A 57,671-nucleotide genomic window follows, 5' to 3' on the forward strand; every position below is an offset into this window, starting at 1 on the left:
ATAAAGTACTTCTTGGCCAATGGCATATTCATCTTCCATTCTCAATGTATAGAGACTTGGGTCTGCTTCCGCTCTTTCTTTGGACTCTTTTGAGAATTGGGAGTTGATCACTTGACTGGCAGCCCCTTTGTCATCAAATGTGGTAACATAAATTAGGTTGGTAGACATTTTAAGGATTCGGGTCATCGCTCTTGGGTCCACCCGATTTACTTTAAATCTTGATTCAGACCTGATCATTCCTGGAAGATCTGCCTCAAAAATATCTCGTAATTCATCTCCAACAGGGCCAGCCCATTTGGCAGAATCGATGACCAAAATTATTTCTCCTATAGTTCCTCTAGCTTTGGGTTTGGTACTGTCGGCACGGTTGGGGTCTCCTTCACAGGCAGTAAGCAAAAAGCCTATGCAAAGGATTCCGAAAATATATTTTAGAGCGCTCATATGCTGATGAATTTGTGTTAATAAGATACTTATCAAACCTAAATGTAAGGATTCTGGTTTACTTAAAAATTTAAAAGGAGTTAAAAAAAGCTTGGCTAAGTAGTTGAACTATTGCTTTTTCAACCAATAATCAGCTTTTGACCAGGTTTGATATTATTGCTGTTAAGGTTGTTCAACCTTTTTAATTGGTCCACGGTTAGGCCTGCATGTTTTCTTGAAATGATCCATAGAGAATCACCTGGTTGAACCGTGTAAAGCAACTGACCAGAAGAATTGGTTCTTACTTCAGCCACTGCTGGTGTGCTACTGGAATAAATTGTTAAGTTCTGGCCAACTCTAATTAGGTTTGAATAGAGGCCATTCCATGATTTAATTTGGGTGACGGTAACCCCATGTCTCGAAGCGATTTTACCCAAGACATCACCCGATCTCACTTTGTAAGTGATGGCATTCAACTCTGGTTCTTCTACCAAATCCTCTATTGGTTTTAACATGAACTTACCATTATCTGTCAGATAGGTGGTAGGTGTGTTGTTGAGGGAATCACTCAACCAAGCTAAGTTTTGTTTGACAAAAGAAGCTTTGGCTTTAGGTAGATTGAGGGCAATGCTTTTGTTGACATCGGACACTTTTCCTCTTTTTAGAGATGGGTTTAGAGATTCTAAATCTTTGGTGCAGAGGTCCGTTAATTCAGCCAGTTTTGTTAAGTTAAGAGCTCTGTCAAAGCGTATTTTCTCGGTGGCTTGGTAATAAGTAGGATCTTCCAAATGAAGATTGTGTTCCTCCAAATGGTTTAAAATGTAAAGCATTGCTTGTACTTGGGGAACATAGCTTCTGGTTTCTCTAGGTAAGTAATTGTAAATACCCCAGAAAGTCTTCTTTCCTCCGGATCTTCGAATAGCTCTTCTGACATTTCCTGGCCCGCAATTGTAAGCAGCCATGGCTACTTCCCAATCACCAAACATTCTATACAAGGATTTTAAATATTTGGCTGCGGCTTCCGTGGATTTTTCAGGGTCCATTCTGTCGTCTATTTCACTGTTGACATACATGCCATACATTCTACCTGTTGCAGGCATAAATTGCCAAAGTCCAATAGCACCCACTCGGGATCTAATTTGAGGGTCCAGTCCTGATTCAATTATTGAGAGGTATTTGATTTCGGATGGCATTTCATGTTTTTTAAGTGTCTCATCAAACATGTCAAAAAACAAATCCTTTCTGGCCAGGACCATACGGGTGTAATCTCTATTTCTAACAGTGAAATATTGGATGAATGAAAAAATTTGTCATTCAATTCAAATGGCATTTCGGTATCCATGTTGGATATCCGATCCGCCACCTCATCATAGGTGAAATCAGGAATGTATTCGTAATGGTAATTGGGAATTACCTCATCTTCAGAAAATGAGGACGCAGCAACAAGTTGATCGTCCTGAGAAAAAGCCTGAGACAAAGGAGTCAAACAAGTAATAATCGCAAGTAAGAATAGATTGTTCCAGTTTTTTTCATCATTAAAAATTTTCTTATGAGGTTAAAGCACTTAGATAATTGCTGAATGCAAAGAGTTCAGCTTCTTTAAATGAGTTGCAAATTACCTGTAATCCTATAGGCATGCCTTTGGAATCTTTTCCATTGGGAATAGAGATAGCGGGCACACCTGATACAGATGCCTGAACAGTATAAAGATCTTCCAGGTACATGGCCACTGGATCATCTCTATGTTCGCCAAACTTAAACGCTGTAGATGGTGTCGTCGGCATTATAATATAATCAAAATCATTCAAAAGATTTTCAGTAAAGTCTTTTATTAACCTTCTGACCTTTTGTGCTTTGGTAAAATAGGCGTCATAATAGCTCGCACTTAAAACAAATGTTCCAAGCATTATTCTACGTTTGACCTCTTCACCAAATCCTTCGCTTCTGCTCAGTTTGTACATGCTTTCCAGATTGTGAGCATTAGGAGTGCGGTACCCATATTTAACGCCATCAAATCTCGAAAGGTTGGAAGAAGCCTCTGCCGTGGTAAGGATATAATAAGTGGGAAGAATATAGTCTAATAATGGAAAGTTCACTTCCTTCACTTCATGTCCTTCAGATTTTAATTTCTCTAAAACTGAAAGTGTATTCTCCTTGATTTCTTTTTGCAGGGAAGGAGACTCGATGGTTTCCTTCAAATAAGCAACTTTAGCTTTTCTGTCAAAATGAAGAAGTTGACTATAGGGAAGAACCGGTTTTCTGGAAGATGTGCTGTCAAACTCATCATGTCCAGCCATGATTTCTAAAAGTAAGGCATTGTCTTTCACAGTTTTGGTGAAAGTACCTATGGTATCAAAGGAAGATGCATAGGCTATCAAGCCCCATCTTGATATTCTTGAGTAAGTAGGTTTCATCCCTATTACTCCAGTAAATGCTGCTGGTTGCCTTACAGATCCCCCTGTGTCAGTACCTAAAGAGGCTGTACAGAGATTTGCTTGGACCGCGACGGCAGAACCTCCGGAGGACCCTCCTGGAACTCGGCTTTCGTCCAGTGCATTTAAGACTTTGCCATGGGCAGTATTCTCATTAGAGCTGCCCATCCCGAATTCATCACAATTAAGTCTGCCGATAATAATGGCATCTTCATCGATCAGTCTCTGGATGGCGGTTGTAGTAAACTGAGATTCAAATCCCTGAAGGATTTTGGAAGAGGCATTGGCCTCATGTCCGGTCAAGCAAAGTACATCTTTGATGCCGATGACCATCCCGGCAAGTTTACCGGCTTTTCCTTCAGAAAGCTTTTGATCGACTAAATCAGCTTGTGCTAAAGCAGATTGCTCGTAAACTTCGACGAAGGCGTTTAAGTGCGCCTTCGTCTTAATGTTTTGAAGATAATGATTGACGATTGCTCTACAATCAGTTTCTTTTTTCGAGCGATTTTTTGATTTCGTCGAATGAAATGAATTTTTCCAATGCTATTGGCTTACGGGATTATTTCTTTTTGTCTTTCAGCCCTTCTTCAAGATCGTTCTGAATGTCTTTTGTAGCGTCTTTGAATTCTCTGATTCCACGGCCTAAACCGCGTGCTAATTCAGGGATTCTTTTAGCACCAAATAATAATAGAACGACAAGTACGATTAATACAATCGAACCTCCGCCCATATTTTGAATGAAACCCAATGTAGTCATGATGATTTATGTTTAAGGGTAAATGTCCTGCAAAGATATAACTGTCATCTGCTTACGCAAAGTAATCAGTGCAGAGTTGTCTTTTTTTATAAATATACGATAATTTAAACTATTTGGACGTGATCCAGGTGGCAGGATCCATTACATTTAATCCTTTCCATGTTTGGAAATGGACCTCCGCTTGCCCATCAGGTCCTGTAGCTACCTGACCAATAACGTCTTTTGCTTTGACAGATTGCCCTGATTTTACAGAGATGGTTTTAAGCTTACTATACATGGTATAATATTCCCCATGTTTGATGATGACTGTTCCACCAAAACCAGGCATGGTCGTAATTTTTGTGACCGTACCATCAAATACCGATCGGACATTGGAATTTGGTTGAGTCCGGATGTCCAATCCGTCACTATCCATGGTGATTCCTTTTAAGGTAGGATGTGGATAGGTACCAAAACCCTGGGCAATAAACCCGGTTTCTACCGGCCAAGGTAAGCGTCCTTTATTTCCAGCGAAGGAACTTGATAATGCTGCAACTTCCGGAGTCATTGGCATACTACTTCCAGCACTTTTAGTAGTGTTGCTATTGGATTTTTTGGCTGCAGCCTCTGCAAGTCTAATTTCCTCCTCGATCACCTGCTTGATCATACGGTTCAATTGATCTTGTTGTTTTTTGGTGGCTGCAATTTGCTTCTGAATCTCTTTTTCCTTTTTAGACAGGTTGTTGACGATACCTTGTTGCTCTTTTCTGGCTTTATCCAAGGCCAACTTTTCAAGCCTTTCTTCTTCCAACACTTTTTCTTTTTCTGCCCTTTTCTGATCTAGAGAAACTTGTTCCTCTGCCAATTGTACACTGACTGCTTGAATCTGCTCAGCTTGCTGTTTCCGGTTATCAGTATATTGTTTTAAGTATTTCAACCTCATGTACAGTTGGTTGAAACTGCCTGAACTAAATACGAATGATACAATGGATAAACCTCGATTGAGTTTAGAGGTATTGTAGATCATTCTGGCATATTCGGCTTTCAGGTCGATTAATTCCTGTTTTAGTTTTTTGATTTTTGATTCAGTCTGTTGAATCTCCTGATCCAATAATTTAATTTCTCGGTCTAGGGTATTGACTAATCTGGATTGCGTTTGAACTTTTCGGGTCACTGCATTTAATTCTCCAATGGAGTTCTTCTTAATAGCAGTGGTTTGCTTTAATATCTTATCAAACTCCCTTAGTCGCTCCTGAACTTCCGCTTTTTCTCTTTCTAATTGCTCCCTTGTCTTTTTTGTCTGCGCTGCTACATCCACTGAAAGACAGCAAATGAAAACCAAGAGGAGGGTAGAAATGATTAGATTTTTCCTATTCATCGAAATCAAAATCTGAATGGGAAGGTTAAAGGATCTGCGTGAGGCTCGATAGAATTCCACTCCAAATTGATGATGGTATTTTGACTTCCCTCTGGCAGCTGATAAGCTAATTTATAAAGCACTTCTAAGGGAAATGGCTGTGAATCCACTTCCTGAAAATTAGGAAGCTCGCCAACAATGACCCTCGGTCGTCTAAAGAATTGCTGACCAATTCCGATACTTTTCTGGTGTTGACATCCACCTTGCTGAAATACCTCACTTTGTCCCGGATTTGGGTTAGCTCAAATGCTTTCCCTACCCGAACCAATCGATCTTTGTAATCAAAAGGAATAGGAGGGTTTGCCCAAAGTATATTTTGGAATAGATCCAGGGATAATTTCAATCCATAAATCGTTTCAAATTCAGTGAAGGTGAGGTTGATATCTTCTTTACCTATTCGGTCCTTGATTTGGATTTTATCCTGGGTTATTAGGCCCCTGACCGCTTCCATCCCCAATCCGGGAGAAACGGTAAACCATAGGACGCTATCTTTTTTTGCTCTTAAATTCATGGAGCCCCGAGTGATTTTACCTGAGGCTTCTTCAATGATTATTTTGGCTTTTGCAGATAAAAAATCGTAGTCATTGTAAATAGGGGAAAAGTCTTCCATCTTCCCGTTGCTTTGGTAAGCCACATTTTTCTTTGCGCAGCTTGATAAAAATCCAATAGCCAACAGAATTGTAAATCCTGCAAAAAGCTTATTCATGGTATTTTCCTTCTTTAATTTTTTGAGGAAGTTTGTCTGAAGCCTCTGGGCTGTTTTCAGCTTTTTTCCAATAGCTGATGGCCTCAGATTTCTTTCCCAAATGGTATAAAATATCTCCATAATGTTCCAACATCACACCACTTGGCTCAGTTTCATTTTCTAGTGCAAGATCCATGTACTTTTTGGCGCCTTCGTAGTCTCCGCTTTGGAACAGTACCCATGCATGTGTATCAAGGAAAGTGCCATTGTTTGGAAATCTTTTAACAACTTTTTCAGACATGCTTTTGGCTTTATCCAAATCACGCTTTTCTAACGATAAAAAGTAGGCGTAATTATTCAGTACTTGCTCATCATTTGGGTTGAGCTTGATGGCCATGTCAAAGTTTTCGAAGGCTTTATCTTTTTCTCCTAAATTATAGTAGGCATTTCCCAAGGCTCCATAAGAAGCTTGATCCAACCCGATATTTTTCCCTGCATTGATTTCCATAGATTTCTCCAAAGAACTAATAGCCGAGGAATCTTTTTTCATGGCATTCTTAATCACACCATCATAAAACCAAAACTCTGGTCTTTCTGGAAATTCATCCACACCCATGATTGTGAATTTTTCCACTTCAGCAAAATCAGCATTTTCACCAAAGGAATTGGTGATCACTTGTTCTAATAATTCTGCATTCTTGGGGTCTATTTGTAAAGAAGCTTTGAAGTGCTCTATACCTTCCTCTTTTTTACCTTCTTTCATCCTTCTTTTTCCAATAGCTGCAAAAACCGATGCATCATTGGGATGGTTTTGAAGCATTAAAACTTCTAGGGTGTTCAATAAGGAATCCCTTTCAGAGGTCTGCATTTCATTGATCAAGGACTCATAGGCCTTAGACTCCACTTGAGGGTCTAAATCAGGGTTGGAAAAAGCAGTGATAATTGATTTTTCCGAAGCTTCTATTTGTCCTTTTTCTTTTTGAAGGGTATAAGCAGCCATATGTAATTCTGGCTGATTAGGGAATTTCGCCAACTCTCCTTTTACCAAGTCCAAAGCCTGGTCACTTCGGTTGTTGTTATATAAAATCTCTACTAAGTTTAACACATAGTCCGGATTACCAGACTTTGCTTCAATCAGGCGCTCACCTTCTTCAATAGCTTTATCCAGGTTGTTCTTTCTTAAATAAATCCGTTGCTTTTGCGTGGTAACCGGTTCCATTACTCCATAGTATTCTTCTGCTCTATCTAATACTACCAAAGCTTTGTCAAACTCTCCGGCACTTAGATAAATGGAAGCCAGGTCTAAATTGTACTGTTGGTTATGCTCTCCGTCAGCAGTTAATCGATCCAATATTTCTGCGGCCTTCAGCGGCTGTTTGAGGTTGGTATATATCTCAGCCACCATCAGTGCATAATATTTATTTTCTATGTCCAGGTCTGCAGCCGTTTCAGCATAAGGAAGTGCTTTTTCCGGTTTATTACCTCTTAGCAGAACTTCTGCAATTTTGTAATGAATGGCTGGTTCCTCCGGAGAAAACTCCAGGGATTTCTGTAGATAGAAATAGGCTTTATCCAACTCGCCAAGCACCAAGTATTTCTCACCCTCAATGTAGTATCGAGTAGTTTTAGCCTCAGTTTCCTGGGCTTTCCGCTCTTTTTTTGAAAGTTTTTCCTGCGAATAGCCTAGGGAAGAGGCCATTGTCAGAGCGAGAGATATGATAAGGAATCTATTGAAAATCACGTATTGTAGGGGTTCGGCTTGAGATTACAAACATAATGCCTTTTATGCAAATTGACAGGTTTTTAGGTATAGGATGCTAATCCAATGACATTCTGTCTACTTGTTTTTTGATAACCACGTATTTAACAAAATTGATCCCCAAAACGGATGAAATAGTAACAATTTATTTTGTGCCCCGCTTCAAATAGGGCATGATTTGCTTTTTTCTAAAAGAAAAATGGAGGCTCCAAAAATCAATATCAAGCTATTTTTAAGGATAAAATTTATTGTGGAATGTTCAATCTCCAAGTAAAAACCCCCATAACTGATCGCAAATCCTAACATCAAATAGAGAATATCTTTCCCAGTTTGATAAGGGATCGGGTAGTATTTTTGGCCATAAAAAAAGCATAGCACACACATGATCAAATAGCATCCCAGGGTACTTAGAGCCGCTCCAAAATACCCCCAAATTGGCAAGAGAGACCAAATGATCACGATGGATGCCATCGCTCCGGCCAGGGTGATCCAAAAACTATAGTTGGTCTGATCGGTAATTTTAAACCAGATGGATAGGTTAAAATAAATCCCCAATAGTAAATACCCCATTAATAAGGATGGAACTATAAACAAGCCCTCTTCATAACCAGGGCTTCTCAAAAACAAAGGCCCAATCCAATATAAATTGACAGAAATGGCAATCATTAATAGGGTACAAAATACGATGAAGGCGTGCATTACTTTGGCATAGAGCAGTGGGGAGTTCTGATCATTGGATTTTTTGAAGAAGAAAAATGGTTCTGCCGCATACTTAAACGCCTGTATGACCAAATTCATCAAGATGGCCAACTTGAAATTAGCTCCAAAGATTCCTGCTGCTTCACGGGTAGAGAGTCCAGGGTAGAAGTTTTCTGGTAATAAATATTCGAATAGAAGCCTTGAGATCAGTTCGTTGGTGACTCCTGCAAGTCCCATGAAAAGTAGGGGGATGGAGTACTTCCACATAGGGAATAGGATGGATGAATCCAATTGGAAACGAAACATGCCAGCCTTCCACCAAACAAAAGGCACAATAAGTCCATTGGCAAAGAGGTTTGCCAAAAGAATGTATTCCACTCCCCATTCCGACCTGTAGCCAAGAAACCCTTCTGGGACAATTCCTTCGGTAATTAAAAAAGGGAAAGCGACAATCAGAATCAGGTTGAACCCGACATTCATCAGGATATTTAAGATTTTGGCACTGGCAAAAATCAAGGCTTTATTCTCCAATCGAAGCTTGGCAAAGGGAATGGCCAAAATGGCATCAAATGTCAACAACAAAGCGGTCCATCTAAAAAGATATGCCTGCCCGGGGTATTCCATCCATTCAGACAAAACTGGCGCAGCCAAGTAAAGGGAGGATCCTAAGACAAATGAACTGGTTACTAAGAGAGATTGAGTGGTATAATAGACTTTAGATGGATCCAGGTTCTTTCCCGTAGAAAATCTAAAAATGAAGTCTCCATTCCATAGGTGAATACTATGTTCAGGAAACCTATTAATGCATAAATCCCTGTAAATGCCCCCATATCCTCTTTACTGAGGTATGCGGTATAAACAATGATTAATAAAAAGTTGATGGACCTGCCTAAAATGCTGCTGAGACCATAGATCGCAGTCTGGCTGGCAAGTTGTTTTAAGTTACTCATAAGGGAGAATAGGGATTACTCTCCTCGGAAATTTGGTTTTCTTTTCTCAAGAAATGCAGTCGTTCCTTCTTTGTAATCTCCAGATTTAACGCAGCGGGCAAAGCAGTTTGCTTCAGTTTGAAATCCATTTTCGTCCGATAAGAATGCTGCATTGACACAATCTATAATCATGCCGATTGCTAACGGGGCCTTACTAATTATCTTTTCAATAATCTCTTCGGCTTTTGCCATGGCATCTGCTTTAGTAGGCAAAACATGATTCACCAATCCCAAACTCAAGGCTTCATTGGCATCAATCATATCTCCTGTCATCATCAATTCATTAGCTTTGCCTCTTCCGATCAAGATGGTAAGTCGCTGCGTACCTCCATATCCTGGAATGATTCCTAAATTGACTTCAGGTTGACCAAATTTTGCATTGGCAGAAGCGACTCTCATGTGGCAGGCCATTGCTAGCTCACATCCTCCGCCTAAGGTAAACCCGTTGGTAACAGCAATTACAGGTTTGTGAAGGTTTTCTATTGTACTAAAAATCTCCTGACCATTTTCGGCAAATTTTCGCGCATTTACCTCGTTCAGCTCAGCAATTTCACTGATGTCGGCACCCGCAACAAAAGCTCGTTCCCCTGCTCCTGTGATGATGACCCCTTTGATAGATTTGCTATCGGCAACTTCATCAAAAATCGCTTTCAATTCTTCAAGCGTATCAAAGTTTAGGGCATTCATCTTATCTTCTCTATTTACTGTTAAATAAAGAATGCCTTCTTTTACCTCAGTCAGAATATTATTGAATTCAGCCATAAACCGTTTGTCTGTTTAAAACAAATATACAAGCAGGGTAGCCAATCCCAAATTTTGAGACTTAGAAAAATTTAAGATTTGTATTCAATTTTCCTTTGGTTTTTGCTTTAGGTCAATAGATTCATCTAAATTAAAATTCACCAAAATTCCCTCGCCCATTTTTATTACTTTTGTGGAAAATCAGTATAATCTATCCACTATTATATATACTATGTCTGCAAAAAGAAAAATCACAGTGGCTTATGGTGACGGGATCGGACCTGAAATCATGGAAGCAACTTTGTCTATCCTAGAGGCTGCCGGGGCACCATTGGAGTATGATGTCATCGAAATAGGTGAGCAAGTATACCTTAAAGGTATATCTTCTGGAATGGACCCTAGTGCATTCGAGTCATTGAGAGAAACAAAGGTGTTCTTGAAATCACCTATTACCACTCCTCAAGGTGGAGGCTTCAAATCTTTAAATGTGACCACAAGAAAGTCCTTTGGACTTTTTGCCAATGTGCGTCCATGCAGGGCTTTTTCTCCATTTGTTCGCACCCATTTCCCAAAAACTGACATGGTTATCGTCAGGGAGAATGAGGAAGATTTATATGCAGGGATTGAACATAGACAAACACAGGAAGTTTATCAGACTTTAAAGTTGATTTCAGAGCCAGGATCTGAGAAAATCATCCGATATGCTTTTGAGTACGCTAAGAAAAACGGCAGAAAGAAAGTGACCTGTATGACCAAGGATAATATCATGAAATTGGCCGATGGTCTGTTCCATAAGAAATTTGATGAGATAGCTAAGGAATATCCTGAAATCGAAAATGATCATAAAATCATTGATATCGGAACAGCCTTGATCGCAGAAAGACCGGAGATTTTTGATGTGATTGTGACGCTGAACCTCTATGGAGATATTATTTCAGATGTTGCAGCCCAAGTGACGGGTTCAGTAGGTTTGGGAGGCTCAGCAAATGTAGGAGAGGAAGTAGCGATGTTTGAAGCAATTCATGGTTCTGCTCCTGATATTGCAGGAATGGGTATTGCAAATCCATCTGGATTATTGAATGGGGCGGTGATGATGCTCGTGCATATTGGCATGCCGGAAATGGCCGAAAAAATCTCAAATGCCTGGATGAAAACCTTGGAAGATGGGATTCATACTGGAGATATTTATCAGGAAGGATTATCCTCAAAAAAGGTAGGGACTAAGGAATTTGCGCAGGCAGTAATCGATCGATTAGGACAGAAGCCTACTAAAATGACTCCAGTAGTCTATGATAAAGAGGATACTGAACCAATGAAAATCACGCTTTCTCCAAAGAAAAAAGCGAAGAAAGAGCTGATTGGTGTAGATGTTTTCATTGATTGGGATGAGGATAACAGGGATTTTAATGTGATCGGTGAAAGATTAAGAAAAGCCAATGTAGATGGTCTACAACTACAGCTCATCACCAATAGAGGGGTGAAGGTTTTCCCAGAAGGAATGAGAGAAACATTCTGTACTGACCACTGGAGATGCAGGTTTAAGACAGCAGATCAAAATGTGATTACACATGACATGGTCTTGGCTTTATTGAAGCAAATTCAGGATCTAGGGTTTGATTTTATTAAGACCGAGCACCTCTATACATTTGATGGGGTAAGAGGATATTCCTTGGCACAAGGAGAATAACTTGGAAACTTAGCTTAAAAGGGATTTGGGAAACCATTTCCCTTTTCTTTTTTGAAAGATTGCTACGTTGTATCTTTTCAACTTTTATGTCAAAAAAGTTTTAATAATCACTTATTATTGGCCTCCAAGTGGAGGTAGTGGCGTTCAGCGTTGGTTGAAATTTGCCAAGTACCTTCCTGAGGCTGGGTGGGAACCTGTAATTTTTACACCTGAAAACCCTGATTTTGATCTAAAAGATGAGACTTTACTGGATGAGGTTTCTCCTCACCTGGAGGTTTTAAAATTCCCTATATGGGAGCCTTACCAGCTTTTAGATAAGATCCGTGGTAAAAAAGAGAATCATCCAGGGAGGCTTTTGGAACAGAAAGAGAAAGGGTGGATTGAGAAAGCCGCTATCTGGTTAAGAGCGAATTTGATGGTGCCTGATCCAAGAGTGTTTTGGGTCAAACCCTCTGTTAAATTTTTAATTGACCTAGTCAATTCAGGACAATTCCAAGCGATTATTACCACTGGCCCCCCGCATAGTATGCATTTAATTGGTCGGGACCTGAAGCGGAAAACCGGAGTGTTTTGGTTGGCTGATTTTCGTGACCCTTGGTCTCAATGGGAATTTTTAGATAAACTTCCCATGAAGTCAACGGTTCGAAGAAAACATGCTGAAATGGAAAGATCTGTGTTGAAAGAAGCAGATGTCATCACTACAATTTCTCCTACTTTTCAGCGAGACTTGAATCAGCTTGCTCAGAGAGAAATTAAATTGCTAACCAATGGATTTGATCCTGCTGATATCCCTGAACGATTTCAGGTGGAGGAAAAAGAGTCCAATCGATTAAATTTGGTCTACTCCGGAATTATAGATTCCATTCGAAATCCAATGCCGCTATTGAATGCGATGAAAGAAGAATTCAAATCTGTCAGTGACCAGGTTTCATTCACTTTTGTGGGAAAAGTAAGTAGCCATGTTCAAGAGCAAATTGAAGCGGACTCCTGGTTGAAAAAGCATGTACATTATGCTGGATATGTTTCTCATGAGGAAGTGTTTGGTTTTTATGAAAAGGCTGACGCACTGGTGTTGATTTTGACCAATACAAAAAATGCTCAGGGAAATATTCCAGGTAAATTATTTGAATACTTGTCAACTAACCTCCCCGTGATTGCACTGGGAGACCCAAAAGGAGATGCCTCTAACATATTGGCTTCAGTAGGAGCGGGGAAGTGATTTCACACGCGGACCATGTGGGGATTCAAGTAAGACTTCGGAAATTATTTGAGTCTTCAGGAGCAAGTGGTTCAAATGCTTCGATAGATCAATATTCCCGAAAAAATTTAAGTTTTCAACTAGCCGAATTGTTGGATGAAAGTTCCCTTTCCTGATTTTGATCGGATGGATATAGAGCTGGAAAACGGCATTGAAAATAGTGGTCTTGGATTAGGTGGAAATGGGTTGCCTAAGTTTAATTCCCTCTAAATAACGTTCGTTATGAAGTGAATAAGTCTGTGTTTGACCAAGATGTTTTTAAAAGTTTACCATCTTGGTCCACCTCCATACATTCCCACATTGATAGAAGGAGTCATTCTTACCCCATATGGGCCTCCAGAAAAGCTCATTCCTACTCCACCAGTCATATGCATATTCGAACAGCTATGAAGAATAAAAGCCACTCCGATCAATAAGCCCATGATTACTATTTTTTTTACCATGATTTCTTTGGGTTAAGGGTTATAAACTTGAACAGCAAGAGGAGCTCCTGTTGGATCTAATAACAAAGCAACGGATCCATTTCTGATATCAGCATTTGGGCTTATCAATACTTTGGCGCCTGCATTTTTAGCCTTTTCAACGGTGGTGTTCACATCCGCTACTCGTATGTAAGGTACCCAGTGCGATCGTACTCCCGCAGATGGATTTTGGAGCATTCCTGCACAATTACGGTCATCGTATTTCAATACAGTGTAATCAATGTTCCCATCCTTAGTGGTGGATTTCGTGTACCCTACAACAGTGGTATAAAATTCTCCAGATTTCTGAGGATCGTTTGACCAAAGTTCTTGTCCTAAAAAAGTCCCTATGCCAGCCGGTTTAATTTCAGGATCTCCATTGGATAATTTAATAAATGATACGTGAGCACCTTGTGGATCTTGGATGAAAGAAATCATTCCTCTGTTTTCCACCGGCATTGGTTTTTTCAAAATTTTAGCACCTTGGTTTTTGGCTTCACTGGTGGCATATTCTACATCTTGGACAGAAATTGCACCGATCCATTCACCTGTATTATTTTCCGTTTTATAGTAAGCCATCAGCCCAACAGGGATGTTGCCTTTTTTAAAAATCCATACTTTTTTGTCTCCATCTCCATAAGGAATGGCATCCCAATCAAATACAGCCTTATAAAAATTAGCTGATACCTGAGGGTCTGGGGAAGCTAAATCATGCCAGACAATCCTGCCTGGGGTATAGGTAGAAGTGGAAATTTCTGAAGCAATTGGAGGAGTTACACCGGGAGTACAAGCTACCGCAACAACTAATAAAATTGCCAGTTGAAAAATGAATTTCATGATAAATAATAATTAGACAATAGATCCAATATAGGCCTTGATAGTAATATTTCAATAATTAATAGGAAATAAAATAAAAGTTTGATTAATGTGAAATTTTCTTTCCTATGTATTTTTTGAAGACAACTCATTTTGGAAAATATATTTTATCTATTTTCCAAAATGAGTTGGACACAAGACCCCATTTATGTAAGTGGAATGCTATGCATAGCTGTTTTACTTTCTGTTTGGTTGGCTAAAAATAAAGTCGGGAGGACTATAGGCACTCCAATTTTGGTGATTTTAATATGTGCAGTTTTTGCCAATTCAGGCATAATTCCTACTGCCACATCGGGGCACCTAATTTATAATAGCGTATTTATGTATCTGGCACCCATGGGCATTTTTATTGCCTTATTGGATGTGGATTTGAAAAGCGTTAAAAATGCCGGTTTTCCCATTTTATTAATGTTTGGGATTGGAGCTTTAGGAACTATCATAGGGGTGTTAGTCGCTTGGTTTTTAGTGCAGCCAGCGGTAGAAATAGGTCCTTTGGCCAATGCCATTGCAGGAATGTATACGGGGACTTATATAGGTGGGAGTATTAATTTTAATGCAGTGGCTCTTGCCTATCAAGTAAATGAACATGCTGAATTATTTGCAGCTACGACGGTCGTGGATAATTTAATAGGCACACCTTGGATTGTAATTACTTTGCTTTTGCCTCGCTACCTTCAAAAACTTTTTCCTAGGAAAAAAATCATGCCGCCTAGTGGGGAGCTGGGGGAAATAAAAACTCATGAATCCATCTCGATAGGAGCTTTGGCAGCAATATTTGGGTTATCCTTCTTAGCCATGGCCTTTTCTAAGCTTTTAAGTTTTTACTTTCCAGTAATTCCCGAGATTATTATCCTCACGACCCTGGCTTTAATTTTAGCCCAATTCTCTTTCATTCAAAGAATTCAAGGCACGCATACCATTGGCTTCTTTTTAATCTTACTATTCTTAGGAGTGATTGGGACCCTATGTGATTTTAAAACACTTGCTGGGATAGGGGATCTTGCAGGAACGTTCATTTTATTCGTGAGTATTTTGATGCTGGTTCATGGGATAGTGATTTATGGTTTGGGAGGTATGTTAAAGATTGATTGGGATGTGGTGACCGTTGCATCCCAAGCAAATGTGGGAGGGAATACCACCGCTTTAGCGGCAGCAGAAAGTTTGAATAGACCTGATCTCTTAATCCCAGGAATTTTGGTGGGGAGTTTGGGAAATGCAGTTGGGACTTACGCAGGATTTTTTATAGCGGGGATATTGGGCTAATTTTTATGTTTGCTTTTTGATGCTGAAATATGCTTAAACATTCTTAGTTTGATATATTTATAAAATTTACTACCTTAAAATCGCGATATTGTAATATATAATTTCGATTATGGGGTTAGGTCTTAATCAAGATTTTTCAAAAAGTTCCACAAATAGCCGGAAATCTAATTCGGACGATCTTGCGCTTTGGAGAAGCATAAGAAATGGAAATGACCTCGCTTTTTCAAGTTTGTACAACCGTTATGCAAATACACTTTTTAATTATGGCATGCACCTGTGTCATCACCGCGAACTTGTCAAAGACTGTATTCAAGAATTATTTACCTATCTATGGAATAAAAGGGAAACGCTCTCGGAAATTGAATCCGTTAAATATTATCTATTAAAATCCTTTCGAAATCAGATGATAAAGAATTTAGAAAGGGAGCGGAAAATTTTCACCGATTTGGAAGGGAAGCATGAACAGTTTCAGCCGGAATCGTATGTGGAAGAGCGCATTATTGAACAGGAGATAGCCACCCTGAAAAAGGAAAAAATGAATTTGGCGCTTTCAAGAATCCCTAAAAGCAGCGCGAGATTATCGTTTTAAAATATTTTAATGATCTGAATTATGTTCAGATTTCCAGTTTGATGGGAATATCCGTTCCCTCGGCACATAACCTGATTTCCAAAGCATTGCAGTCCTTAATTTCTAAAATTGGTACAGTAGAAAAATAGAGGCCGATTTCCATGCTTTCAGGCTCTTCGCCTCCTTTATTTTTATTTTTTAAAAAAAAACTCAAAAAAATGATGAGAAAAGGATAAGTCAATCCTCTTATAGATGTATTTAAAATAAGTTGAATTGAATTATCCGAAACCAAACTATCAGGAATTCTCTGTTGAGGATTTTATCCTTGATCCATTTTTTAAAGAATGGGTTAACCATTCTACCCCAGAATCGGATGAATTTTGGATGAAATGGAAAGAAGCTCATCCTAACAAATTAGAGGTGATAGAAGAAGCAAGGATTACCGTCCTTGCGCTGGAAGAGTCAAAGTTCAGCTTGGAAAATGAAGAGTTAAAGGCCATTTGGAATTCCGTAAAATCCAATAGTGATCCAAACCCAAAGCCTTTTGAAACCTCCAAGAATAAGCGAATATTCTGGCCATATGCTGCCGCTGCAGCACTCATTTTTATGGTGATAGGCATCTATTGGGTAAGAATGCCCAATGAAATAGTCTATGTTACTGAGTTTGGAGAGACTCGTGAAATCATTTTGCCTGACAGTTCTACCGTGATCCTCAATGCCAGTTCCAAGCTTACTTTTAATGACAACTGGGAAGAAAAAGCAGCAAGGGAGATATGGATTGAAGGAGAGGCTTTTTTGATGTGAAGCATATGGAAGATCATCAGCCTTTCAAAGTATGGAGTTCCAAAGGAATAGGAATTGAAGTCCTTGGCACTGAGTTTAATGTCTATAACCGCTCCGATGAAACGGAAGTAGTACTTAACTCTGGAGTGGTTTCCCTGAGTTTCCCTGTGAAGGAAAAGGAAGGGAAAATCCTGATGAAACCAGGTGAAATGGTTCAATTCAAGGACAGTAAATTCCAGAAAAAGGAAGTCAATACCTCTTTATATACCTCCTGGAAAGATGATGTGCTCCACTTAGATGAGACAAGTTTGAAGGAAATCATCAAAATGGCCAACACCAATTATGGAATTCAAATTGAAATCCAAAATCAAGAAATATTGGAGATAACGGCCTCTGGTTCCATGCCCCTTTCTGATGCAGCAAATTTTATGAAACAGGTTTCGATGATTTTTAATATCGAAATAGTCAAAGAAGAAAATAAGTACCTGATTAAATAACCCAAAATGAATTTTTCTCAAAATAACCTGACCCCTTGTAACTATGAAAAAGTTTTTACTTCTCATGTGTTTCAGTTGCTCCCTTTCTTTACTTGCCTTTTCGCAAGCCACAGATTTTGTAGCTTCTGGACGAATTAGTTCAGCACTCGGATCTTCCGGTATGGATTACCTAGACCTTAAAGAAGGTTTAAGTAGATTAGAACAAAAGTTTAATGTTTCGATTGCCTACAAAGACGAGTTAGTGCAATCCAAAAAGTACAAAAAGCAGAATTCCTCATTTACTTCAGTAGAGCAAGGACTGAAGTCATTGCTGGAGGGCTCCGGCTTAGCTTATGAAAAAGCAGGAAAAAACTTCTATGTTATTTCCGAAAAGAAACCTACTGTATCAAAACTCAGAAAAGAAGTTTTACAGAAACCTGACCCCATCAAGGAAGAGCCGATTTTTACCAACAATTCAATTACCAATCCCTCCCGTATTGTAAAAACAAGAATGGTGGAAGTTGGAGGCCAAGTAACCGATGAAAACGGAATGGCTTTTCCCGGAGTAAATATTCTTCTAAAGGGAACTTCCGTAGGTACAGTCTCCGATGCTCAAGGAAATTATTCGATCAATGTTGATAATGAAAACTCTGTTCTGGTTTTTTCATTTGTCGGATATAACAACCAAGAGATTGTAGTCGGCAACCGAACAGTGATAGATGTCCAATTGGAAGTAGATGAAAGCAATCTTGAAGAGGTGGTTGTCACTGCATTGGGGATTGAAAAATCTGCAAAAAGTTTGGGATATGCCACATCTACCGTTCATTCGGATGAGTTATCCATTAATAGAACTCCCAATGTCATGAATGCGCTGCAAGGTAAAGTGGCGGGGGTGAGTATTTCGGCACTAGGTTCCGGACCTGGAGGTACTTCCAAAATCAGAATTAGAGGTCAGTCTTCCATTTCCGGTCAAAACAATCCATTAATTGTAGTCAATGGGGTTCCTATTGATAACACCAATTTTGGTTCAAACCCTGGAAATAATGCTTCTGATAGTAGTATAGGAGTTCGAGGAGGCGGAAATACCTCTGATGGTGGGGACGGCCTTTCCAGTATTAACCCTGATGATGTAGAATCCATGACCATCTTAAAAGGTGCAGCTGCTGCGGCCTTGTATGGTTCCCGTGCAAAAGATGGGGTAATCATGATCACGACCAAAAGTAAAAATGATTCTAGAGGAATTGGAGTCACCTACAACTTGAATTATACCAATGAAGCTCCTTTGGATTTTACAGATTATCAGTATGAATACGGTCAGGGAGAGCAAGGGGTAAGACCTACTACTCCAAACCCTACCTCTGGACAATGGTCATTTGGGGAGAAATTCCAACCAGGTATGACCCAGGTATTATTTGATGGGGTGACCGTTCCTTATGAGCCAGTAAGAGATAGAATAAAAACATTTTTCAGGAATGGACAGAACATCACGAATTCTATCACATTGGCTACTTCTGGTGAAAAAGGAGGAATGAGCCTTTCATTTTCTGATCTAAACAGTAAAGGTATTGTGCCGAATAATACGTTTAACCGGAAAACCATCAACTTGGGATTTGCTTACAATTTGAGTCCAAAGTTTAGCTTCAGAGGTAACTTTAATTACTCTTACGAGGAAAATAAGAACCCACCAAACATCGGTCAACAGGATAACACTATTCCTGTCGCACTTTATAATATGGCTAACTCAATGCCATTGGATGTGCTTCGGGATAACCGATACGATGCAAATGGTAACGAGGCGGTCTATTCAAGATTCGGAATAGGACGAATCCATACTTTACCCTTTCCGATCAATTTCAAAACATCAGGAGGGATAGGATTTTTGGAAACGTGGCTCTGAAGTATTATTTGACAGATTGGCTGTTTGTTCAAGGAAGAGTGGGGCAGGACTATTGGAGCAGAGACCAGGATTACAATAACTTTCCAACGGGTCAGGCTTCCAGAGCACCGGCTCCTGCGGGGTTTGTCAATGGTGTTTATACCCAGGAGCAAAGGAGATTTAGAGAAATCAACACCGATTTCCTGATCAATGCAACTAAGAAATTTGGGGACTTGGGCGTAAATGTGAACTTCGGTGGAAACCATATGCAAAGAAGATCAGACCTAAACAGCGTCCAGGTAACTGACTTTGTTGTTCGGGACCTATATACTGTCCAAAATGGTAGAGCTAAAGACCCTCTATATGATTTAAATGAACGTGCTGTAAATTCATTATACGGTTCGGCTGAATTCTCTTTCCAGGACAAATTCTTCTTAACAGGAACTGTCAGAAATGACTGGTTCTCTACCCTTTCCAAAGAGAATAGAAGTATTCTGTATCCTTCGGTCTCTGCGAGCTGGGTCTTTACAGAAAATTTGAGCACCACGGGTTGGTTGAATTTCGGAAAGCTGAGAGCTGCCTATGCCGAAGTAGGTAGTGATGCCGATGTTGGTGCCTATTCCAATGTTTTATTCTATGGGATCAATAATAACCTTTTTGGAGGGCAGCCTGTAGGTGGACCCACCGGAACCAATCTCCCCAACCCTAATTTAAGACCAATGAGAATTGGTGAAGCGGAGGTGGGATTTGAGTTAAGCATGTTCCAAAGCAGACTGAGTTTGGATATGGCTTTATATAGAAAGCTTACCACTGATCAGATCGTAAGGGCCCAAATCTCCGATGCTTCAGGATTTGTAAACACCTCCATTAATAGTGGAAAGAGTGAGAATAAAGGAATAGAAATGCTTTTGACGTTGGTGCCAGTAGATACCAAGGACTTTATCTGGGAAGCTTCTGTCAATGCGGCCTATAATAAAACCAAAGTATTGAGCCTGTTGACCGATGAACCTGGGGAAAGAATCACAGTAGGTACCCACGTATTTAATGGTGAACTACGACAGATTGTAGGGATGGAAATGGGCCAAGTGGCAGGTTTTGGATACAGAAGAGATGATCAGGGAAGAAAAATATTTGGTGCCAATGGAATCCCTCTAAGAACATCCGATTTAGTCAATTATGGTAGTGCTTTACCAAATTGGGTAGGTGGGTTTACAAACTCCTTCAATTATAAAGGAGTAATGCTTTCCTTCTTGATTGATTTCAAGTTGGGTAACATCATGCTTTCAGGTACCAATTTTAACGCTGTCCGACATGGATTGCATAAAATGACATTGGAAGGAAGAGAAAGCGGAGTAGTTGGAGAAGGTGTTAATGAAGCAGGAGAAACCAATACAGCTGTGGCGCCTGTACAATCCTATTGGGAAGTTGTTCGATCTCAAGCTTTAGTGGAGCCGGTTATTTATGATGGTGGCTACTGGAAACTGAGGCAAATCACTTTAGGGTATGATTTCACGAAGCATTTGCCGGCAAATCAGCCTTTCAAATCTGTGAAACTCAATTTTGTTGCGAACAATGTACTCATGTTAAAGAAATGGGTGGATAACATAGATCCTGAATCGTTCGGGTATTCGTCTGATAATTTAGTCGGCATGGAATCTACAGGTTTGCCCTCAACCAGAGGGTTAGGATTTAATCTTAATGTCAAATTTTAAGCTCCCTAGACATGAAAAAGTTACTAGTTAATATATCGTTCTTTGTTGCTTTTGCTTTCGCTTCTTCTTGTGACAGTAATTTCGATGAACTGAATACCAATAAAGTTTCAGCAACTTCCATTGATCCTGCATTCCAATTGAATGCGGCCATCGTGGGTTGCGCTTACCCCAATGGAAGTTTGATTTACGACATTGGAGTGGTCCAACAGATTATCTCCCCAAACTCAGGAGTACTGACTGGGGCCAATTACAATCAAGATAACCGAAATGCCACCCAAGAACTTTGGCAAGGCTATTATCGAAACGTCATCAAAAATACCCGTGATGTGATCAATAGGATTCAGGATCAGCCTGAAAGAGCAAACCTGCTTCAGATGACCAGGATCATTCAGGCATTTGCCTTTATGATATTGACAGATGATTATGGCAGCATCCCTTATTTCGAGGGAGGACAAGGATATTCTCAACAAATCTATTTACCGGTTTATGATTCCCAGGAAGTGATTTATGAGGATATTATCAAGGAGCTTTCAGAGGCTACTGCAGCCTTGGACCTCTCAGGAAGGGTGGAAAGTGCCGATATTTTATATGGAGGGGATTTGAATAAATGGAAAAGCTTTGGGAATTCCTTGTTGCTCCGTGCTGGGATGAGGTTGAGCGAAGTAGATCCCTCAAGAGCTCAACAAATTGTCCAATCGGCATTCCAGGCAGGAGTCATCCTGTCGAATAGTGAAAATGCCGTAATCAAGCATGATCCAAATTATACCAATACAATAGGTAACCTGTTGAATTCTACGGAAGCTTCGAATTTTTACTTAACGGAGCCCTTTGTAGAATATTTGAGAAGTACTAATGATCCTAGACTCTCTGCAATTGCCATTACGTATGTAGGAGCTAAATCAGGACCAGAACAGACGCCGGAAAACGGGACGTATGAAGCCAGTGTGCATATAGGCATGCCCATGGGAAATGATAATGCGGGCGCAGTCCAAGCAGCTTCAGATTTAGGATTGGCAAGCTTTTATGAATTTGCCCAGGCAGATAGGAGAAGGTTGGCAAAAAATACTGCCCCCAATTTCTTGGTAACTGCTTCCCAAAATAATTTGTTGCTTGCCGAAGCAAGACACAGAGGGTGGATTACTACTGGAGAGGTAGCCTCCTATTATCATGCAGGAATTAGAGCTCATATGGAGCAGTTGGGAACGGTAGACGAAAATTCAGCAATTGCATCTGATGCCATCGAAGCCTACATCAGTGCCAACCCATTTGATGCTTCTAAAGCCTTGGAGCAGATCAATACCCAATATTGGGTTTCCTCTTTTCTAATTGGTCCTGAGGCATTTGCAAATTTCCGAAGATCAGGCTTTCCTAATTTGGATTCCAATCCTTTTCCAGGAAAAGAAGTGGATTTTATTAATCGATTGACTTACCCTAATTCTGAAATTTCAGTAAATTCAGAGAATGTAAATGCTGCAATAGCATCTCAAGGGCCGGATAATCTTGCTACCAAAGTATGGTGGGACAACTAAGAATAATCGGGGCTTGGGATTTACTGAGCCCCGTTTTATTTTAATTATTCCGAATTATGATCAAAAAAATTACACTCACCCTTTCTCTATTTTTACTGATGGTTTTGGGAGTATTTGCCCAACAAATATCAAAAGAAGAGATGCTCTTTCTGACTCAAAAGTGGACAGGAGAACGATTTGAGGATGGTCGTCCAAAAGTATCCGATGACATTTTAAGAAGAATGAAAGAAGTTACCCATGATGAAGCTTGGGCTGTGATGAAGAACGAGGGGTATCGATATCAATATGCAGATGGCTGGGGATTAATGATTAACCCAGATAGTGTTTTGGTTGGAAGGGCCTTGACCGCCACTTTCATGCCCGGTCGACCGGATATACATGATGCGATTGACGAGCGTGGAAAAAAGGAGGGGAAACGTGGTCAGAATTCATGGCCTGTGGATCTTTTGGTGCCAGGGGATGTCTATGTGGTGGATCAGTTTGGGATTCATAATGGCGGTCCTACCATTGGGGATAATGTTGGAAATGCCATCTATGCCAAGTCCGGAAACGGGATTATTTATGATGGAGCAATCCGAGACATCGTGGGATTAAAGGAAATTGGTTCTTTTACTTCCTATGTATCCAGTTATCACCCATCCCATCACAATCAACCCGGTGACTTAAATACCATGCTGATTGGTATCAATAAGCCAACTAGAATTCACCAAGTTACTGTGATGGCCGGAGATGTGGTGTTAGGTAGAGATGGAGGAGTTTCCTTTATTCCAGCTCATTTGGCCGAAAAAGTGGTGGTTACCTCAGAGGTAGTTCGATTACGAGATATGTTTGGCCATCAGCGGCTGAGAGAAGGGAAGTACACAGCAGGTCAAATAGATACCAGATGGTCTGAGGAGATTGAAAAAGACTTTTCCCAATGGTTAAATGACCATATTGATGATTTACCGATCGCAAGAGAACAGATACAAGAGATCCTAAAGAAAAGAACCTGGTAACCTATAAGTACTAATTACATTTCAATGATGAATAACAAAAAATCACGTAGATCTTTCCTTCAAAAAGGTGCTGCTTTGGGATTAACCGGTGCAGGCTTATTGACCAATTTTGGCCAGGGTTTGCAGGCAGCAGTCCATAAACAAAATCAATATTCCAATCCTTCCGATTTGAAAATCACTGACATCAAATGTGGATATGTCCGCGGTGCTGTTTATGTGAAAATATATACCAACCAAGATGTTTGGGGTTGTGGTGAGGCGGTGGATGCCATTCAGGGGACTTATTACCTAGTCAAAAGACTGGGAAACCAACTGAAAGGACAAAATCCTTTAAACCCCAACCGGCTGGCTGAACAACTTCGAAAAGGTTCTTTTTTGGAGGAGCCCAATCAGGGATTTTTGTGGCTGTCCTCACTGCCATTGAAACGGCTCTTTGGGACATAACAGGCAAGGTATTCAATGTTCCGGTATACCAATTATTAGGAGGAAAATTCCGGGATAAAATACGTGTGTATTGCGATACTGCTCTTTATGCCTCAACCAACCCCACGCCGGATGATTATGCAGCAGCGGCTAGGGATGCTGTTTCCCGTGGCTATAATGCCGTAAAATTTGATGTGGATAACGGTAGGGATCCAAACAAATATGATCGATTCAATTGGACCGCAAACCCTGCTGAGATAGATAGAATGTACAATGCCATCGCAGCAGTTAGGGAGGAGGTAGGCCCCTATATTGATATTTGCGTGGACATGCATGGAAGGTACGATGCAGTCACAGGGTTGAAAATGGCTAAAATGTATGAGCCTTTGAACCTGATGTGGTTAGAGGAACCGGTTCCTGCAGATAACCCTGAAGTTTATAAGCACATTACGCAAGAGACCAGCACTCCAATTTGTGCCGGAGAGAATATCTACCTGGCTTATGGCTTTACCAAACTGTTGTCAGATGGTGCGCTAGACATCATTATGCCTGATTTACAAAAGGCGGGTGGATTGGGAGAAGCCCAACGTATCGCAAATTTGGCCAACCTGTACTATGTGCCATTTTCACCCCATATGGTGGCCTCTTTCCTAGGTGCGATGGCCAGCTGCCATGTTTGTGCTTCAGTTCCAAACTTTCAAATTATGGAATGGCAGATCTACATGGACAAGGATCAACTTTGGAAAGATATCGTGACCTACGATGGCCCAAGAACCGAAAATAGCTTTATCACACTCTCTGAAAAGCCTGGTATTGGAGTAGAGATCAACGAAGAAGGCATGAAAAAGCATGCGGTTCCGGGGATCCCCTTTTTTAATAGTCACGAACTCTTTTTTAGAAGTATTGAATGTTAACAAGTAACCCAGAATGACTAATGAATTTTAAATTTCTACAAAAAAGCTATCCTTTGGCATTGGTGCTTTGTAGCATCCTGATGCTTCCAATAGGAAAAGCAAAAGCACAAAATGTCGGGGCTTCCCCTGAGTATATTAAAGCTTTAACTTCCCAATGGACGGGAGAGCGATTTCCTGATGGTAGACCTAAAGTATCTGACTCTATTCTTGAACGATTAAAAAACATTTCGATCGAGGAAGCTTGGGGTGTTTTGAGAAACAAGGGATTTCAAAACCAATACGAAGGTGATTGGCAAATTATGCTTCCCAATGAGGCAATGACTGGACGGGTAGTCACTGCTCAATACATGCCTCTCAGACCTGACCTGGAAAAACAAGTAAAAGATCAAGGAGTGGAAAAGGAAGGCAGGTCCCCTAAAGGAGGGACAAATTCCTGGCCGATAGATGTCCTGGTGAACGGAGATGTTTATGTAGCAGATGGGTATGGGAAAATTGCAGATGGGACTTTGATTGGGGACAATTTAGGAAATGCGATTTTTGCTAAATCTCAGAGAGGGGTGATTCAATGGTTCAGTCCGCGATCAGGAGGGGCTTTCGGAAATTGAAGGATTCAATGCCTGGATCAAAGGACAGGATCCCTCTTATATCCAACAAATGATGTTGACTTCCATTAATACCCCCATTAGGATTGGTCGTGCTACCGTGCTTCCAGGGGATGTGGTGTTGGCCAAAAAATATGGAGTGATTTTTATTCCAGCTTACCTGGTAGAGGAATTGGTCCTAACATCTGAAGTGACTGGGCTGAGAGATGAGTTTGGACATCAAAGGCTTCGGGAGGGAAAATACCTTCCTGGACAGATTGATAGCCAATGGACCGAGGAAATCAAAAAGGATTTTTTGGATTGGTTAAATAACTATCCAGGAAAACTCCCCATGACGAAAGAGGAATTAGACAATTACCTAAAAGAGAGGAATTACTAATTGTTGACCTCCAAGCCTTGAAAGGGCTTATCACCTTTAAACAGGCATTTTTGCTGGTTACCATTAACTGGCCTTCTATCATATTGAATTAACAATAACCCTGCATACCATGAAAAATACCCTTAAAGAACTCATTGAAAAGAACAAAATCAGAGAGCAGCAATATATTGCCCAACGTCAAGCGGAAATTGACAACCCCCTGACAAAGGATAATAGGAGAGATTTTTTGAAGAAGACGGCTTTGGGAGGGCTGAGCCTTTCAGCTCTTATGGGTCTGAGTATCGAAGATACCATGGCTGAAACCACCAAAAATGTCCGTAGGGCATCGGCACCCTCTGATTTGAAAATTACTGATTTACGATATGCACATACGGCGGTCATGGGCGGTACAGCTATTCTTAGAATAGATACTAACCAAGGAATTTATGGGCTTGGAGAAGTGAGAGATGGAGCAGATCCAAAATATGCCTTGATGCTGAAGAGTAGGATTTTGGGAGAAAACCCATGTAATGTGGAAAAGATATTCAAGATCATCAAGCAATTTGGTGGTCAATCGCGTCAGGCAGGAGGGGTATGTGGCGTTGAGATGGCCTTGTGGGATCTTTGCGGAAAAGCGTATAATGTTCCAGCTTGGCAGTTGTTAGGTGGAAGATATCGAGATTCCATTAGGCTGTATGCAGACACTCCTGAGGCAAGTTCTCCAGAGGAGCAGATGAAGCTTATTAAATATAGAACAGAGGAGCAAGGCTATACCTGGCTAAAAATGGATGTTTCCATTGGTGAAATCATGGATATCCCCGGATGTATTGTCAACCAAGAGATTTTCAAACAAGGGAAAAGCCAGTGGCAAGGAGGGTACATGTCCTACGCGAACACGGCCCATCCTTTTACGGGGGTCCAAATCACAGAGAAAGGCTTGGACGAACTTGCCAAGATAGTGGATCATGTCAGGGGAATGGTTGGTTATGAAATACCACTTTCTACTGATCATTATGGACATTTCGATTTGAACAATTGTATCAGATTGGGTCAAGCATTGGATCAATACAGACTTGCTTGGCTTGAGGATATGGTGCCATGGCAAATGTGGGAGCAACACAAGACCATTACCACTGCTCTGAATACTCCTACTACAACAGGAGAAGATATTTATCTCCTTCAGCACTTCAAAGATTTGATTGACAATCATGCAGTAGATATTGTGCACCCTGATCTGGCTTCTTCCGGAGGTCTTTTGGAAACCAAACGAATTGCGGACTATGCCGAAGGAAAAGGAATTTCCATGGCCATGCACCAGGCAGGAACTCCCGTATCTTTTATGGCCAATGTGCATTGTGCAGCTGCCACACAGAATTTCCTTGCCTTAGAGCACCATTCGGTAGATGTACCTTGGTGGGAAGATATGGTCACTATGACCGGAGGAGGAAAAATGATTGACAAAGGGTACGCCCCAGTTCCTTTGGACGCTCCTGGTTTGGGGATTGATTTAAATGAGGAAGTGGTGAAAGCTCATTTACATCCTTCAGATCAATCTTATTTTGCTCCTACTGACATGTGGAACGAAAAGCGTTCTCATGATAGAACTTACAGCTAAGATTCCTATTTTACCTATTGATAAACCCGGAAACTTGCCACAAATCTTGTTTCCGGGTTAATTTCATGAGCATCCACCCAAAATACCTTCATTTTGAACCCTAAAATCACTAAATCTCTTTCAATTCTTTCAATCGCACTATTTGTTGGGGCTGTTGGAACCAGCTTGTTCCTTGGAATAGAATATGCAAGCTTTTTATGGATCGGCTTTTTCTTTATTTGTGCACTTTCATTTTTGGGAAGTGAAAAATTAAAGGGATATGCCTATTCCATGATGATCTTTGGCTCAGTAGCACTAGCGCTCTATTTCCCCCAATATTTCCTGGAATATCAAGGGTTCAAATTTAGCGCCTTGATCGTGCCTTTGATTCAGGTCATTATGTTTGGGATGGGGACTTCCATGAGCATTAAAGATTTTTTGGGAGTTGTGAAAATGCCCAAAGGGGTACTGATTGGGGTATTGTGCCAATTTTCCATTATGCCTTTCATAGGCTTTACGCTCGCTAAATTAAGTGGATTCCCCCGGAAATCGCAGCAGGAATGATTCTTATTGGCTGTTCTCCGAGTGGCATGGCCTCCAACGTAATGAGTTTTTTAGCCAAGGCAAATTTAGCCCTTTCCATCACCGTCACATCAATTACTACCCTTTTGGCTCCATTTGTAACTCCCTTCCTGATGGGGTGGTTGGCAGGAGAGTTTGTGGCAATTGATGTAGTCGATATGATGTTCAGCATTGTAAAAATGGTGATAATCCCCATTGGTGCGGGACTGCTATTCAATTATTTTCTTCGTGGTAAATCCAAATGGTTGGATGATTTGATGCCAATTATTTCTATGGCTGCCATTGCGTTGATTTTAGTGGTTATTGTGGCGGCTGGAAGAGATAGTTTATTGGATATTGGGCCAATGCTTATAGTGATGGTCATATTCCATAACCTTGCAGGATATCTATTGGGATATTGGTCAAGCCGTTTGTTCAAACTAAGTGAACGGGATTGCAGAACGATTGCCATTGAAGTGGGAATGCAAAATGGTGGACTTGCCTCTGGAATTGCCAAAGAAATGGGGAAAATTGCCACCGTAGGTCTTGCTCCGGCGGTATTTGGGCCATTTATGAATGTGAGTGGTTCCATTCTCGCGTCCTATTGGCACAAAAACCGATAGAAAAAGAGCAATAATTCAAATGAATATCCACCTATTCAGCCACTTATTTTGATTGAAATTTAAGACAGAAAAGTTAACCCAGTTGAAACCCATGAAATCTATTTTAACCCTAGCCATTTTACTTTGTGGTTTTTGTTCCTACGCCCAATCTGAAAAAGACCTTGAATCCCAGGTTGAAAAACTGAGGCTTGCTTTGATTGATCCTACTGAAGTAGCTTTAAGAGCCTTAAGTTCAGCTTCGCTGACCTATGGCCATTCAAGTGGCTTATTGGAAAATCAAGATCAATTCATCGATGCGCTTGTTTCCGGGAAATCGGATTTTGGTTCAATTTCATTTGAAGACCAGGAGATACTTGTAGAAAAAAACGTTGGAATTGTCCGCCACTATTTGGTGGCAGATGTCATTGAAGGAGGCCAGGTGAATCCCATCAAAATTGGGGTGATGTTAGTTTGGCACAAAGAGAAAGGAAGCTGGAAATTACTCGCCAGACAAGCTTACAAGCTTCCGTGATAAATTTAATGATGGAATGTATCCGCTTTAGTGGCTTATTTAATGCCTCCAAAAGCGCCGAAGCACATATTTTTATGTAGAATTTCGGTACTGCTAAAACCTACCTTTTTCATTAATTCCAATTGATAACTCATGGACCTGGGCGAATCTTCCTTGTCTACATAGGCAAGGACTTTTTGACGATATTCCTTATCCACCAATGCCTCTAAATAATCTCCGTATCGTTCCCAAGTGTACTCATTCAAAATGGAGTTTTCTTGGGTGATCAAGTCTGATATCATCAAGCATCCCCCTGGCTTGAGTAAATGATACAGTTTTGTAAAGGTGCTTTCCCAATCTTCATCATCTCGTAAATGGTGTAGAACTGCACCTGCCAATATGATGTCGTAACCGTGATCATCCAGTTTAGCAAGACGAATGTCTTCCTGAATGCATGTTACTTTTCCTTGAGTCACTAGTTTGACTCTTTCTTCCGCTTTTTGGAGCATAGGTAAACTCAAGTCCACCAACGTACAATGGAGGTGGGGAAGCTTGGAAAGCATTTTTAAGGTATAGTTTCCTGCACCACATCCAATGTCGAGCACATGCTTGGCATGGGGAACGATTCTTTTGGCGGCCTCGGTAATCAGTTCAAGTGAAACCTGTGCATCAATGGTAGAGAGTTGTCCAGTGTCCAGATTTGAAAATCGTTCTACATCTTGATCAAAACGGGCCCTTATTTCCTCAATGGTGGATTTTTTCATCATATTCATTTAAAAACTGCTTTCCTAATAGGGTTCTATATGTATCAGTAGATGTCCTATTTCAGGGATTTCTTTTTGAAGTTTATCTTTCAATAAATGAGAGATTCTATGTCCTTCTTTAACCGTTAAATCTCCATCCACCAAGGCATGTAGGTCCACATGGTAATCCATTCCTGCTTTTCGGATGAAGCATTTTTCAGTTCCTTTGACCCCATTTACTTCAATCGCTATTGCCCTGATTTTCTTTATCAATTCCTCGTGATTATTTTCATCCATCACCTCAGATAATGCCGGTCTAAAGATTTTATAGCAATTGTAAACGATGAAAATTACAGCTACCAGGGCTGCGTAATCGTCTGCTACTTCGAATCCTTCTCCAAAATATAAAGCGATTGAAATTCCAATAAATGCAGCGATGGAGGTGATTGCATCACTCCTATGGTGCCAAGCCTCTGCTTTCAGGGAATCGGAATTTATTTTTTTGCTTCTCCTAATGACAATTTGATAGGAGGATTCTTTCCAGATAATGATGGCAGCCAATACCCATAAAGTAAAACTTTCAGGCAATGCATGAGGAATTCGTATATGTTGGATAGCTTGGTAGGCAATGGTAGCCGCCGAAATAATCAAAAAAGCAACGACTAAAAAGGTGATCAGCGGTTCTGCTTTACCATGCCCATAGGGATGGTTTTCATCCGCTGGTCGATTGGCATATCGAAGCCCCACCAAGACCAAAATTGATGCAAATACATCTACCACGGATTCAATTCCATCTGCAATTAAAGCATATGAATTGCCAAAAATTCCTGCTAAAAATTTAATCGTAGCCAAGGCAACATTTCCCAGCATACTGAAAATCACGGTTCGTATGGCAAGGTTTTTATTTGTCATCGCTGGGTCGAAATTGAATGGGGCTGCCCACTATTACTTAAATGCTTGGTCATGCGCTACGTTTGAATGGAGCAAAAGTAACTTTAAGCGGAGTTATTATCCCACTTTATGTTGCCTTTTTCCTAACCAATATAGAATGGAGCCAATGATAATCAAGACTGCTGTTAGCCAGACGGAGGTCCAGCTCACTTGAATCATCAACCAAAGACAGGCTAAAATTCCAAGAATAGGAATTAGAATTCCACCCTTAAGAATAAAGGGGCTTTGATCTTTAAATCTAGGACGTAAAACAGGGATTGCTGCACAACTCATCATGAATAAAAAGAGTCTTGACAAGACCGTCATGGCAGCTAGAAATGTAAATGTTCCAAAAGCAGCCAGAGCAAAGGCAACAATTCCAAAAAACAAGACAGAATTGGCAGGAGTCAGGTATTTTTCATGTACAGTTCCGAACCATTCGGGAAGAGATTTCTCAAGAGATAACGCATAGGTGATCCGCGTTGCTGAAAACATGGACCCAATTAAATTTGCGATCACTGAGGTAGCAACACCAATCATTAAGATTACGGCACCTGCACTCCCGAATAAAGAAGAAGAGGCATCCAAAAGTGGGGTGCTACTAGTTGCCAAATCAGGAACAGCCGCCTGCGTTACCAACTGGATCAACATATACAATACGGCGACGATAACTAATCCCAAAATCAGCCCCAAAGGCATGTCTCTTTCTGGTCTTTTTGCTTCTCCTGCAGGGACTACTGCCCCTTCAAATCCAACAAAGGCATATATCAGTAATAAAGCTGCTGCCCCTAAATTGGAACCATCTGGAAGGGGACTGCCAAAATTTGGCAATACCTCGGGACCTAGTAAAATAAACCCTCCAAATACTAAACCAATCAAAACAGAAAATTTGATGATTGTAAACAAGGTCATAGAACGGATGGATTCCACAGATCCCAGGATGTTGATCAGGCTTAATGCTCCACAGGTAATTGCAAGTGAAATGAGTCTTCCATATCCCTCAGCTGCTATAGGTAAAAAGTAACCGATGCTATCTGTTAACAAAACCGTATTGGCGGCAAATGAAATCAATCTTGCCAAATAGTAAAGCCACCCCCTTGAAAACCTATAAACGAACCAAAAGCCAGTTTTCCATATTTGATTGGTCCTCCGGTTCCCTTGAAATAGCTTCCCAATTCGGCGAAACATAGAATCACCGGAAGCATTAACAGGGCACAAAATGCGTAAACGAATACACTGTATTCTCCGGCTAATCGAGCTGCTCCCGAGGGTAATCCAAAAATTCCAGCTCCAATGAGTCCATTGACTACCAGCATCCAAACTCCCCAAAGCCCTAAGTTTCTTGGTAATTTTTCTTGCACTTCGGGACTGGATGATTTCGGCATGGATTCTCTTTTTTCAATAGTTAGGATTTAAAAAGATAAGCCAAAAATTGAATCTATTAAAAATGAATTATAAGTATTGGTTGATTTTTTGATTGTAGGCATCGACCCCTTCATGGATTCAGTAATTGATCAGTCCCTATTTTTTATGGATTTCTACCCAAAAAGGGAAGATTTGTTTTCCATTTACTTGATAAAAAGGGATGATTTGGGTTTTCATTTCAGGAAGCTGGATATCCTTCATTTCAATAAATGTGATTGCTCCTTCCGATTCTAATTTTGTTTGATTGACTATAGGGCCTGTTTCCAGGTACATGGTGCCTTGAGAAGGAACATCTTTGACAAATTTGAATGTAAAATCATAGGTTCCAGAAGCTAAAAACACGTTCCAATATCCATAAATCTCCTCCTGTGCCCAGATACCTCTTTGACCCGCAGCATCATTCCGGTTTAGAAATACAGGGTTCTCTTCCTCAAATCCAATCTGGATCAGGGGTTGATTTACCAAATGTTGTTCCTGAATCAATTCCTTATACAATTCGTCCATTTCAATCTTAAGTTCCCTCCCTTTGGAAGTTTGAGAGGAGATTAAATTGGTAAGTTCGAACGGATCTTCCGTCAAGTTATATAACTCAAACTCTTCGATGGGAGCTTGATAATCAGTTTTTCCAACCAGTTTCCAACCTGACTTTTGGATGGAGATGTTATTATATCGCTCAGGATATTTACGGGTCCAATACGAGAAAAAGCTTCGATTTTGAAAATTGCTTGCATCTCCATTCATCAAGGGGATTAAGCTCTTGCCATCGATTTTACGATCGTTGGGTAAGTCAATTCCAACTACTTCTGCAATGGTAGGTAAGATATCCAAATGAGCAGTTAATTGATCTATCTTCTTACTTCCCTGGTATTTTTCAGGATAGTGAATCAAGAGAGGTGCTCGTACTCCTCCCTGAAAAACATTCCCTTTGAGTCCTCGAAGTCCTACTACATATCGTTGTTGTTGAGGTCCATTATCTGTTAAAAAGATGATAATCGTTCGGTCATCAATTTCCAACTCTTCCAATTTGCTAAATAACTTGTTCAGATTGTCATCGATGTTTTCTACCATGGCATAAACTTTTCGGGCATCTTCTTTTTGGGATTCAGACATCGGGTAAAATGGTTTGCCATCTTCTCCAAATCCTTCACTGGGGTCTAAGTCTTTATACTTTTGATAATACTCATCGGGTACTTGCAAAGGGGTATGTGGTGCATTAAAAGAGAGATAAGTGAAAAATGGTTGGTCTTTATTGTTCTCTATAAACTTGATCGCCTCTTCGGCAAAGATGTCAGAGCAATAACCTTGATAGGATTGTTGTTGATTATTATGCCAAAGGACTGGATCAAAGTAGCTTCGGTTGCCCTGATAATAGGTTGTGAAATCACCCACCTGTCCCATACCACCTGATAAGTGTATCAAAGATTCATCGAATCCCTGATCACTGGGACGCATGGGGTAGTTGTCTCCTAAATGCCACTTGCCAAAAATGCCTGTTACATAGTTTTTTTCTTTAGTAGCTCCGCAATGGTATGTTCCTCAGTAGCCATCATGGCACCTCCATTATAGGTGTCTCTGATTCCTGTACGCAGGGAATAACGTCCGGTCATAAGACTGGATCGGGTAGGGGCACAAACCGGAGATACGTAGAAATTTGTAAACTCTACACTTTCTTGGGCGAGTTGGTCGAGGGTTGGAGTAGAGATATGTGGATTTCCAGTAAACCCAAAATCCCCATAACCTTGATCATCTGTAATGATTAGGATGATATTTGGGGGAGTGTTTTGGGAAAATGCATTCGTATGGACAATGAAAAAACTAAGAAAAATACTGGCTATTCTTGCGGCGGAGGTCATTTTATAAAGGGCTTGTTCTACCCAAAAGATCCTCTAAAAAAATGGGAAATCAAATAGCATTTAAAGATCTAAGTCATCGGTGCTTCTTAATTGCACATGCTTTTTCATCTTTTTCTGGATTATTTTAAAGTGGTGCAAATCTTCTTCCGTGATCAATGAAATGGCTTCACCTGTGGCCCCGGCTCGTCCGGTTCTTCCTATTCGATGTACATAATCTTTTGGAGAACGTGGAAGTTCAAAGTTGATTACCAAAGGTAAAAACTGTATGTCTATTCCCCTTCCGGCCAAGTCCGTAGCAACCAAAACCCGGGTTTTCCCAGACTTGAACCTTGCCAAAGCTTCAATTCTGGCCCCTTGACTTTTGTCCCCATGAAATGCAATGGCATCGATGCCATTCTTCACTAATTTTTGGACTACGTTATTGGCAGTTCGGATGGAAGAGGTAAATACCAGGATTTGAGTCCAATTGCCATTTTTGATAAGATGTCTTAATAAAGGACCTTTCTTTTCAGCGCTGACTCTATAGGCATATTGATTGATCAGATCCACATCAAGTACCTCTGGTTTGATAGTAATGCGCTTAGGATCCTCAAGAAGGGAGGAGATCATTTCTTCCAATGTCTCATCCATGGTGGCAGAAAACAGGATGTTTTGCCTCTTTTGAGGATTTCAGACAAGATCTGATTGACTTCTTCACGAAATCCCATATTCAAGACCTTGTCCATTTCATCCAGCACCAAGATTTCTACTTCTGAAAGTGACAGCGCATTTTGAGATATTAAATCCAATAATCTTCCAGGCGTAGCAACCAAAATATCTGTTCCGTTCATCTTCATCATCTGAGGATTGATGGAGACACCTCCAAATACGGATACAGTTTTGACCTTTCTTTCTAAAAACCTTGAAAAATTATCCGCTACTTGCGCCACTTGGGAGGCCAATTCCCTGGTGGGCACAAGTACCAAAACAGGAATATTTCTGCTTCTGTGTTCCTTTTTATGTTGAAGGATTTGTAAGATTGGCAAAATATAGGAAGCGGTTTTTCCAGAACCAGTAGGAGCAATTCCCAATATATCCTGACGCTTCAAAAATGCGGGAATCGCTTCTGCTTGAATTGGGTAAGGTTTCTGGTAATTTGCTTTCTCTATCGCGGAGATCAACTGCTTGTTTAATCCAAGTTCGGTAAAAGTCATATCCTTCATTTTGCACAAAGGTAAGGATGTTCTTGGATAGAATTTATTGGAATCAGGAATGAATCAGAACAAGAAAAGTAAAGCTCCTAACTCGCTAGCGCTTTTTTGTTATAGACCTTGCTGATACTGCCATTGATATTTTGATCCAGTTTCAGTACCAGGAATCCTGCTACAGCACAAGTAGCCATTCCACTCACCATGGGAAGAGAAGTGCCATCGTGGAAAAAGCTGACACCGGCAGAAGCCAATCCACCAAATGCCATCCGGATACTTCCCAAAATCGCGGAAGCACTTCCTGCATTTCTAGAAAATGGAGCCAAAGATAGCGCGGCGGTATTTGGGCCGTTCAGTCCATGTGCGGTTAAGAAGACAAACATCAACATTAGCAACGGGCCAACTTCTAACCATTGAAAATAAATGCCCAAGACCAATAGTAATCCAACTGTCACCTGATAATGCATGGAGAAGTTGATGATTTGTTGGCTGCTAAATTTACGAAGCAACAAGTGGTTCAATTGTGTGGATCCGATCATGGCAAAAGCCAACAATGCAAAAATCCACCCGTACTGAGTTTCACTTACTCCATAAATATTCATAAAGACATCAGCAGAACCTGCGATGTAGGCAAATGGAGCCGCACCTGCCAAGCCACCAATAGACATATAGACTAAGAATTGTCTGTTCTGAAGTACTTGTATATAATTTTTCCAAACCTGTTTAGGCTTCAATGAAACTTGTGTATCAGGTTCAGCTCCATCTGGAAGCACCCAAATTACTGCCATCCAAATGATCACGGTAAGGAATGCCAAAACAATGAAAACCCAGTGCCAATGGTAATAAGCTGTCACAAAACCTCCCAAAGTAGGGGCAATCATTGGAGATACCGCGATTACCAAAGTCAATAAAGCTAAAACTTGAGCAGTCTTTGTCACAGGAAAGATATCCCGAACCATAGCCTGGGCAGCAACCATGCCTGCACAGCCCCCTATGGCTTGCAAGAACCTCATAAGTATTAGGTTCTCAACAGAGTCCGATAAGGCACAACCAATAGAAGCCAATACATAAATTCCCAGACCTACATAAAGCGGTTTTTTTCTTCCATATTTATCCAGTAGGGGACCATAAAACAATTGGCCGATTGCAATTCCCACTAAATACGCAGTCAAGGACAATTGGATATTGGCAATAGGAGTCTCCAATTCCCTGGCCATAGCTGGAAATCCAGGTAAATACATGTCTATGGAAAATGGGCTGATGGTACAAAGAGCTCCCAGAACCAAGACAATTTTGAAGTATTCCTTTTTTGAAATCTGTTTTTTCAACAAAAATTGGTTTAATCCCTAATATCTTTAACTTCCAACAGGTAAAAGGCTTATTGAGTTCGTAAAATTCAGTCAAATATTTTAACAAAAAAATAATTAGGTTCCGGAAATTTTGAAAATCAAGCAATGAGTTAGAAAAAGTAAGTTTGCTTTTCCGTTTAGGAATGAAAGATTCGGGCAAGCGGAATAGTCAGAGGAGATAATTTTTTGCACTTATTGATCTTCCATGATTTTTGTAATGGTCAACCCTTCACTTCCTGCGTAAAAGATAATGATTTCAGCAGGGATAGTTCCCCGGTTCTCCCCATAATGCACGGTATTCACGACTTCAATGATGGGGTCGCCAGCTTTCATATTTAACTGATTTCCAAATTCATCTTCTACAAAGAGTTCCCCTTTGATTAATACTCCCGCATTAATTACTGGGTGGATATGTTTGGGTAGCGAGGAACCGGGAGGTATGGTGATTTTTAAGATAGAAATCTTGGGCTTCCCTTCAGGATAATCGGGAATTTTCGTTCCATTCCAACTCAAATCTGAAGAAATTAGGATATCGGACTCGTTTTTTATTAGGGAGCCCTTGGTAATGAGGTAGGTCGAAATCGACGAGAGGATCATCAAAATTATGACTAAAAATGGCTTGAAGCTGAGCATAAGGATGGGGAATAGTTTTAGATAGGAATTGAAGTTATACCAAAAATAATTAGACCACTTAGTAAAATAGGCTTGTGAATCAATTGAATAAGTGTCAAATTAGGAAAACTGCCTTATTTATAAAATTGTATTTCAATGGGATAAATAGGCAATAAATAACCCAAAATAAACATATGTCGAGTATCCGATTACCAAGCATCGTTGGTTTGATGCTGCTGGTTTTTGCCTGCACAAGTACCCAGAAAGAGGATCTGAATGCCATTTCCCCTCCTTTAAGCCCTGCTGAGGAACAAGCTACTTTTCAATTAGAACCTGGATTCAAAATCCAATTAGTTGCTGCTGAACCAATGGTACAGGAGCCAGTATCCATACAATTTGATGAAGATGGGCGGATGTGGGTAATAGAAATGCGGGGCTATATGGTAGATATAGAAGGAAATGACGAAGACCAACCCATTGGTAGAATTTCTATTTTGGAAGATCAAGATGGGGATGGGGAGATGGATAAATCCACTGTTTATTTAGATAGTTTGGTAATGCCCAGGTCAATAGGACTTTTCAAAGGAGGTGCCTTGGTTGCTGAAAATAATGCACTTTGGATCACCGAAGATCTGGATGGAGATCTAAAAGCAGATACTAAAATCTTATTGGATGCTACCTATTCTCAAAACGGAGTAGTAGAGCATACAGATAACGGATTACTCAGAACGGTTGATAATTGGTATTACAGCGCTAAATCCAGATTGCGATATCGATTAAAAGGGGATGAATGGATTCGTGACAGTACTGAGTTTAGAGGACAGTGGGGAATTTCTCAAGATGATAAAGGCAGACTGATTTATAATTACAATTGGTCCCAGCTCCATGGAGATCTTGTTCCTCCCAATTATCTTTTCACCAACCCCAACCATACCCCTTCTACCGGGATTGATTATGGATTAACAATTGATCGAAGGGTTTATCCCATTCGGCCGAACCTCGCAGTAAACAGAGGCTATATTCCTGGCACCCTGGACCAAGAAGGAAGGCTTTTGGAATTCACTTCTGCATGTGCTCCTACAGTATATAGAAGCGCTTTGTTTCCCCAAGAATATTTAGGAAATATTTTCGTCATGGAGAATGCAGGGAATTTGGTAAAGAGAAATGTGGTAAAGGAAAATGGCAATTACCTGGAAGCACAGGATCCAAATCCAGGCAGGGAGTTTTTGGCTTCTACTGATGAAAGATTCCGACCTGTGAACGGTTATGTTGGACCTGATGGTGCCCTATATATTGTAGATATGTACCGCGGGATCATTCAACACCTGGATTATATGACGGAGTATTTAAGGGAGCAAACTATTCAAAGAAAACTAGATGCTCCTGTTCATATGGGGAGAATTTGGAGAATAGTTCCTGCCGATACTGATCCTAAAACAGTGGAGAAACTTTCTTCTAAATCGGATTCAGAATTAGTAGCCTACCTGGGCCATTCAGATGGTTGGTACCGGGATATGGCACAGCGATTATTGGTGGAAAATAATGATAAAAGCCAGGTTCCGGCATTAAAGGAGATGGTCCTGAACTCCTCTAATGAGTTGGGACCTTTTCATGCCCTTTGGACACTGGAAGGAATGGGACAAGCGGATGAAGGATTTTTATTGGAAGTTTTAGACCATGAATCTGAGTTGATACAAAGTGCAGCTCTTCGAATGTTGGACAAGCTGGCAAAAGAGGAGGAAGGAATTAGCAGAAGATTGGGTGAAAAAATGATGGAGATGTCAAAGAATGCCGGGAAATCCACGGATTTACAAATGGCATTAAGTGCTTACGCGCTGTCAGATCAGGATGCTCGACAAGTCTTATTGGAAGTGTTGTATAAGCAGGGAGAAGATGCGTTGATCAGGGATGCAGCAATGAGTAGTCTGACCAACAGGGAATATGATTTTCTTCAAGCGATCTGGAAGGATGCCACTTGGAATGATTTGAATCCAGCGCATGAAATATTTCTGGAAATGCTTACCGCTTCCATCGTAAAAAAGCAGATCAAAATGAAATCAAAGGGCTTTTGGCACTGGTGGATATACCTGAATTGGGCTGGAAAGAACAAACAGTCCTGAGTTCACTGGCTATCCAATCTGCCAATTCGCCTGAAAAAGGGTTTGTGTCCTATAGGGCAGAACCATCAATTTTCCAACGAACAGATTTACCCATAGATTCCCAAAGGATGGGGATGCTGAAAAGTTTGTTCACCTGGCCAGGATTTCACCCTGATGAAGTCGAGGCAGTAGCTGGTACCTTAGATGCTTCTGCTTTAAAACAATTTGCAGATGGAAGACAGAAGTTTTTGGTCAGTTGTGCAAGTTGTCATGGCTCAGATGGTAGAGGAGAAAATAGAATGGGGCCGCCATTGGTGAACTCTGAATGGGTTTTAGGGGATGAAAAGCGCCTTTCCCTGATTCTCTTACATGGTTTGGAGGGTCCTATTGAGGTGGATGGGAAGAAATACGATGCCCCAGAAATCCTACCGGTTATGCCAGCTCATTCTACGATGGATGACGCGAGTATTGCTGCTATCTTGACCTACATTAGAAATGAGTGGGGAAATCAAGCCCCTCCGATTTCAAGAAGGACGGTAGGTGGGATGCGTTTGACAACTCAAGGGAGAGTCTATCCTTGGTCTGCGGAGGAGTTGAATCAACACATAGAAAACCTAGAATGAAACTTCCACAATTCATGATAAACCCAATCTTTAGCCTATGAAAAATGTACAAAGTTATTTTGATTCAGGAAGACGAGATTTCCTGAAAACGGCAAGCTTGGGAGCTGTTGCACTGAATTTTTCATTCCCTGAAATCCCGGAGGAAATGGCCGGCATCCCCATGGGTGTGGTAGTTCATTCCTATGGAGCTCGATGGCATTCAAAAGCTGGAAGCCCGGCCTATCCTTCGTTTGAAAATGCCATCGATTTGATCAATCATTGCAAAGAAATCGGAGCTGGAGGAGTACAAGTAGGTGTCAATGGATGGGCGAGTGATTTTGCAAAAAAAGTAAGGGAGGAAAGAGAAAAAAGTGGACTCTATCTTGAAGGGAGCATTCGATTGCCGCAAACTTCGGATCAGGTTCCAATATTTGAAAAAGAAGTATTGGCAGCCAAAGAAGCTGGAGCGGAAGTCCTTCGAACCGTCTGTTTAAATGGTAGAAGGTATGAGAATTTCCATTCTGAGAAGGAGTTTTTGGAGTTTAAAGCGGGGGCATTAATGGCATTGTCTCTGGCTGAGCCAATTGTAAGAAAGCACCGAATGAAGTTGGCAGTAGAAAATCACAAAGATTGGAAAGCTTCAGAACTTGCAGAAATAATCCGAAACTTGGGAAGTGAGTGGGTAGGGGTGACGTTGGACTTTGGGAATAATGTCGCGTTATTAGAAGACTCTACGAGGGTCATTGAAACCTTGGCGCCCATGGCATTTTCTACTCATGTCAAAGATATGGGGGTCCAAGAATATGAACATGGGTTTTTACTTTCTGAGGTTCCCTTGGGCACGGGGATCGTAGACCTAAAAAAGGGGTGGAACTATGTAAAAAATACAACCCATCCATCCATTTTAGTCTAGAGATGATTACTCGAAATCCTTTAGAAATTCCTGTGATGGAAAGTAATTACTGGGAGACCTTTCAAGAGGTTCCTGCAAGAGAACTCGCGAGAACTATCATGGAAGTAAGGGAAAAAAGTTTCCCGGGGGAATTACCCAAAGTGGAGGGATTGAGTGATGAGCAAAGGCTTGCATTTGAAGAAAAAATGTCATTTCTTGTCTTTCTTTCAGTAAGAAAAGCTTAGGAATAGGCTAAACCAAAATTGAAAAACAAAATATTTTAATAGTTAACTATGAATACTACAGTAAGTGAATTACCTGGAATTAAACTTTTTGATCTGACAGGACGTGCAGCAATCATTACCGGTGGGTCCAAAGGACTGGGGCAAGCGATGGCAGCGGGTTTGGCGAGTGCCGGTGCAAATGTGATGCTTGTCAGTAGGACTCTGGAGGAAGGCCAAATTGCGGCAGATGAAATTTCCAAAACATATGGAGTGAAGGCGATCGCTTTTCAGGCGGATGTGGTAAAGGAAGATCAAACCATTGCAATGGCAAAAGCCGCCATGGAAGCTTTTGGAAGAATAGATGTATTGATCAATTCGGCAGGGATTAATATCAGAGGCGCCATCGATGAGTTGACCTTAGAAGATTTTCAGAAAGTAATGGATATCAATGTGACTGGCACTTGGCTTTGCTGCCGGGCGGTAACCCCCTATATGAAAGAAGCGAAAAGTGGCAGCATCATCAATTTGGCGAGTACTTTGGGATTGGTTGGACTGGCAAACAGGACACCTTATACTTCTAGCAAAGGGGCAGTGGTTCAAATGACTCGAGCTTTGGGACTAGAGTTTGCACCATTTAATATCAATGTGAATGCCATTTGCCCAGGGCCATTTTTAACAGAGATGAATTTACCAATTGCAGATACGGAGGAAGGCAAAAAGTTTATAATTGGTGCTACTGCTCTTGCCAGGTGGGGAGAATTGAAGGAGATCCAAGGAGCGGCAATTTTCTTGGCCTCAGATGCCAGTAACTATATGGTAGGTTCCATGGTAACCGTGGATGGTGGCTGGACCGCTAGGTAGTTTCCCTTAATCTTACAAAATGATTTTGGACCACCTTATCTAAAAATAGGGTGGTTTTTTTACAAGTAAAAACCAATGGTTTTGGGAGATCCCCGAAGAGGGGGATACCTCCTCCCAAAAGCACTGGAATGGTGGTAATGATCATTTCATCTATCAAATCTTCCTTTAAAAAGCTTTGAATGGTCTTCCCTCCATCAATATATAGGTTTTTAAAACCTTGTTCATGGATCTGTGTAAGGACTTCTTTCAAAGTGCCTTGAACCAGAAATGCTTTTCCATGGAATTTTAGAGGTAATTCCGAGGTGGAGTTGCTCCACACGAATACCGGTTTCTTGTAAAACCATTCTCCTTCAAAACCGGCTACAATTTCAAAGGTATTTTTCCCCATTAATAAAGCATCTACTTGGTAGGTAAAATCATTAAACCCGGTGTCGACGTGGTCAATTTCTGGAAAAGTTGAAAGCCAGTCCAATTCATCATTTTTTCCGGCTATAAACCCATCTAAACTGGTTGCTATAAAGACACTGTTTTTCATCGTATTGTATGGGCTAATTGCTTTACAAAAAGGGAATCGATTGAATCAAAAGGACAAAAAGGAATAGGTTTGTCTAAAATTACTTTATTGAATTTCTTTATTCAGGAATTCATACACAATAGCTCCTAATTGCTCGTATCCTTCAGGAGTATAATGTACGTCATCATCCCCAATTCCAAAGTTTTTATGAATTCTGATGGAAGGTTTATACAAGTCATTGATCAAAACGCCCTGCTTTTTCATGACGGATTTAGCCACTTTATTATATTTTTTAGGGTCTTTCTTAAATCTTCCTGCTTCGTTCTCCGGGACATAAGTAGTGGTTACAAAAATTAATTTGGCATCAGAAATTTGTCTGATTTTTGATACAATAGAATGTAAGTTCGATTCATAATCCTCCAAGGAATAGGTCAGCGTTCCATTTACTTTATCCCTGTTTCCATAGACTTTTGAGTCAGGATGTCGGTAACATAAGTCCCATAAACCCCAATTGATTTGGATGATGTCCCAATCCTCCTCCCCAATCCATTCTTCAATCTTTTCCAGTCCCGTTCCAGTATGCTGTGCATTTCCAGGATTGTGCTTCACAAGGGCAGCATCCCCAAATTTCTGTTCAACAAAAGGGGTATAGCCAATAGAAATGGAGTCTCCAATGATTAGGATTTTTGGAGGTTCCTGGAATGAAAGGTTCCAAGAGTAAAAAAGGATAAGCGTGGTTATTAGTAATGCTTTTAACATTCTATTTAAAGAGGTAGTAAGGGATGAATTTTAAGTAATTGAACCTAATGAGAAGGTGATAAATGGTAAATGATACGATGCTGATTCAGAAATTGGCAGGAGATTTATTTGTAAACCTACCAGCTACCTCCGCCGCCGCCTCCGAAACCACCACCAGAAGAGCCACCACCGCCAGAACTCCCGGAACTTGATGGTGAACTAACCATTGTTGATTTGGCAGAATTGATGGAGCTGGAGAAAGATTGGGAAAAATGATTCATAGAAACCATTCTACCAGTGCTAGAAGTGTACCAGGTTGGGGGAGGAATATGTAAGTAATCATCAAACTTTTTTGCCCACTTTTCAAAGAGCCCAAAAGCAAGGGCATAACTCATGGTACTTTCAAAATAGTTCGGATCTTCCTTCAACAACATTCGCAATTTGTTTTCCTCAGCAACTTTTATGAAAGATTTAAAACCTTTCAATTCGGATAGTATCTGCGTCCCTTCTTTATTTTTCTTGATTAAAAACTGACTCATGATCAATAAGAAGATGATAGAAATGATAGAGGCTACAGCTGCAAGTATTCCCCAGAAAAAAGAAAGGTTGGTACTAAAACAAATAGGGTTAGAATCAAACCTCCTATGGTATAATTCCTCACTTTTCTGGATTTATTGACATAATATTTTTGGGCATATTCCTTCAGATTTCTCTTGGCCATATTCATGGTACTGTAAAACTTGTCTTTGAGGCTACTCACAAGTACCTCGTCATTGTTCCCGTACTTGGAAAAGAGTCCATTAAAAAGATCTCTTTCATAGAGGGTAGCCCCTTGGTTTAGGGGGCCAATTTGATGAGCTTCGTGTCATCCTTTGCAAACCAACCTTTTTTGTCAATGTCTTCAATTTTTAAGAAGCCCTTGGACGCCCAATAGGGGATCAGCGAAATCAGGTCTGAATTGTCACTGGAATCATCAATCAAATAACCCACCATGGCAGGGTCCATTCCTTTCGGAGGGTAGTAGCTGGTGGTGGTGGTTACCGGATCGTCTTTTCCGTGTTTAAGCCAAATTCGGATAAATGCATAAAACACCAAGGTAAGGATCAATAGCCAACCAGATTCTGTCCAGAATGGCCAAAACGGTTTGATGACCTGAATGCTATACGGAGGAAGTTTTAACAATACCGTGACACTTTCTCCTCCAGCTGAAGAATAACCTTCATTGCTAATTCCTGAAAATATTCCTCCTGATAGGTTTGTTTGGAAGTCATTACTAGGCTGGGTGTTACCCAACGCTCCGGAATACACAAAGGCCTGCTCTGGGCTCAGGGTCACCCCTTCAGGTAAATGGATTTTAAAATCTATGGATTGAAAATCCGGGACCCAGTTACTTGGTTTGATGTTCCAATAAAATTGAGTATTCGCCTCCTCGTAGAGAAAAGCATTTTTCACTCTATAGTTTATTTCATAGATATGGGGTCCTTCCAAGGTGATGTCTGCATCTCCAATTTTGATTCTCGCAGAGCCGTTCAACCGCTGTTCAAAGCCCGAACTTACTTCATATTTATAACCTGGAACTTCGATATTGCTAAGTTTGATATCTCTTTGTTCAAGGCTTCCATCTTCTGTTCTTAGATCATAGGATACCTGGATATCACGGTAGATCCCATGTTTTGGAACTTCAAAATTTAGCTGGTATTTCTCTTTGACATCAAAATACCCCTCCTTGTTAATAAAGATTTCTACCGAATAATCCGAAACCGTGAATCCCTGGGAATAGAGTTCAGCGGTACATAGAATGAAAGAAAATAGAAAAAGTATTTTTTCATGGCTTCATGATATCTAAAAAGGATTTTCTGAAATGCTATTGGTTACCAGTAGCTTACTTCGAAAAGTCTACTTTTACGTTCTCACGGCTTTCTGCTTCTGCCTCGAAATAATCAAAATGTTGGTAACTGAAAATACCGGCAAACAATACACCCGGAAAACTTTCTCCATAAGTGTTGTTCTCCCTTACGGTGCCGTTGAAATACCTTCTAGCTCGCTCTAGATTTTCTTCAATTTCATTGAGTTTATCCTGGAGCTGAAGGAAGTTGGAATTCGCTTTTAAATCCGGGTAGGCTTCACTCAATGCAAAAATACTTCTCAGGGTTTTCTGAAGTTGATTTTCAGCTTCAATTTGCTGATTGATGTCTCCGGATGGAACCGCCATGGCAGCATTTCTTGCCTGGATTACTTTTTCTAAGGTTTCCTGCTCATGGGCAGCATAGCCTTTGACGGTTTCCACCAAATTGGGAATCAGATCGTACCTTCTTTTCAAGGCCACATCAATATTACTCCAAGCATCTTTGACGGTGTTTTTGTTTCGGACGAAGCGGTTAAAAATACTTACCAGCATGAAGCCGATAGCTATTGCAACGGCTAAAATTATGAGTAGAGGAGACATAACTAATTGTTAAAGGTGGAACAAGTCAAAAGAATCCGATCGATAATCATTTCTATAAAAACATCATCCGTTGAAAATACCATCTTTTTCTACCAATCTCAAAATAAAGTGCTTACCGTGCATTTAATTGGTTTTGAAATTCCAGTGTGTGTCATGAAGATTTGGGCGTCGAACTCCCTTTGAATTGAGATTACTGATTTTTGTCAGGTACATGGTTTGAAGCCACTTTTTTGTTCTTTTTTAACTAAATTACTTACGGTCAATTTACCAATTGAGTAAGTGAAATACCCATAGTTATTATCTATGGAAATTTAAATTATATAAATAAAATTTTTGATAACTTAGCTGAACTAAGTAAATAACTAAAACTCTATTATAATATGGATAACCCTCATAATCATTCTTCATCAAACGGAAGTAGTTACGGTGTAAACGACAAAGCAGGAAAATGTCCTTTTACTGGCGGTACTATGAAACAAGTTGCTGGTGGAGGAATGCGAAATCGAGATTGGTGGCCAAATCAATTAAAGCTGAATATCCTTCGTCAGCATTCTTCTTTATCAAATCCGATGGAAGGGTCTTTCAATTACGCAGAGGAATTCAAGTCACTTGATTTGAAGGAAGTGAAGAAGGATATTTTTGAATTGATGGAAACATCACAGGATTGGTGGCCAGCAGATTTTGGTCATTATGGCCCATTCTTTATCCGAATGGCATGGCATAGTGCAGGAACTTATAGGATTCAAGATGGTAGAGGAGGAGGAGGCTCTGGAACACAACGCTTTGCTCCTTTGAATAGCTGGCCAGATAATGCGAACCTTGATAAAGCCAGATTATTGCTTTGGCCAATTAAACAGAAATACGGGAAGAAGCTTTCCTGGGCAGATTTGATGATCTTGACCGGTAACTGTGCTTTGGAATCCATGGGATTAAAGACATTTGGTTTCGGTGGAGGCCGTGAGGATGTTTGGGAGCCTGAGGAGGATGTTTACTGGGGATCAGAAGGTCAATGGATGGGTGATGAAGATCGCTACAGCGGAGACCGTGTCCTGGAGAATCCTTTGGGGGCTACTCACATGGGATTGATTTATGTGAATCCTGAAGGTCCAAAAGGTCAGCCAGATCCAGTAGGAGCAGCTAGGGATATTCGTGAGACATTTGGTCGAATGGCTATGAATGATTACGAAACAGTTGCCTTGATTGCAGGTGGTCATACTTTTGGAAAAACGCATGGTGCTGCGGATCCCACTAAATATGTTGGAGCAAAACCTGCGGGTGCCTCCATCGAAGAAATGAGCATGGGCTGGAAGAATACGTTCGGTAAAGGAAATGCGGAAGATACCATCACCAGCGGTATCGAAGTAACCTGGACTACTACCCCAACAAAATGGAGCAATAATTATTTTGAGAACCTGTTTGGCTATGATTGGGAATTAACCAAAAGCCCAGGAGGAGCTTATCAATGGACTCCAAAAGATGGTGCAGGTGCAGGAACAGTCCCTGATGCGTTTGATCCGGCTAAAAAACATGCTCCAGCAATGCTGACTACAGACATTGCTTTGAAAATGGATCCTGAATACGAGAAAATTTCAAGACATTTCTACGAAAATCCGGATGAGTTTGCAGATGCATTTGCAAGAGCTTGGTTTAAATTAACTCATAGAGATATGGGGCCAGTAACCAGGTATCTGGGTCCTGAAGTTCCGACTGAAGAGTTGATTTGGCAAGATCCCATCCCTGCGGTGACACATAAATTAGTGGATGCAGCAGATGTTGAAGATTTAAAAGCTAAAATTCTGGCATCTGGTCTGTCCGTATCTGAATTGGTATCCACTGCTTGGGCTTCTGCTTCTACGTTTAGAGGTTCTGACAAAAGAGGTGGTGCAAATGGTGCAAGAGTGAGACTTGCTCCTCAGAAAAATTGGGAAGTAAATAATCCTGCCCAATTATCTAAAGTTCTTGAAGTATTGGAAAGCATCCAATCTGAGTTCAACAGCAAGCAAGTAGGCGGTAAGCAGATTTCTATTGCAGATACCATTGTATTGGCAGGTTGTGCAGGTGTAGAGAAAGCAGCAAAAGATGCTGGGTATGAGGTGAAAGTTCCATTCACTCCAGGAAGAGGTGATGCTTCTCAAGAGCAAACTGATATTGAGTCATTTGAAGCCTTAGAGCCAGCAGCGGATGGTTTCAGAAATTACTATGCTCCAAAACATAAAGCTTCGGCAGAAGAAATGTTGATTGATAAAGCTCAATTAATGACGTTAACTGCACCGGAGATGACTGTTTTAGTAGGAGGGATGCGAGTATTGAATACCAACTACAATGGTGCTAAGCATGGCGTATTTACAGATAGGCCAGGAGTTTTAACAAATGATTTCTTCGTGAACCTGTTAGATCTTAGGAATACTTGGAATGGCACGACTGATGCTCAACAGGTATTTGTAGGGAGTGACAGAACTACTGGCGAACCTAAATGGACAGGTACAAGAGTTGACTTGATCTTTGGATCAAATTCTGAGCTTAGAGCTATTGCAGAGGTGTATGGCTGTTCAGACTCAGGTGAAAAATTCGTCAAGGATTTTGTAGCTGCTTGGGATAAGGTGATGAACCTAGATCGATTTGATCTCCAATAAAACAAGCGTGTTAATTGATTCACTTAAAAGTGGGGCGGACGTTTAACGTTCGCCCTTTTTAATTAGTGAGTTTTTTGGAATAATCTGGGCTCAATTCAATCATGGCTTGTTCAAAATCCACATATTCTTCCAGACCTGTCATGGAGATCACCTGGAAATCATGTTCTTTCAGGTAATCCAAGTATTCCTGAAATAATTCTATGGGAGTATTCACCCAGGGATGTTCTATGTCTGGCACGCCATGGATGGTGAGCACAACGATTTGACCATTTTTGGCTTGTTCAAGAGCTTGAATAATTTCCGTCTTATTGGATTCCTCTGTTGCCCAACTTGGAATTAAATAGGGATGATCTGTCAATGGATCATAGGCTCTACTTCCCCCAGCCCTGGCAAAGTGATAATTCCTTTCTTTCAAATACTTCAAGGCTTTTTCATTGAGTCCATATCCCGGATAGGCAAAATTTGTAATTTTTTGAATTCCCAACGAATCGCTTTTATGCTCTATATAAGCGAGCTGTGCATCGAACTCCTCTTGTGTCAATTTGCTGACATTGGCATGGGTATGTGTATGGTTACCAATTTCAAATCCAAGTTGGTCCAAGGCCTGAATTTGTCTCCAATTCATGTAAATTGTACTGTCTTTGGAATTAGGAGGGAACTCGCAGACAAAAAAGTACCTTCAAAGCCATACTTTTTTAAGAGGGGGCTACGACCGAATAATGACTTGCAGGAGCATCATCAAATGTGAGGATGACCAATTTATCTGGAATAGGCTTTTTTAAGATTTGTGCATCAAGAGAAAATAAGCCAAACCCAAAGAATAGGAAGGTTAGGAGCAAAGGTTTTGAACTGATGGTCATTTGATACAAACCAAGTATTATCCTTAAGCTACAAACAATGAGATCAAATAGATCATTGAAATTGCGGTGATGGACATGATGAATGTACCGAGACTATGGGATTGATTTCCCTGTTTAATGGACAAACCCGAAAGTTGGGTGACCGCCCAGAAAAAACTATCATTCGCATGGGAAACTGCCATAGCTCCTGCTCCCGTGGCCAATACTGCAAAAACTCTCATCGTTTCAGAATCTAATCCTAAAGTACCTAGAAGTGGAGCGATGATGGAAGCAGTGGTAATCATGGCAACTGTGGAGGAACCTTGGGCTGTTTTCAAGGAAAAGGCGATCAGAAATGGTAAGAATATTCCCAGCTTGCGCCGCTTAAACTGGAGCTTACCAAATCTCCAATTCCTGAATTTTGAAGCATTTTTCCAAAAACTCCACCGGCCCCTGTGATCAAAATAACTGGGGCAGCGATCAATATGGCCTCTCCAATCCAACCACTTGAACTGAGTAATTTCTTGTCGTATTTAGCGGGCAATGTAAAGGATAAGAAAGTTCCTAATAGCAATGCGATCACTGGACTTCCCAAAAATAGGATGATATCAGTGAAGAGATTGTTTCCAAAAGGTTGGGTTGGATATTTGGCGATAGAAGCCATCACAATCAGCACCAAGGGAATAATAATTGGTAAGAAAGATTTAAAAGCAGTAGGAGTGTTCTTTAATTCATTTTCAGGATTAGAAACCGCAAACTTTGGTTCCAGGGAAATTTAGAGACTACTTTTTTTACAAATAGATAACTAGGGATCAAAGTGATCAAACTGACGATAAAGCCCCAGAAAATCACCATGCCTAAGTCTGCTTCATAAATACCAGCGGTGGCAATAGGTCCTGGAGTAGGAGGGACCAAGGAATGCGAGGCGGTCGCACCCAAAGCCAATGCGATCGTAGTGGCAGCATAAGGAACTTTCCCCTTTAGAGAAAGAGATTTGCTGATGGGATTCATCATGATAAAGGTACTGTCTCCAAAAACAGGAATTGACAGAATATATCCGCTAAACATCATGGCAGAAATCACCCTTTTCTCTCCAATCCATGATAAAATCTTTTGAGCGATTACTAATGCACCTCCTGTTTTCTCCAAAAATGTACCGATCATGACACCTAAAAGAATCAACAGGCCTATACTTCCCAAAACCCCACCGAATCCATCAGAAATAGATTTTAAAATGAGGTCAGTGGACATTCCTGATAATAATCCATAAAAAATGGCTCCCACGAATAATGCAAGAAAAGGATGAATGTCATATTTGACGATGGCCACCATAATAAAAGCCAAGGCCACCAGAATAATCAGGAGGGTAATCATGTTTTACTGGGTTAATTTTGGGTTGATGGTAATTATTACCAAAGGTTCAACCTAAAAATTAACTAAAAATGCCCAATAAAAATGCCGATCATGTATTTAGTGTGGGATCAAGTTGAATTCTCTAAAAAATCGTTGGAAATGAAGCGCTTTTATTGGAAGTCAGAGGTAAACTGGGCAATTTTTCTATATTTTTGTTTCTTGAAATGAAAAACTTTTTCCCTTTAATAAATAAACCCTAAATGAAGTTTACCAGATTAATCCACTTATTTCTCCTACTAGCAGCTGTTGCTGCCTGTCAACCAAAACTCAATACTGAGGCAAATTTCAATCTTCTTCCCATTCCTGCCCGTGCAGATTTCAATGGAGCTTCCTCGATAGATCCATCATCCATCAGAGGGGATTTGGAAAAAGCGAAAAATGAATTTACTTCAGGAGGGAAACTAGAGGCTGTTGATGCCGGTTCGATTGAATTGGTATTGAATTCTTCATTGAATTTGAAGCATGAAGGGTATCAACTTTCGATCACTTCCAATGAGATTCTTATTCAATCCAACTCGGAGTCAGGTTTATGGTATGGGTTGATGACCTTGGATCAGATCACCCAAGATGCGGAGGACCAAGAAGCCTATCTGCCTAGGGTGGAAATCTTGGATGAACCAGCCTTGGCCTATCGGGCCATCCAGCTGGATGTCAAACATCATTTGGAACAGAAAGAGTATTACTATGAATTGATGGATAGGCTGGCCGCTTTAAAAATAATGGGATCATCATTGAAATAGAGGATAAATTAGGGTATGAACTTCAACCGGTTGTCGCTTCTTCTGATGCCTTTTCCATTGCGGAATGGAAAGCAATTTCAGATTATGCCATGGCCAGAAATATACGGATCTCACCTCTGGTCCAAGGTTTGGGACATGCTTCCTTTATTTTGAAACATCCTGAATACGAGGAGTTAAGAGATGATCCTGCCAGCGATTGGGCCTTCAACCCCTTAAATGAAAAAACGTATGAGGTACAATTTGATTTATACACCGATGCATTGAAAGCATTTCCCCATGCCACTTATTTACACGTGGGGGGAGATGAAGTACATACTACCGGAAGGAATAGTGGAAAGTCTCCACTTGAGCTACAGCTTATTTGGTTGAATAAAGTAAGTAAGTACGCAGAAGACAGAGGTTTGACCCCGATTTTTTGGGATGATATGCCATTGAAAAATGCAGGTGTATATAGTTCAATTTATAATTCAAACCTTACCGCAGCCCAAGTGGATAGTATTTGGGCAAAGAATGAAATCAACCTAAATAAGTTTGTGGATTTATTCCCGAAAAATTGCGTGTACATGCGTTGGAATTACAGCATGCCTGAGTCGCCGGGAAATGATCAAGCCATGAAGTGGTTTACTGAAAATGGATTCAAGGTAATGGGGGCGACCGCAGGTCAAACCCGATGGAATTTAATGCCATTGGAAAATAGCAATACCGCGAACATTCGTGATTTTGCTTTAAGCTCCATCGACAATGAAGCAGATGGATTGCTATTGACCTTATGGGATGACGACTCCCCGTTATTTGAACTCTATCAACGGGGGATTGCGACCTTTGCTGAATACACCTGGTCTGGAGAGAAAAGATCAGATGATGAGCTTCATACTGCTTTTAGACAGCGAATGTTTGGACCCAAACTGGCCTCCGAGGAATTTGCTTTTGTAGAAAGTCTGGAAGATCCCGTGGCCTTTTGGAAGAATGCCTTATTGGATGGGAAAGACCGGAACAGATTGAGGAGAATAGAAGATCCTATACAGGAAGCAGTGATCGAATTACCAGACCTGGATACCCCTGGAACATGGACAGAAAAGTATCAAGAGAGAGTTTCTAAAGCAACTGAGAATCTTGAAATTGTGGAGGAGGTATTATCCAAAATAGAGGCTTCCAAAAAAGCAGCAAAAAGGAATCAATATAACTTAGAGGCTTATGAACAAGTAGCAAAAGCAGTTCAATTTACCAATCAGGCCTTGGTCACCCTGGCGAAATTAGACCATCCCAGTGGAGAGGAGCGAGCCATTGCAAAGGCAGAATTAGCAGGAATGGAAGCGCAATGGAATTCCATTGAGTCAGAACTGGAAAAGGTATACGGCAAAACCAGGGCATTGAATAAACCGGATGACTACGTTTTGGATCAAGATCATCATGTGCATTTGGCGAATCAAGCCAAGAGATTTTCGGATTGGCAGTTTTACGTTGAAGATTTATTTTTAGAAAAGATAAAAGAATAGTTTTTGGAAGACTTTGATGGAGCGTTATCTTCACAGGCTAAATGAGGAATTTCAAATTTGATTAGTTAATAGGATGGCTTCAGGATTATTTGCTTTACTGGATGATATAGCCACTTTGATGGACGACGTCTCAGTGATGAGTAAAGTTGCTGCGAAAAAAACGGCAGGAATTTTAGGGGATGATTTGGCTGTCAATGCAGAGAAGGCCTCTGGTTTTGTCTCCGATCGAGAGCTTCCGGTTTTATGGGCTATTACCAAAGGTTCCCTTCTGAACAAACTGATTATTCTACCGGTAGCCTTTTTATTAAGTGCCTTTGTTCCCATTGCCGTTACCGTCATTCTGGTGATCGGAGGGGTTTATCTGGCTTTTGAAGGAGCTGAAAAAATCTATGAATATTTGATGCCTCATCCACACAATAAAGAGGTTTCTTTAGCGGAAAATCTGACAGAAGAAGAAATACTGAAACATGAAAAGGAGAAAATTAAGTCTGCCATCGTCACTGACTTTATTCTCTCTGTAGAAATCATCATCATAGCCTTGGGTACAGTAGTAGGGAAACCCATTTTAAACCAAATTATAGTGGTGTCTATCATTGCATTAATTGCTACAGTAGGAGTTTATGGGATTGTGGCGCTGATCGTAAGAATGGATGAATTTGGCTATAAATTAATCGCTTTGAATGAGGAGGAGAATAGTTTCTCCGATAAAGTGGGGAAGGTATTGGTCAATGCTTTGCCTAAGGTGATAAAAAGTATGGGAGTGATTGGCACGATTGCCTTGATCTTGGTTTCAGGAGGGATTTTCGTTCATAACATAGACTATTTTCACCATTTATTACCAACTTGGCCTTCGATCATCAAAGAGATTCTTATTGGCTTAATCATAGGTTTTGTGGCATTTGGAATAGTTGAAACAGCACTTAAGTTGTTTAAGAAAAAGCACATTAACAATCAAGGCTCCTTTCCGGAGCCTTGATCGTTTTATTATTCATTAAAGAAGGGTCGCATTTCATTATGAATGGTTTCCCTCAGCGTTTTTAACCTAGTCGCATATTCTTCTAGTTTCTTTTCTTGATCGGTCTGTGGTACCCAGGGCTTGACTTTTTTAGGGTTTCCATGTTCATCTACCGAAACAAAAATGATAATACAATGCGTCTTTTTTCAAACTCATGTACTGAGAAATCACGGGAATAAATTTCCACCATAATATGAATACTGGAATTACCAGTATGGATTACAGCAGCATCCACCTTGATGACTTCTCCTATATTGATTGGCTTATAGAACCTAATTCCTCCCACATAAACAGTGACACAATAGGTCTCTGCCCAGGTTCTGGCACAGGTATATGCGGCTTGGTCAATCCACTTCATCACCATTCCCCCATGCACTTTCCCTCCAAAATTCACGTCGGAAGGTTCGCTGATAAACTGGAATGAGGTTTTATGTAAGTTTTCCATCAGGTTCGGTTTAAAGGATGTGTAAATACAATTAGGCCAAAAATTATCGCAAAAACAGTATAAGCCGCTGTAAAAATTAAGATAGGGATTGAATCCATCTCCTTAGTAGCGTACTTAAGTAAAGCCAAAGCACCGATCGCGAAGTGACTGAAATTACCGATTGCGATTGGTCTATTGTAAATTCCGCCAATCGTGCTGCCTTTGACCATCCAGTTGACCATGGCAAAACCAAAATACAGTGCCCCCATGACTTGCAAAAAAAGAAAAGAGGCTGCCTGGAGATTCAGGAATAGGGAGAGTTCCTGAGGAAAGAAGCTTAAAGAAATACCAAGTATTCCTAAAAACACCGCACTGGAGGAGAGAACTATTTTTGTGTTGATTTTCATTGAATTCTATGCTTTCAGTCTTCTTTTTTCTACCTCTCGGAGTATTCTTTCTATTCTCTTATCGGGGATGAGCCACATGAAGGCCACGAGGATATAAAAGGCCCCTGCAAGCCAAGGGATGAAAAAACTGGAGATAATACCAAGGATATAGAAGACCGGAGATAAGTATCCTTTCAAATCTGTTCCAAGAGCTTTTGCTAAAAGAGAATCCTTTCCATGAACATGAATGATTCTGTTTTGAAGGATGAAATAGGCTATTGCTGCCAGAAGCAATATGCACCCATACAAGGCCAATGTCATCGGAGCAAAATTGTTTTCCCCATCCAGCCGGTCACAAAGGGGACCAAAGAAAGCCAAAATAAAAGATGCAGGTTTGCCCAAAGGATCCCACCGGAAACTTCCTTGACAGTATGCATCAAATGGTGGTGATTGTTCCAGTAAATTCCAAGGTAAATAAAGCTAAGGATGTAACTTAAAAACACTGGAATAATGGGCTTTAAATCTGATAGTTCGTCACCATGAGGGACTTTGATTTCCAGTACCATGATGGTAATGACGATCGCCAATACCCCGTCACTAAATGCTTCCAACCTACCTTTTTGCATCCCTTAATTTACTAAGCTTTGAATCTGCTTTTCTAGTTCAGATATCTTTTTTGTGCTTCTTCCATAGGAAGCCCTTCGTTTAACCCAGGCCTTAAGTGTCCCGTTGATCTTAGCCATGCATCCCTTTGAATTGCTTGTTTGTTGGAGATTAACTCCAGAAGTTCTCTGGAATTAGGCATATCTTCAATAGCCTCACTGAACTCTTCAAAAGCAGAGACTTCTGTTTCACCTAGAAAAAAGAGGATTTCCCTGGCCATCAGCCAATGACCCGTTTGACCGGGATGAATTCCGTCTTTTGCTAGGTAATAGCTTGGGTCCTCCTTTCTTTTTCCTTCCAGGAATTTCCGCATGGGCCAGTGCGTATCAATGACATCCCAATGATCCGTATAGCGCTTGCTAAGCATCCAGTCCGAATAGTTGTCCAAGACATTTGCATAGGCTTCCCCTTTTGCAGGGTCATAAACAGGGGGAGTCAGGAAGACCCCTTTTGCTCCCATTGTTGAAATAGCATGGGCAAGCCAATGGATACCGTCTTTGAATTTTTGGAACCGAAGGTCATCCAAAGGCTTATAAATTCCATCGTTCATTCCATAATTGGCAAAGACCAAATCGGGTTTCAGCTGATTAAACACCCTGGATAATCTTTCATGCAAATCAGGGCGGGGGAAAGCACCTCCTGCATGCCCTTCTTCAGATAGACCGGATACCGTTTCGCTTGGTAATCCCAAGTTGATCCATTCTATGGAGGATTCTGGATGTTTAAGGCGATAATAGGTTTCTACATAGGTGATGTATTGTCCCGCATAGGTAATGCTGTTTCCTAAAAACAATACCTGTTTTGTTGCTTTTGAAATCGGACTGGTTTCTTGGGAATTAGCCTGTCCAGAACCTATCAGGAAGAAGAATAGAATTAAGTGTAGCGCTTTCATACAATTACTTTTTTCAGCGGCCGGGAAGCTATGTAGATTTTTGATTCTCCAGCCATTTTCAGTTTTGAGGGCAACTACACTTTCAATCCAATGTATCTCACGAATTACTTCTCCCTCTTTTAAAAACGTGGCGTAATTATGATAGACCGTATATCCCATATCCCCATCCACATGGGTTTCTATAAACTCAAATTTATTGGTCCGTATTGCGGAGTTTCGGCTTTTAGCGTTTGTCAATATGCCTTTAATGATATCCATGTCCCAGATTTCGCCATTTTCCAATATTTTAATATCAGGAGTATAGAACTGATCTATTTGATCGAGGTCATAGGCAGAAAACAAGACATCGAATGATTCTTGGACTAAATTCTGGATTTGAACCTCATCAGTTGGGCCCTTTTCCTGAGCCATAACAGAAAATCCAATTCCAAAAAGTAAGAGGACTAAACTTAGTTTTTTCATGTAATCTTGGGGTGTATCTGGTTTGAAGATAAAAAAATGCTGCTCCTTTTGAGAACAGCATTTTAAAATAATTTTTTAATAGATCACCCTTATTGATCCGAGGCAGGAATGAACCGAGTACTAAGGTCTGGGTTTTCCATATCTTTATCTAGAGGGAACATGGGTCTGTTGATGCGCTTGTATCCCAATCGTTCTAGGTCTTGGTCCACACCCCCAGGAGTCAAAGCCATGACCCAATCACCTCTCATATCATAAAGTTCAGGAACTAAATACCCGATTTTCACCATCACGATATCGGCTTCCCTTGGCTTCAATCCCAATTCGGTGAAGTCACTCTCATTATGATAAGGCTTACGTTTTTTAGTGACAATCACATGGACTGAACCAATTCTCACGACTACTTCTACTTCTGCAGCCCGATCACCTTCTTTGATGAATTCTACGGTACCTTTTAAGGGTACAGGTGGAGCAAAACGGTCATCTACTGCTGCACCGGCAGTTCCTTCAACTGTTCCTCCCACACCCACTTCCATTGCTTTTTCAACGAATTCGGGCCCGGGAATGGATGCATAGATCAAAGTAGGGCCATCTGCTGATTTGAATTCAGGTCTTTTCAAAACTTCCGTAATCGTCCAGGTAACGTCCCCTGCACCACCAGCAGTAGGGTTATCGCCCATATCAGAAATCATATAGGGCTTTTTATCGCTTTCTAAGGCCATTTTTAAACTTTCGTCCAACGTGGCAACTGGGGCAACAAATTCAAATTCATTTCTAACCTCCCAAAAGCTATTAGCCAAATATTCTGCGGATTCAGAAACTTCTTTTTCATCATCACCGGTGACCATAACCACGGCATGGTTTCTTGGTTCATCTGCCCAGGCATAACCGATCCATATGGCCGCATCGATGACTCCTTCTTTTTCTGTTTGGCTTGGGATTTTGGCATACAAGCTTTTTCGGGATCGATTCGGGTACTGGTTTTTTCACCTGGAAGTAGAATGGGAACAGGAATCCATGCTTTATAAGCAGGTTTACCTTTTCCACTTTCCAATCGATCGAGCAGGTTTTCTACCGCTCTTTGTTTGGATTCCAGGGCATCCTCATGAGGCGCCATTCTATAACAGGTGATCAAGTCGGTGTTTTTCGCAAGTCTTTGAGATACATTTCCATGTAAATCCATGGAAGTGGAAATTAAAGTTTCCGGTCCCACCACTTCGCGGACTTTCACAATGAAGTCTCCCTCCGGATCATCCAATCCCACCACACTCATTGCTCCGTGGATATCAAAAAACAATCCATCATAGGG

Annotated in this window: 53 protein-coding genes and 9 pseudogenes (2 of these 62 cut by a window edge); 24 read left to right on the forward strand and 38 right to left on the reverse strand. The window is 40.7% G+C overall.

The window, feature by feature from the left end; all coding sequences use genetic code 11:
- The 11 genes and pseudogenes from V8V91_RS22700 to V8V91_RS22750 form a co-directional block, all read right to left on the reverse strand.
- A protein-coding gene (locus V8V91_RS22700; RefSeq protein WP_373397351.1) for a DUF4837 family protein crosses the window boundary here: on the reverse strand, positions 1-441 show its 5' end (the start). Its footprint begins 657 nt before the window's first position; only the first 441 of its 1,098 coding nucleotides appear in the window; the start codon lies at positions 439-441; its stop codon lies off the left edge, out of view.
- A gap of 119 nt (positions 442-560) precedes the next feature.
- Complete coding sequence (locus tag V8V91_RS22705) at positions 561-1,613, reverse strand: LysM peptidoglycan-binding domain-containing protein (protein WP_373397352.1); 1,053 nt, start codon at positions 1,611-1,613, stop codon at positions 561-563.
- Positions 1,583-1,897 carry a hypothetical protein gene (locus V8V91_RS22710; protein ID WP_373397353.1) on the reverse strand — a complete coding sequence of 105 codons (315 nt, stop codon included), beginning with the start codon at positions 1,895-1,897 and terminating at the stop codon, positions 1,583-1,585. The genes V8V91_RS22705 and V8V91_RS22710 overlap by 31 nt, the downstream gene beginning before the upstream one ends.
- Before the next feature lie 70 nt (positions 1,898-1,967).
- Positions 1,968-3,393: pseudogene (gene gatA / locus V8V91_RS22715) on the reverse strand (Asp-tRNA(Asn)/Glu-tRNA(Gln) amidotransferase subunit GatA).
- An 18-nt stretch (positions 3,394-3,411) separates the two neighbouring features.
- Positions 3,412-3,609, reverse strand: coding sequence for a twin-arginine translocase TatA/TatE family subunit (tatA, locus tag V8V91_RS22720; RefSeq protein ID WP_074223171.1), 198 nt, complete (start codon positions 3,607-3,609; stop codon positions 3,412-3,414).
- A gap of 109 nt (positions 3,610-3,718) precedes the next feature.
- Complete coding sequence (locus tag V8V91_RS22725; protein WP_373397354.1) at positions 3,719-4,966, reverse strand: murein hydrolase activator EnvC; 1,248 nt, start codon at positions 4,964-4,966, stop codon at positions 3,719-3,721.
- Positions 4,967-5,090: 124 nt separating this feature from the next.
- Positions 5,091-5,711, reverse strand: a complete 621-nt coding sequence (locus V8V91_RS22730; RefSeq protein WP_373397355.1) for a DUF4292 domain-containing protein — start codon at positions 5,709-5,711, stop codon at positions 5,091-5,093.
- Positions 5,704-7,389, reverse strand: a complete 1,686-nt coding sequence (locus V8V91_RS22735; RefSeq protein ID WP_373397356.1) for a tetratricopeptide repeat protein — start codon at positions 7,387-7,389, stop codon at positions 5,704-5,706. The genes V8V91_RS22730 and V8V91_RS22735 overlap by 8 nt, the downstream gene beginning before the upstream one ends.
- 222 nt (positions 7,390-7,611) lie before the next feature.
- The gene (locus V8V91_RS22740; RefSeq protein WP_373397357.1) at positions 7,612-8,799 is read right to left on the reverse strand and encodes a polysaccharide biosynthesis C-terminal domain-containing protein; all 1,188 of its coding nucleotides are present in this window, start codon (positions 8,797-8,799) and stop codon (positions 7,612-7,614) included.
- A gap of 35 nt (positions 8,800-8,834) precedes the next feature.
- The gene (locus V8V91_RS22745; protein ID WP_373397358.1) at positions 8,835-9,098 is read right to left on the reverse strand and encodes a hypothetical protein; all 264 of its coding nucleotides are present in this window, start codon (positions 9,096-9,098) and stop codon (positions 8,835-8,837) included.
- A 15-nt stretch (positions 9,099-9,113) separates the two neighbouring features.
- Positions 9,114-9,899, reverse strand: a complete 786-nt coding sequence (locus tag V8V91_RS22750; protein WP_373397359.1) for an enoyl-CoA hydratase/isomerase family protein — start codon at positions 9,897-9,899, stop codon at positions 9,114-9,116.
- Positions 9,900-10,110: 211 nt separating this feature from the next.
- On the opposite strand from V8V91_RS22750, the gene V8V91_RS22755 reads away from it, so the two are divergent.
- Together V8V91_RS22755 and V8V91_RS22760 are read left to right on the forward strand one after the other, a co-directional pair.
- The gene (locus V8V91_RS22755) at positions 10,111-11,565 is read left to right on the forward strand and encodes an NADP-dependent isocitrate dehydrogenase (protein WP_373397360.1); all 1,455 of its coding nucleotides are present in this window, start codon (positions 10,111-10,113) and stop codon (positions 11,563-11,565) included.
- Positions 11,566-11,632: 67 nt separating this feature from the next.
- Complete coding sequence (locus V8V91_RS22760; RefSeq protein ID WP_373397361.1) at positions 11,633-12,784, forward strand: glycosyltransferase family 4 protein; 1,152 nt, start codon at positions 11,633-11,635, stop codon at positions 12,782-12,784.
- A 305-nt stretch (positions 12,785-13,089) separates the two neighbouring features.
- Here the strand turns inward: V8V91_RS22760 and V8V91_RS22765 are convergent, their stop codons facing one another.
- Both V8V91_RS22765 and V8V91_RS22770 read right to left on the reverse strand, forming a co-directional pair.
- Positions 13,090-13,266 (reverse strand): hypothetical protein, encoded by a 177-nt coding sequence (locus V8V91_RS22765; RefSeq protein WP_373397362.1) that lies wholly within the window; start codon positions 13,264-13,266, stop codon positions 13,090-13,092.
- A gap of 12 nt (positions 13,267-13,278) precedes the next feature.
- On the reverse strand, positions 13,279-14,121 hold the full coding sequence (locus tag V8V91_RS22770; RefSeq protein WP_373397364.1) for a VOC family protein: 843 nt from the start codon (positions 14,119-14,121) through the stop codon (positions 13,279-13,281).
- Between the two features lie 162 nt (positions 14,122-14,283).
- On the opposite strand from V8V91_RS22770, the gene V8V91_RS22775 reads away from it, so the two are divergent.
- The 13 genes and pseudogenes from V8V91_RS22775 to V8V91_RS22835 all read left to right on the forward strand — a co-directional run bounded on the left by V8V91_RS22775 (position 14,284) and on the right by V8V91_RS22835 (position 28,948).
- The gene (locus tag V8V91_RS22775; protein WP_373397365.1) at positions 14,284-15,423 is read left to right on the forward strand and encodes a DUF819 domain-containing protein; all 1,140 of its coding nucleotides are present in this window, start codon (positions 14,284-14,286) and stop codon (positions 15,421-15,423) included.
- A gap of 109 nt (positions 15,424-15,532) precedes the next feature.
- Positions 15,533-16,012, forward strand: coding sequence for an RNA polymerase sigma factor (locus tag V8V91_RS22780; RefSeq protein ID WP_373397366.1), 480 nt, complete (start codon positions 15,533-15,535; stop codon positions 16,010-16,012).
- A 29-nt stretch (positions 16,013-16,041) separates the two neighbouring features.
- The gene (locus tag V8V91_RS22785; protein WP_373400789.1) at positions 16,042-16,140 is read left to right on the forward strand and encodes a hypothetical protein; all 99 of its coding nucleotides are present in this window, start codon (positions 16,042-16,044) and stop codon (positions 16,138-16,140) included.
- A gap of 124 nt (positions 16,141-16,264) precedes the next feature.
- Positions 16,265-16,795 carry a hypothetical protein gene (locus tag V8V91_RS22790; protein ID WP_373397367.1) on the forward strand — a complete coding sequence of 177 codons (531 nt, stop codon included), beginning with the start codon at positions 16,265-16,267 and terminating at the stop codon, positions 16,793-16,795.
- Between the two features lie 5 nt (positions 16,796-16,800).
- On the forward strand, positions 16,801-17,271 hold the full coding sequence (locus tag V8V91_RS22795; RefSeq protein WP_373397368.1) for a FecR family protein: 471 nt from the start codon (positions 16,801-16,803) through the stop codon (positions 17,269-17,271).
- Between the two features lie 490 nt (positions 17,272-17,761).
- Positions 17,762-20,838 (forward strand): annotated as a pseudogene (locus tag V8V91_RS22800) (SusC/RagA family TonB-linked outer membrane protein).
- Positions 20,839-20,849: 11 nt separating this feature from the next.
- Positions 20,850-22,367: a SusD/RagB family nutrient-binding outer membrane lipoprotein gene (locus V8V91_RS22805; RefSeq protein WP_373397369.1), complete on the forward strand. Its 1,518-nt coding sequence runs from the start codon at positions 20,850-20,852 to the stop codon at positions 22,365-22,367.
- A 56-nt stretch (positions 22,368-22,423) separates the two neighbouring features.
- Positions 22,424-23,362, forward strand: coding sequence for an RraA family protein (locus V8V91_RS22810; protein ID WP_373397370.1), 939 nt, complete (start codon positions 22,424-22,426; stop codon positions 23,360-23,362).
- Positions 23,363-23,389: 27 nt separating this feature from the next.
- Positions 23,390-24,699 (forward strand): annotated as a pseudogene (locus tag V8V91_RS22815) (mandelate racemase/muconate lactonizing enzyme family protein).
- A gap of 80 nt (positions 24,700-24,779) precedes the next feature.
- A pseudogene (locus tag V8V91_RS22820) lies at positions 24,780-25,680 on the forward strand (RraA family protein).
- 109 nt (positions 25,681-25,789) lie between these two features.
- A complete protein-coding gene (locus tag V8V91_RS22825; protein WP_373397371.1) occupies positions 25,790-27,274 on the forward strand; it encodes a mandelate racemase/muconate lactonizing enzyme family protein in 1,485 nt (494 codons plus the stop codon).
- A 399-nt stretch (positions 27,275-27,673) separates the two neighbouring features.
- Positions 27,674-28,437: pseudogene (locus tag V8V91_RS22830) on the forward strand (bile acid:sodium symporter family protein).
- Between the two features lie 91 nt (positions 28,438-28,528).
- Complete coding sequence (locus V8V91_RS22835) at positions 28,529-28,948, forward strand: nuclear transport factor 2 family protein (RefSeq protein WP_373397372.1); 420 nt, start codon at positions 28,529-28,531, stop codon at positions 28,946-28,948.
- Between the two features lie 35 nt (positions 28,949-28,983).
- Here the strand turns inward: V8V91_RS22835 and V8V91_RS22840 are convergent, their stop codons facing one another.
- From V8V91_RS22840 to V8V91_RS22870, 7 genes and pseudogenes are all read right to left on the reverse strand, one after another.
- On the reverse strand, positions 28,984-29,694 hold the full coding sequence (locus tag V8V91_RS22840) for a trans-aconitate 2-methyltransferase (protein ID WP_373397373.1): 711 nt from the start codon (positions 29,692-29,694) through the stop codon (positions 28,984-28,986).
- 21 nt (positions 29,695-29,715) lie between these two features.
- A complete protein-coding gene (locus V8V91_RS22845; protein ID WP_373397375.1) occupies positions 29,716-30,582 on the reverse strand; it encodes a cation diffusion facilitator family transporter in 867 nt (288 codons plus the stop codon).
- Positions 30,583-30,678: 96 nt separating this feature from the next.
- Positions 30,679-31,985, reverse strand: a pseudogene (locus V8V91_RS22850) (APC family permease).
- A gap of 136 nt (positions 31,986-32,121) precedes the next feature.
- A pseudogene (locus tag V8V91_RS22855) lies at positions 32,122-33,878 on the reverse strand (arylsulfatase).
- A 60-nt stretch (positions 33,879-33,938) separates the two neighbouring features.
- Positions 33,939-35,071, reverse strand: a pseudogene (locus V8V91_RS22860) (DEAD/DEAH box helicase).
- An 86-nt stretch (positions 35,072-35,157) separates the two neighbouring features.
- Positions 35,158-36,393: a multidrug effflux MFS transporter gene (locus V8V91_RS22865; protein WP_373397376.1), complete on the reverse strand. Its 1,236-nt coding sequence runs from the start codon at positions 36,391-36,393 to the stop codon at positions 35,158-35,160.
- Between the two features lie 213 nt (positions 36,394-36,606).
- Positions 36,607-37,011 (reverse strand): cupin domain-containing protein, encoded by a 405-nt coding sequence (locus V8V91_RS22870; RefSeq protein WP_373397377.1) that lies wholly within the window; start codon positions 37,009-37,011, stop codon positions 36,607-36,609.
- A 209-nt stretch (positions 37,012-37,220) separates the two neighbouring features.
- Between V8V91_RS22870 and V8V91_RS22875 the strand changes: the two genes are divergently transcribed.
- Genes V8V91_RS22875 through V8V91_RS22895 form a run of 5 tightly spaced genes read left to right on the forward strand, consistent with a single transcriptional unit; the run spans position 37,221 to position 41,704 of the window.
- A complete protein-coding gene (locus V8V91_RS22875; protein ID WP_373397378.1) occupies positions 37,221-39,146 on the forward strand; it encodes a dehydrogenase in 1,926 nt (641 codons plus the stop codon).
- Positions 39,104-39,748: a c-type cytochrome gene (locus V8V91_RS22880; RefSeq protein WP_373400790.1), complete on the forward strand. Its 645-nt coding sequence runs from the start codon at positions 39,104-39,106 to the stop codon at positions 39,746-39,748. Before V8V91_RS22875 ends, V8V91_RS22880 begins: the two co-directional genes overlap by 43 nt.
- Before the next feature lie 37 nt (positions 39,749-39,785).
- A complete protein-coding gene (locus V8V91_RS22885) occupies positions 39,786-40,640 on the forward strand; it encodes a sugar phosphate isomerase/epimerase family protein (RefSeq protein WP_373397379.1) in 855 nt (284 codons plus the stop codon).
- A 2-nt stretch (positions 40,641-40,642) separates the two neighbouring features.
- Complete coding sequence (locus tag V8V91_RS22890) at positions 40,643-40,864, forward strand: hypothetical protein (protein ID WP_373397381.1); 222 nt, start codon at positions 40,643-40,645, stop codon at positions 40,862-40,864.
- 48 nt (positions 40,865-40,912) lie between these two features.
- Positions 40,913-41,704, forward strand: coding sequence for an SDR family NAD(P)-dependent oxidoreductase (locus tag V8V91_RS22895; RefSeq protein WP_373397382.1), 792 nt, complete (start codon positions 40,913-40,915; stop codon positions 41,702-41,704).
- On the opposite strand, the gene V8V91_RS22900 is transcribed toward V8V91_RS22895, so the two are convergent.
- From V8V91_RS22900 to V8V91_RS22925, 6 genes are all read right to left on the reverse strand, one after another.
- On the reverse strand, positions 41,697-42,239 hold the full coding sequence (locus V8V91_RS22900) for a dihydrofolate reductase family protein (protein WP_373397383.1): 543 nt from the start codon (positions 42,237-42,239) through the stop codon (positions 41,697-41,699). The genes V8V91_RS22895 and V8V91_RS22900 overlap by 8 nt on opposite strands.
- 84 nt (positions 42,240-42,323) lie before the next feature.
- Entirely contained in the window at positions 42,324-42,977 is a 654-nt protein-coding gene (locus V8V91_RS22905; protein ID WP_373397384.1) for an SGNH/GDSL hydrolase family protein, read from the reverse strand.
- Between the two features lie 116 nt (positions 42,978-43,093).
- Positions 43,094-43,501, reverse strand: a complete 408-nt coding sequence (locus V8V91_RS22910; RefSeq protein WP_373397385.1) for a hypothetical protein — start codon at positions 43,499-43,501, stop codon at positions 43,094-43,096.
- 26 nt (positions 43,502-43,527) lie between these two features.
- A complete protein-coding gene (locus V8V91_RS22915; RefSeq protein ID WP_373397386.1) occupies positions 43,528-43,716 on the reverse strand; it encodes a hypothetical protein in 189 nt (62 codons plus the stop codon).
- Positions 43,717-43,793: 77 nt separating this feature from the next.
- Positions 43,794-44,777 (reverse strand): DUF2207 domain-containing protein, encoded by a 984-nt coding sequence (locus V8V91_RS22920; protein WP_373400791.1) that lies wholly within the window; start codon positions 44,775-44,777, stop codon positions 43,794-43,796.
- A 61-nt stretch (positions 44,778-44,838) separates the two neighbouring features.
- Positions 44,839-45,402, reverse strand: a complete 564-nt coding sequence (locus V8V91_RS22925) for a LemA family protein (protein ID WP_373397387.1) — start codon at positions 45,400-45,402, stop codon at positions 44,839-44,841.
- Positions 45,403-45,782: 380 nt separating this feature from the next.
- Here V8V91_RS22925 and katG point away from each other — a divergent pair, with 380 nt between their 5' ends.
- Complete coding sequence (gene katG, locus V8V91_RS22930; RefSeq protein WP_373397388.1) at positions 45,783-48,035, forward strand: catalase/peroxidase HPI; 2,253 nt, start codon at positions 45,783-45,785, stop codon at positions 48,033-48,035.
- Positions 48,036-48,093: 58 nt separating this feature from the next.
- Here the strand turns inward: katG and V8V91_RS22935 are convergent, their stop codons facing one another.
- From V8V91_RS22935 to V8V91_RS22955, 5 genes are all read right to left on the reverse strand, one after another.
- Positions 48,094-48,660: a polysaccharide deacetylase family protein gene (locus tag V8V91_RS22935; protein ID WP_373397390.1), complete on the reverse strand. Its 567-nt coding sequence runs from the start codon at positions 48,658-48,660 to the stop codon at positions 48,094-48,096.
- 70 nt (positions 48,661-48,730) lie between these two features.
- Positions 48,731-48,874: a hypothetical protein gene (locus V8V91_RS22940; RefSeq protein ID WP_373397391.1), complete on the reverse strand. Its 144-nt coding sequence runs from the start codon at positions 48,872-48,874 to the stop codon at positions 48,731-48,733.
- A gap of 44 nt (positions 48,875-48,918) precedes the next feature.
- Positions 48,919-49,212, reverse strand: coding sequence for a hypothetical protein (locus V8V91_RS22945; protein ID WP_373397392.1), 294 nt, complete (start codon positions 49,210-49,212; stop codon positions 48,919-48,921).
- A gap of 11 nt (positions 49,213-49,223) precedes the next feature.
- Entirely contained in the window at positions 49,224-49,649 is a 426-nt protein-coding gene (locus V8V91_RS22950) for a hypothetical protein (protein ID WP_373400793.1), read from the reverse strand.
- The gene (locus tag V8V91_RS22955) at positions 49,601-50,248 is read right to left on the reverse strand and encodes a GntP family permease (RefSeq protein WP_373397393.1); all 648 of its coding nucleotides are present in this window, start codon (positions 50,246-50,248) and stop codon (positions 49,601-49,603) included. Before V8V91_RS22955 ends, V8V91_RS22950 begins: the two co-directional genes overlap by 49 nt.
- A gap of 239 nt (positions 50,249-50,487) precedes the next feature.
- On the opposite strand from V8V91_RS22955, the gene V8V91_RS22960 reads away from it, so the two are divergent.
- The 3 genes from V8V91_RS22960 to V8V91_RS22970 all read left to right on the forward strand — a co-directional run bounded on the left by V8V91_RS22960 (position 50,488) and on the right by V8V91_RS22970 (position 53,499).
- Entirely contained in the window at positions 50,488-51,027 is a 540-nt protein-coding gene (locus V8V91_RS22960; RefSeq protein WP_373397394.1) for a glycoside hydrolase family 20 zincin-like fold domain-containing protein, read from the forward strand.
- Positions 51,028-51,116: 89 nt separating this feature from the next.
- Positions 51,117-52,523, forward strand: coding sequence for a family 20 glycosylhydrolase (locus V8V91_RS22965; protein ID WP_373397395.1), 1,407 nt, complete (start codon positions 51,117-51,119; stop codon positions 52,521-52,523).
- 73 nt (positions 52,524-52,596) lie between these two features.
- On the forward strand, positions 52,597-53,499 hold the full coding sequence (locus V8V91_RS22970; RefSeq protein WP_373397396.1) for a DUF808 domain-containing protein: 903 nt from the start codon (positions 52,597-52,599) through the stop codon (positions 53,497-53,499).
- A 148-nt stretch (positions 53,500-53,647) separates the two neighbouring features.
- On the opposite strand, the gene V8V91_RS22975 is transcribed toward V8V91_RS22970, so the two are convergent.
- From V8V91_RS22975 to V8V91_RS23005, 7 genes and pseudogenes are all read right to left on the reverse strand, one after another.
- The gene (locus tag V8V91_RS22975) at positions 53,648-53,983 is read right to left on the reverse strand and encodes an acyl-CoA thioesterase (protein WP_373397397.1); all 336 of its coding nucleotides are present in this window, start codon (positions 53,981-53,983) and stop codon (positions 53,648-53,650) included.
- Entirely contained in the window at positions 53,983-54,369 is a 387-nt protein-coding gene (locus V8V91_RS22980) for a hypothetical protein (protein WP_373397398.1), read from the reverse strand. The genes V8V91_RS22975 and V8V91_RS22980 overlap by 1 nt, the downstream gene beginning before the upstream one ends.
- Before the next feature lie 6 nt (positions 54,370-54,375).
- Positions 54,376-54,669, reverse strand: coding sequence for a hypothetical protein (locus V8V91_RS22985; protein WP_373397399.1), 294 nt, complete (start codon positions 54,667-54,669; stop codon positions 54,376-54,378).
- Positions 54,666-54,974, reverse strand: coding sequence for a TMEM175 family protein (locus V8V91_RS22990; protein WP_373397400.1), 309 nt, complete (start codon positions 54,972-54,974; stop codon positions 54,666-54,668). Before V8V91_RS22990 ends, V8V91_RS22985 begins: the two co-directional genes overlap by 4 nt.
- 32 nt (positions 54,975-55,006) lie before the next feature.
- Positions 55,007-56,365: a GDSL-type esterase/lipase family protein gene (locus tag V8V91_RS22995; protein WP_373397401.1), complete on the reverse strand. Its 1,359-nt coding sequence runs from the start codon at positions 56,363-56,365 to the stop codon at positions 55,007-55,009.
- Positions 56,366-56,454: 89 nt separating this feature from the next.
- A complete protein-coding gene (locus tag V8V91_RS23000; protein WP_373400794.1) occupies positions 56,455-57,084 on the reverse strand; it encodes an MlrC C-terminal domain-containing protein in 630 nt (209 codons plus the stop codon).
- A gap of 54 nt (positions 57,085-57,138) precedes the next feature.
- Positions 57,139-57,671: pseudogene (locus tag V8V91_RS23005) on the reverse strand (M81 family metallopeptidase) (its annotated part continues 225 nt past the right edge of the window); the annotation flags it as partial.

The organism is Algoriphagus halophilus (assembly GCF_041729275.1).
Taxonomy (GTDB): Bacteria; Bacteroidota; Bacteroidia; order Cytophagales; family Cyclobacteriaceae; genus Algoriphagus; species Algoriphagus halophilus_A.

Bases quoted from the DNA above. Each gene is read 5' to 3' on its own strand.
- V8V91_RS22705 (WP_373397352.1), bottom strand. From the start codon at position 1,613: ATGCCATCCGAAATCAAATACCTCTCAATAATTGAATCAGGACTGGAC.
- tatA (WP_074223171.1), bottom strand. From the start codon at position 3,609: ATGACTACATTGGGTTTCATTCAAAATATGGGCGGAGGTTCGATTGTA.
- V8V91_RS22725 (WP_373397354.1), bottom strand. From the start codon at position 4,966: ATGAATAGGAAAAATCTAATCATTTCTACCCTCCTCTTGGTTTTCATT.
- V8V91_RS22730 (WP_373397355.1), bottom strand. From the start codon at position 5,711: ATGAATAAGCTTTTTGCAGGATTTACAATTCTGTTGGCTATTGGATTT.
- V8V91_RS22735 (WP_373397356.1), bottom strand. From the start codon at position 7,389: ATGGCCTCTTCCCTAGGCTATTCGCAGGAAAAACTTTCAAAAAAAGAG.
- V8V91_RS22745 (WP_373397358.1), bottom strand. From the start codon at position 9,098: ATGAGTAACTTAAAACAACTTGCCAGCCAGACTGCGATCTATGGTCTC.
- V8V91_RS22750 (WP_373397359.1), bottom strand. From the start codon at position 9,899: ATGGCTGAATTCAATAATATTCTGACTGAGGTAAAAGAAGGCATTCTT.
- V8V91_RS22755 (WP_373397360.1), top strand. From the start codon at position 10,111: ATGTCTGCAAAAAGAAAAATCACAGTGGCTTATGGTGACGGGATCGGA.
- V8V91_RS22765 (WP_373397362.1), bottom strand. From the start codon at position 13,266: ATGGTAAAAAAAATAGTAATCATGGGCTTATTGATCGGAGTGGCTTTT.
- V8V91_RS22770 (WP_373397364.1), bottom strand. From the start codon at position 14,121: ATGAAATTCATTTTTCAACTGGCAATTTTATTAGTTGTTGCGGTAGCT.
- V8V91_RS22775 (WP_373397365.1), top strand. From the start codon at position 14,284: ATGAGTTGGACACAAGACCCCATTTATGTAAGTGGAATGCTATGCATA.
- V8V91_RS22780 (WP_373397366.1), top strand. From the start codon at position 15,533: ATGGGGTTAGGTCTTAATCAAGATTTTTCAAAAAGTTCCACAAATAGC.
- V8V91_RS22795 (WP_373397368.1), top strand. From the start codon at position 16,801: ATGGAAGATCATCAGCCTTTCAAAGTATGGAGTTCCAAAGGAATAGGA.
- V8V91_RS22805 (WP_373397369.1), top strand. From the start codon at position 20,850: ATGAAAAAGTTACTAGTTAATATATCGTTCTTTGTTGCTTTTGCTTTC.
- V8V91_RS22810 (WP_373397370.1), top strand. From the start codon at position 22,424: ATGATCAAAAAAATTACACTCACCCTTTCTCTATTTTTACTGATGGTT.
- V8V91_RS22825 (WP_373397371.1), top strand. From the start codon at position 25,790: ATGAAAAATACCCTTAAAGAACTCATTGAAAAGAACAAAATCAGAGAG.
- V8V91_RS22835 (WP_373397372.1), top strand. From the start codon at position 28,529: ATGAAATCTATTTTAACCCTAGCCATTTTACTTTGTGGTTTTTGTTCC.
- V8V91_RS22840 (WP_373397373.1), bottom strand. From the start codon at position 29,694: ATGATGAAAAAATCCACCATTGAGGAAATAAGGGCCCGTTTTGATCAA.
- V8V91_RS22845 (WP_373397375.1), bottom strand. From the start codon at position 30,582: ATGACAAATAAAAACCTTGCCATACGAACCGTGATTTTCAGTATGCTG.
- V8V91_RS22870 (WP_373397377.1), bottom strand. From the start codon at position 37,011: ATGATCCTCTCGTCGATTTCGACCTACCTCATTACCAAGGGCTCCCTA.
- V8V91_RS22875 (WP_373397378.1), top strand. From the start codon at position 37,221: ATGTCGAGTATCCGATTACCAAGCATCGTTGGTTTGATGCTGCTGGTT.
- V8V91_RS22885 (WP_373397379.1), top strand. From the start codon at position 39,786: ATGAAAAATGTACAAAGTTATTTTGATTCAGGAAGACGAGATTTCCTG.
- V8V91_RS22890 (WP_373397381.1), top strand. From the start codon at position 40,643: ATGATTACTCGAAATCCTTTAGAAATTCCTGTGATGGAAAGTAATTAC.
- V8V91_RS22895 (WP_373397382.1), top strand. From the start codon at position 40,913: ATGAATACTACAGTAAGTGAATTACCTGGAATTAAACTTTTTGATCTG.
- V8V91_RS22900 (WP_373397383.1), bottom strand. From the start codon at position 42,239: ATGAAAAACAGTGTCTTTATAGCAACCAGTTTAGATGGGTTTATAGCC.
- V8V91_RS22905 (WP_373397384.1), bottom strand. From the start codon at position 42,977: ATGTTAAAAGCATTACTAATAACCACGCTTATCCTTTTTTACTCTTGG.
- V8V91_RS22925 (WP_373397387.1), bottom strand. From the start codon at position 45,402: ATGTCTCCTCTACTCATAATTTTAGCCGTTGCAATAGCTATCGGCTTC.
- katG (WP_373397388.1), top strand. From the start codon at position 45,783: ATGGATAACCCTCATAATCATTCTTCATCAAACGGAAGTAGTTACGGT.
- V8V91_RS22935 (WP_373397390.1), bottom strand. From the start codon at position 48,660: ATGAATTGGAGACAAATTCAGGCCTTGGACCAACTTGGATTTGAAATT.
- V8V91_RS22955 (WP_373397393.1), bottom strand. From the start codon at position 50,248: ATGATTACCCTCCTGATTATTCTGGTGGCCTTGGCTTTTATTATGGTG.
- V8V91_RS22960 (WP_373397394.1), top strand. From the start codon at position 50,488: ATGAAGTTTACCAGATTAATCCACTTATTTCTCCTACTAGCAGCTGTT.
- V8V91_RS22965 (WP_373397395.1), top strand. From the start codon at position 51,117: ATGGCCAGAAATATACGGATCTCACCTCTGGTCCAAGGTTTGGGACAT.
- V8V91_RS22970 (WP_373397396.1), top strand. From the start codon at position 52,597: ATGGCTTCAGGATTATTTGCTTTACTGGATGATATAGCCACTTTGATG.
- V8V91_RS22975 (WP_373397397.1), bottom strand. From the start codon at position 53,983: ATGGAAAACTTACATAAAACCTCATTCCAGTTTATCAGCGAACCTTCC.
- V8V91_RS22980 (WP_373397398.1), bottom strand. From the start codon at position 54,369: ATGAAAATCAACACAAAAATAGTTCTCTCCTCCAGTGCGGTGTTTTTA.
- V8V91_RS22985 (WP_373397399.1), bottom strand. From the start codon at position 54,669: ATGACATTGGCCTTGTATGGGTGCATATTGCTTCTGGCAGCAATAGCC.
- V8V91_RS22990 (WP_373397400.1), bottom strand. From the start codon at position 54,974: ATGCAAAAAGGTAGGTTGGAAGCATTTAGTGACGGGGTATTGGCGATC.
- V8V91_RS22995 (WP_373397401.1), bottom strand. From the start codon at position 56,365: ATGAAAAAACTAAGTTTAGTCCTCTTACTTTTTGGAATTGGATTTTCT.
- V8V91_RS23000 (WP_373400794.1), bottom strand. From the start codon at position 57,084: ATGGCCTTAGAAAGCGATAAAAAGCCCTATATGATTTCTGATATGGGC.